This window comes from Marinobacterium rhizophilum DSM 18822 (genome assembly GCF_000378045.1).
In the GTDB taxonomy this organism is placed as follows: Bacteria; Pseudomonadota; Gammaproteobacteria; order Pseudomonadales; family Balneatricaceae; genus Marinobacterium_A; species Marinobacterium_A rhizophilum.
The window spans coordinates 201,442-247,127 of sequence record NZ_KB899094.1; the positions used below are offsets into that span (position 1 = coordinate 201,442).

Here is a 45,686-nt window from a genome sequence, read left to right on the forward strand (position 1 = left end):
CACGGCGTAGTTGACGTCGTGTCCAATCAGATCCATCAGTTCAAAGGGACCCATGCGAAAGCCGCCGGCATCACGCATTAGCGCATCCAGGGTGGCGCTGTCGGCAGCGCCTTCTTCCAGCAGGCGCAGGCCTTCGGCGTAGAAGGGGCGGGCCAGGCGGTTGACGATAAAGCCCGGCGTGGATTTGGCATGCACTGCCTTCTTGCCCCAGGCGCCGGCGGTTGCCAGCAGGCAGTCGGCGATGGCCGGGTCCGTATCGAGTCCGGAGATCACTTCCACCAATTTCATCACCGGTGCGGGGTTGAAGAAATGCAGCCCGGCCAGATTCTGTGGCCGCTGCAGCCCCGCCGCGATGGAGGTGATGGAAATCGACGAGGTGTTGCTGGCCAGAATGCAGTCGGTGCTGCAGATGGCCTCGACCTGCGCCAGGACCTGCTGCTTGATGGCGAGGTTCTCAAGGATGGCCTCGATCACCAGGGTGGCCGGTGCCAGTTCGCTCAGTTCGGTGGCGGCGCTCAGTCGTGCCAGCAGTGCCTCGCGGTCATTGGTGTCCAGCTTGCCGCGCTCAACCAGGCGTCCGAGGCCTTTGGCAATGCCGGCGATACCCGCCTCTGCGGCGCCCGGGGCCTTGTCATAGATTATCACCGGGTGGCCCGCGCTGGCGGCGACCTGGGCAATACCGGCGCCCATGGCGCCGGCGCCGATCACCGCCACGGTATGCCCTGTGTTCAATGCATGCATCGCTGGATCTCCTCTCAATGGATGCTTAATGGACGCTCAGTGACCGCTGAAGGTGGGGCGGCGTTTGGCCATGAAGGCGGCGACGCCTTCGCGGTAGTCGTCGGTACGCCCGGCCAGGCGCTGCAGGTCCCGCTCCAGGTCCAGTTGCGCATCCAGGCTGTTGGTGCTGCTGGCATTGAGGGCGCGCTTGATCATCGACAGGCCCTGGGTCGGCTGGGTGGCAAGATGGCGGGCGCAGGCCAGCGCCGTTTCATGCAGGTCGCCGTCATCCACGCAGGACCAGATCATGCCCCACTGGGCGGCCTGTTCGGCGCTGATCTTGTCGCCCAGCATGGCCAGGGCCGTTGCCCGGGCCTGGCCGACGAGGCGCGGCAGGGTCCAGGTGCCGCCGGAATCCGGCAGCAGGCCGATCTTGCAGAAGGCCTGGATAAAGCTGGCTGAGCGTGCTGCAAAGACGATGTCGCAGGCCAGGGCAATATTGGCGCCGGCGCCGGCGGCCACGCCGTTGACGGCACAGATGACCGGCGCCGGAAAGCTGCGCAGCGCACGGATCATCGGGTTGTAGTAGTGCTCGATGGAGAGACCGAGGTCGGGCCTTTCGCTGCCCGGTGCCACATTGCGGTCCGACAGGTCCTGGCCGGCGCAAAAGCCGCGACCATTACCGGTGATCATCAGGCAGCGCACCGCGGGATCCCTGCGGGCACTCTTCAGGGCGTCGCGCACTTCTTCATGCATGTCGCTGTTAAAGCTGTTGAGGCTGGCGGGGCGGTTCAGGGTCAGCAAGGCAACCCCGTGCTCGACGCTGTATTCAATATGCTGGTAAGCCATGAACGGTGATTCCTCGGCGATTATTGTTGGTTGCGGGCGCTGGATCAGCTGCGGCTATCGGGGCGGTTCAGGATCAGCAGTGCGGCACTCCACACACCTGCTCGACGCTGTATTCAATATGCTGGTAAGCCATGAACGGTGATTCCTCGGCGATTATTGTTGGTTGCAGGCGCTGGATCAGCTGCGGCTATCGGGGCGGTTCAGGGTCAGCAGTGCGGCACTCCACACAACCTGCTCGACGCTGTATTCAATATGCTGATAAGCCATTAGCGGTGCTCTCTCGGCGATTATTGTTGGATTCGGTTGCTGCATCAGTGTCCGTGATAGGTCGGTGTGCGCTTTTCGAGAAAGGCGCTGATGCCCTCGTCGCGATCATCCGTGGCCGCCAGCAGGCAGAATGCCTTGCGCTCATAGGCCAGGCCGCCGCTGAGATGCGTTTCCTGCGCCCGGGCCAGTACGTCCTTGGCCTGTTGCAAGGCAATGGGGGCTTTGGCGGCCAGGGTGTCGGCCAGTGCAAGGGCCCGCTCCAGGGTCAGTTCGGGTTCGGTGATTTCGCTGACAAGACCGGCCTGCAGGGCCCGTTCGGCACTGATGGGCTCGCCGGTCATGACCATCTGGGAGGCCAGGGCCTTGCCCAGGGCGCGGATCAGGCGCTGGGTGCCGCCGGCGCCTGGAATGATGCCCAGATTGATTTCCGGCTGGCCGAACAACGCGGTGCGCCCGGCCACGATAATGTCAGCCTGCATGACCAGTTCACATCCGCCGCCCAGGGCAAAGCCGTTCACGGCCGCGATCAGCGGCTTGGGGAAAGCGGCGATGCGGGCCCAGTGGGCGACGCGGGCATCCTGCAGCACACCCACGGCATTGAGCGCTGCCATTTCCTTTACGTCGGCACCGGCGGCAAAGGCGCGGTCGTTGCCGGTGATCACCACGGCCCGCACCCGGCTGTCAGTAGCGCTCTTGTCCAGCAGGGTCGCCAGTTCACCCAACAGCGCGGTGTTGAGTGCGTTCAGTGCCTCGGGCCGGTTCAGCCGGATGAGCAGAACGCCGTCGGCGGGCGTCTCGGCAAGCAGGAATTTCAGCATGGGCCTCTCTCGTCATCTGTCTGCCCGTAGGGCGATCTGGGTGGGCAGTTGTTACCTGAGGTGATCAGGATAACGCTCAAAGAGATACGAATAAATAGAAATATATAAAATTTTTGTGTCTTTTGTTCATTCCGGTGGCGCATATCAAGGACTGATTTGCTGTTCTTCATGGTCCTGTTCAGGGGGGATGAGACGCCGGTTCAGGGTAGCGAATAGCCATATAAGGTACTGTATTCACTTGTTTTAAGGACTTTTTTTACGGCGACTGCCCAAGTCCTGGTCCGGCTTCGAATGCGGGTTGCATCAAGGTGTGACTTTTTTATGTTACCAAATATAACTTTGACAAATAAAAAGCGTGTGATTAGGATTCGGGTATTGCAGATCGGGGCGGCGACGGGGTCGCTGTTCCGTACCGGGGTCGCGTTGTTGCGGCCACGTCCGGGGCGTGGTGCTGATTGCAGCGCCCGTTGAAGGCCATTCACAGGAGAAACGGTATATGTCCAAGGCTCAGGTTTTTTACGAGGCGCACCAAGGCACGCTGGAACAGGCCGTCGCGGCCAACCGGTCGCGGGAGTTCTGGTCACCCTATCCGGAAGCCGCCAGCGGGCGCATCTACGGTGAAACCGCCAATGTTGATGGCCGCGCGTGCTTTGATGGTTATCTGGGTACCCATTTTGAGCTGGCGGTGCCGGCCGTGGCGCAGCAGGTGGGTGAAGAAGAATCCCCCTATGGCCTGGCGCTGGATATCCGTTACGACCGTCCGGATACCGAGGCGCTGATCGCCCGCATGCAGGCCGCGATGCCGGCCTGGCGCGATGCCGGGCCCGAGGCGCGTGCCGGGGTCTGCCTGGAAATACTGGATCGTCTGAACAAGCGCAGCTTTGAAATGGCCTATGCGGTCATGCATACCACCGGTCAGGGTTTCATGATGGCGTTCCAGGCCGGCGGCCCCCATGCACAGGATCGCGGTCTGGAGGCGGTGGCCCGCGCCTTCAGTGAAATGCAGCAGGTGCCGCACCGCGCCAGCTGGGTGAAGCCCCAGGGCAAGCATCCGGCGCTGGCGATGGAAAAGACCTTTCGCGTGGTGCCAAAGGGCATCAGCCTGGTTGTGGCCTGCGCCACCTTCCCGACCTGGAACACCTATCCTGGCCTGTTCGCCAGCCTGGTGACCGGCAATCCGGTGATCGTCAAGCCGCATCCCGGTGCCATGCTGCCGGTAGCCATCAGCGTGCAGATTGCCCAGCAGGTGCTGACCGAAGCCGGATATGACCCTTGTCTGGTGTCCATGGTGCCGGACAGCAAGGCTCAGCCAATCACCAAGGAACTGGCGCAGCATTCTGCCGTGCGGCTGATCGATTTCACCGGCTCTTCCGCGTTCGGCAACTGGCTGGAGCAAAACTGCCCCCAGGCCGAGGTCTTTACCGAGAAGTCCGGCGTCAACACCATCATCATCGACAGCGTCCAGAGCATGAAGGCGGTGGCACGCAACCTGACCTTCACGCTGAGCCTCTATTCCGGCCAGATGTGCACCACCCCCCAGGCGATCTATATTCCGCGCGATGGCATCGAGACCGCTGACGGGCGCCTGAGCTTTGATGAGGTAGCCGAGGCCCTGGCCGGCGGCATCGCCAAATTCACAGACAATACCGAGGTGGCCGTCAACGTGCTGGGCGCCATCCAGAGCACCGATACGCAGGCTCGCATCGACGACTGCGCGAACCTTGGCGAAGTGGCCCTGGCCAGCCGGGCGCTCGAGCATCCGGAATTCCCGCATGCGCGTATCCGCACGCCCATGCTGCTGAAGGTTGATGCCTCCGATATCGACACTTACGGCGAAGAGCGCTTTGGGCCCATCACCTTCCTGATTGCCACCGATAGCACGGCGCATAGTCTGGAGCTTGCACGAAAGGTGATCAGCGAGAAGGGCGCCATCACCCTGGGCGTTTATTCAACTTCTGAGGCGGTGCTGGACCAGGTCGACGCACTGGCGCTGGACGTCAAGGTGGCGCTGTCGTGCAACCTGACCGGTGGTGTCTTCGTGAACCAGTCGGCCGCGTTCAGCGACTTTCATGCCACCGGCGGCAATCCTGCGGCCAACGCCAGCCTGACCGACGGCGCCTTCGTCAGTCGCCGTTTTGTGGTGGTGCAGAGCCGCCGCGATGTGCCGCCTCCGGCCGAGGCGTAAATGCTGTTGCGTCTTGCGGTGCCTCGCGGGTGCTGAAGGCGCGGCACCTGTACAACTCAACGCCCGGAGTACGTGGATATGCCCGTTTATCGAATCGACGGTGTGACACCGGTGATTGATCCCAGCGCCTATGTGCATCCCACGGCGGTGCTGATCGGCGATGTGATAATTGGCCCCGGTTGTTACGTGGGTCCCAATGCCAGCCTTCGCGGCGACTTCGGTCGCCTGGTGATGGAGGCGGGCGCCAATGTGCAGGACAACTGCGTGATGCACGGTTTTCCGGGCACCGATACCGTGGTTGAAGTGGACGGTCATGTGGGACACGGCGCCATCCTGCACGGCTGCCGGGTGGGGCGAAATGCACTGGTGGGCATGAACGCGGTGGTGATGGACGGTGCGCACATTGGCGCCGAATCCATCGTGGCCGCCAATGCCTTCGTCAAGGCCGGGTTTGACTGTCCGCCGCGCTCCATGCTGGTGGGCTCGCCGGCGCAGATCAGGCGAATGCTTAGCACTGAGGAAGTGCAGTGGAAGAGCGAGGGCACCGCTGAATACCATCGCTTGACGCGCCGTTGCCTGGCCAGCATGGAGCTGTGCGAGGCCCAGACCGAGGTGGAGCCCGACAGGCCCCGGTGTGATGCGGGTGCCGCCAAACCCAAATATCAGTCCTGAAAAGCATCAGTCCTGAACCGGACGGACGACCTACAGAGTGAATCAATAACATGAGCTATGAGCTGATCCAGGTTGAAATCCACGGCGCGGTGGGGCTGATCCGGCTGCACCGGCCGGAGGTCATGAACGCGCTGTCGGTGGCCCTGATCAATGAGGTCGGGCAGGCCATGCTGGCGCTGGAGCAGGACGAGACCATTGGCGCCATGGTGCTTAGCGGCGGAGAGAAGGTCTTTGCCGCCGGCGCCGATCTCAAGGAAATGCAGGCCAAGGATTTTGCCGAACTCTACCTGAGCGATTTCCCGCAGCTGCCGGGATCGGGCTGGGAAAGGCTGGAGCGTCGCCGCAAGCCGGTGATCGCGGCGGTATCCGGCTATGCCCTGGGCGGTGGCTGCGAGATGGCCATGGCCTGCGACTTCATTCTGGCCAGCGACACGGCGCGTTTCGGGCAGCCGGAAATCAGCGTCGGTACCCTGCCGGGCGCCGGCGGCACCCAGCGCCTGGCCCGGGCGGTGGGCAAGTCCAAGGCCATGGAAATGTGCCTGACCGGGCGCATGATGGATGCGCAGGAGGCCGAGCGGGTCGGGCTGGTCAGCCGCATCGTGCCGGTGGCAGAACTCGAGGCCGAGGCCATCAAGACCGCCGCGCGCATTGCCGCCATGTCCCGTCCCATTGCGATGATGGTGAAGGAATCGGTGGATCAGGCGTTTGAGTCAGGACTCACGGCCGGCCTGCAGTTCGAGCGCCGTGCCTTTGCGTCCACCTTCAGTTTCGAGGACCGAACCGAAGGCATGGCGGCCTTTGCCGAAAAACGCCGGCCGAGCTTTCGCAACCGCTGATCCTGCGCTTGCTGATCCGGCTTTTATAGACCCGTGAAACGGCGCCTTTAGGCGCTGTTTTTCGTTGCGTGTGTTACGGGCAGGGTGCCTCTGGCGAGTTTCACAAACTGATACAGGCTGTTACACAAAGCGCCAATCTGACGGTGGCTGTTTGGGTAGGATGAACGGTGTCCGGCCGCAGTGGCAGCGGGTTGGGGCGGTGGTTGGCGCAATGCGCAAGGGTTCAGTGTTTAGTCGAGTAGTTGTGGCTTGGTTGTTGCTGCAGCGTTGAACCGGCGGGCGTGTTCTGAGTGGCCGGCGCGAGAGAGCACTGCAACCGTTTCACGGGGGAAAATAATAATGACGACTCAGGCGATAAACAAAACCATGGGGCTGCTGGACAAGCTCATGGATCATGGGGCCCTGGGGCTTGAGGAGCTACATATACTCAGTCAGTTGCCAAAGCCCACGGTCAAGCGGCTGCTGGACGATCTGGTCGGGCTTGGCTGGCTGTATCGGCACCTGGGCGACCGGCGCTACTGCCTGCTGAAACCCATGGCCGGCAATGAGCCGGAACATCGGCGCAGGCTGCTGGCCCAGCGCTTCGCGCCCTTGTTGCGCGAACTCCATGGCAGTACCGGCTTGTGTTCAGACATAGCGCTCGATCTGGGTGACGGGCGCGAAGTCATCGAGAGCAACTACGGTCTCAGTGGCGCAAGGCTCGCAACGCGCCATCTGATCGGGTTGCGTCCCAACCCGCAGGTGTCGGCCATTGGCCGGGCTTATGCGGCGCGCAGGGTGCGGAAGGCAGGAGCGCAAGACCGGTTGCGCGCCGACCTTGAGTGCGAACTGCGCCGCGGAATACATCGGCGAGTGCCGGGCATCTGGGAGCATTCCTTTCCGGCGCCCTATGACATTAGAGGCGTTGCCGTGCCGATACTGCGCAACGACACGGCCATCGGTGCCCTGAATCTGTACTGGGACGCGGCCCGGCATGGCGAGATTGGCATGGGGGATCGATATCAGGCGCAGCTGGAGTCGGCGGCGGCCCTGATTGCCGGGACGGTCGCTGGTGTTGATCCGGGTGCCGGGGTCGCCGCCAGTTGAAACCGGATTGATGCTAATACGGAATAAATATGGCAGCCTTGCGCTGTGTGCCGGCAATCGATGCCGGTTGATAATGCCGGTCGTTAATGGGCAAGCGGGGTGAGTGATGGATCTGTTATCGGCAATGAGGGTCTTTGTGCGGGTGGTGGAGCTGCAGAGCTTTACCCAGGCGGCGGACGATCAGGGAGTATCCAGCTCGGCGGTGAGCAAGCAGGTCGCGATGCTGGAACAGCACTTCAAGGCCCGGCTGCTGCACCGTACGACCCGCAGCCTCAATGTTACCGATATCGGCGATGCCGTCTATCACCAGTGCAAGCGGGTGCTTGATGAGGTGGCCGGTGCCGAAAACCTGGTGGCGGAACTGCAGGGCGAACCCCGCGGCCTGCTGCGCATCTCCAGCAACATGACCTTTGGGCAGCTGTTGCTGTCCCGGGCGCTGCCGGCCTTCATGGCACGCTATCCCGAGATCCGGCTGGAGGTAACCCTGGATGACCGCATGCCCGACATGGTGCGCGAGGGCTACGATCTGATGATTCGCATCAAGGGATCGCAGCTGCCGGACTCGAGCCTGGTGGCGCGCAAGCTCTGTGATATTCCGATGTTCATCGTTGCCACACCGCAATACCTGGCCGAACAGGGTGTGCCGGATTCGGCGCAGGCGCTGGCGGCGCACAACTGCCTGATCTTTGTGCATGCGGAAAATGCCCATCAGTGGCAGATACGGTCATCCCGGGACGACGCCCAGACCGTAGATGTTAGTGGCGATCTGCGGGCCAACAACAGTCTGGTGGTGCGCGAAGCCCTGCTGGCGCACCGGGGTATTGCCAATCTTGCCTCCTTCGTTATCGCTCCCCATGTCGAACGGGGGGAGCTGGTGCCGGTGTTCCCGGAAGCCGAGCCCGAACGTCTGGCCGCCTATGCGTTTTACCCCAGTCGCGCGTCGGCAACGCTGAAGGTCAGCCGCTTTGTTGATTTCTTCGCCGACTGGCTCGATGAGCATTTGCCCCAGAGCCTGCCGCCGGTGCGGGTGAGCGCTGACGCCTGAGATCGTTTGTTTCCTGAATGGAAATAAAGTTGTTCTTCTTCGCCTGATTATCCCGCGGCACCCCTTCGATATGCTGGTCCCACTAAAGACGGATTCCCGCTGGCAGGCCAAGTTGCAGGCCAGCGGGGCTGGCCACAAGAAGAAGAGCGGCATCATGATTAAAACCTACGAATTCCCCAGTTACCCCTATGTTCGCAGTCGTGATCAGGACAGCGCCACGCCTGCCCGCCGTCCGGTGGTTATCGGCGGCGCCGGACCTGTTGGCATGGCCCTGGCCGTAGACCTGGCGCTGCACGACATTCCGGTCGTCGTGCTCGATGACAACAACACCGTCAGTGTCGGCTCGCGGGCCGTCTGCTACGCCAAGCGACTGCTGGAAATCATGGATCGCCTGGGTGTTGGCGAGCGCATGATGCAAAAGGGCGTGACCTGGAACGTCGGCAAGGTGTTCTTTGAGGACGATCAGGTCTACAGCTTCAACATGCTGCCCGAAGCCCATCACCGCCGACCGGGTTTTATCAACCTGCAGCAGTACTATATCGAAGAGTACCTGGTGGATCGCATCGGCAAACTCGACCCGATTGACCTGCGCTGGAAGAACAAGGTTACCGCCCTGGTTCAGCAGGACGACGGCGTACTGCTGACCATCGACACACCCGATGGTCCCTATCAGCTTGAGGCCGATTACCTGGTGGCCTGTGACGGCGCCAATTCCGATATCCGCGAAATGTGCGGCCTCAAGTCCAGCGGGCAGGTATTTCAGGACCGTTTCCTGATCGCCGATGTGCTGATGGATCCCAAGCGCTTTCCACCGGAGCGCTGGTTCTGGTTCAACCCGCCGTTCCACGGCGGTCAGTCCACGCTGCTGCATCGCCAGCCCGACAATGTCTGGCGTATCGACTTTGACCTGGGCTGGGATGCCGATCCGGAGGAAGAAAAGAAGCCGGAGAACATTATTCCGCGGGTCAGGGCCTTCCTCGGCGACGATGTCGAGTTCGAACTGGAATGGGCCAGTGTGTATACCTTCTGCTGCCGTCGCATGGACGATTTCCGCCACGGTCGGGTTCTTTTTGCCGGTGATGCGGCGCATCAGGTGTCGCCCTTTGGTGCCCGCGGTGCCAATTCCGGCGTGCAGGACACCGACAACCTGGCCTGGAAACTGGCACTGGTGCTCAACGGTCAGGCGCCCGAAACACTGCTGGATACCTATACCGCCGAGCGGCTGCCGGCGGCGGACGAGAACATTCTGAACTCGACCCGCTCAACCGACTTCATCACGCCCAAGAATGAGGCCAGCCGGGTACTGCGCGATGCGGTACTGAACCTGTCACGCCGTTACCCCTTTGCCCGCCACCTGGTGAATTCGGGCCGGCTGTCGCTGCCGTCGGTCTATGCCGACTCCAGTCTGAATAGCGCGGATCTGGAGCCCTTTACTGGCAAGATGGTGCCCGGCGCGCCCAGTACCGATGGGCCTGTACAGCGCCAGGGGCAGGACGACTACCTGCTCGGCGCACTGGGCAACGATTTCAATGCGCTCTGGTTTATCGACTCTGCCTGTGTGCCGGGCGCCGAAGAGCTGGCCGCGCTGGCCCGCTTGGCGGCCCAGGCAGTGCCGGTGACCAGCTACCTGATTTCGCCGGTTGCACTGGATCTGCAGCTGCCGGCGGGCGTCGAGCTGCTGGTGGACAGCCAGGGCGTTGTCACCGAGCGCTTTGATGCCCGGCCCGGTACCTTTTACCTGATGCGCCCCGATCAGCATGTCTGCGGGCGCGGACGCAGCTTTGATCCGCAGCGCATTCAGGCCATGCAACACAAGGCAATGGGATATTGAGAGGACGCTACTGATGGCTCTACTGATAGCAGACAGCAATTTCGCTGTTGTTGTAGCGGACGATAACAGCGCCTTACTGATGCGACTGCGCAGTAAACTGCAGACATTGAGAGGAGACGACTGATGGCACAGCTTATGACGGACAACAACTTCGCCGTACCGGATGACTACTACGCCTTGCTGACGCAAATGTACCGCGATCTGGATCCGGCGCAATGTCAGGACGTGAATGCGCGGCTGATACTGCTGCTGGGCAATCACATTGGTGACATCGAGGTTCTGACCGAGGCGACCCGGATCGCCCGTGAACACCTGGCGGCGGCAGAAGCCTGACGCCGGACATGTAATTCCAAGAATTAAAAACTGTAATTAACACGCTGATTTAAAAGCAGATACCTGGGCCGCGTGTTGTGCGGCCAAGTGTCGAATCCTAAGAGTTCAGGTCTCGCACCTGACGGATAACAGACTAGATACAGGAATGAGAACCATGGCTAAAAAGCCCTTTGCATCCTCTGCGGACCTTGGCGACAAGAAAGAAACCCTCGAAGTGCTGGCCGATGGCGTTTACGCCCTCACGGCTGAAGGCGACCCCAACGTTGGCGTGATCGAAGCCGAAGACTTCCTGATTGCCTTTGAAGCCCGTGCCACTCCCAAGGCGGCGCGGGACTGGCTTGAGCAGCTGCGGGCGCATACCGACAAGCCGGTGAAATACCTGGTGCTATCGCACTACCATGCGGTGCGGGTACTGGGGGCTTCGGCTTATGAAGCCCAGAGCATCATTGCCCACGAAAAGACCAAGTTCCTGATCGAAGAGCGGGGCATGCAGGACTGGGCCAGCGAGTACGGCCGCATGCCGCGCCTGTTCCGCGAACCTGAAGGTATCCCGGGCCTGACCCATCCGGACATCGTGTTCAGCGACCGGCTGGAGATTCCGCTCGGTGGCGATCGTGGCAGCCTGATTCTGGAATACTGCGGCCGCGGCCACACCGCCGGCGATATCGTTGCCTGGCTGCCCAAGCACAAGATTCTCTTTGCCGGCGACCTAGTGGAAGCGGCTGCCGCCCTGTACACCGGTGATGCGTTCCACTTCGACTGGTCCACAGAGACCCTGGACAAGGTCAAGGCTTATGGCGCCGAAACCCTGATCGGTGGCCGTGGTGCGGTGGCGCATGGTCGTGACGAGGTGGATGCCGCCATCGAACAGACCCGTGGCTTCCTCAATGGCATGAAGGAAAAGGTCGGCGAGGTCCACAAGCGTGGCGGTACGGTGAAGGAAGCCTTTGAGGCGACCCGCGATCACCTGGCGCCGAAGTTCGGCATGTGGCCGATTTTTGAACACTGCCTGCCGTTCGATGTTCAGCGCCTGTGGGACGAGTTCGACGGCATCGACTGGCCGCGCATCTGGACCGACGAGCGTGATCAGGAAGTCTGGGACAAGCTGCAGGACTAGGAGGCTGTCCGACAATACTCAACCTACTGCGAACCACCTGAGTTTGGCGGCTGTTTTGTGCTGTTTATTACTCGTCGCAGGCTCCTCGGTCTGCGACCCCGCTAAAGCGGTTCTTTCCACTTCGTTCCAAGTGTTAAATAGAACCACTATTCGCCTTAAAACACCGCAAAAACCCGCTCAAATCAGCCGGCTCTCGCTACGGCCAGCATTCTCGGACAGCCTCCAGTCACCTGTCATTCGTTACGGGTTAATACAAAAGCCAACGCGCCCCGGCGCCGTTGGCTTTTGTGCGTCTGTATCGCATCAGGCGCAGCGGCTACACTGGGTCGAATTCTACAGTCAGCAGGGAGTCATGCATGGCGGCGACGGAGAATCTGCAAAAGGCCGAACCGCACATCGTGGTGCTGACCGCCAGCGCTACCTGCAGCTGATGCTGGATGTGGCCAGTGCGGATCTGCCGCCCAAGGACAAGCTCACCGATTACTGCGTCAGCCGGCTGCAAACGCTGTCCGAGGCGCAGCCCTTTATGCAGGATGCGCACCCCATGGCGCAGCCCCATGCCCGCACCAGTACGCCGATACTGTGAACCCGGCCTGTGGGTGGCAACTGGATACGTGTCGGTGATGCCGCGATGGCGGTTGACCCGCTGTCCGGCAGTGGCATTTTTCAGTCGCTGTCCAGCGCCCTGCAGGCGCCGGAAGCGCTTTTGCAACACGCGGCCGAACACCAATCACCGTCGGTTCGACTGCAGCCCCTCTGTTTCGAATTAACTCACCCTTCAAACATTACCCGGTACATTAGGCGCGAACTTTGCGTTGGCCAGCGGGCGGGCTTGCAATTCACACCCGTACAGTTCGGCACATCCGCTTCATTGACAATGCGTTCGCCGCCAGGATCGCGGCCTGGAAGGGAATTTCGCCGAGCTGGAGTTCGACGTCCAGCTGCAGACGGCACCGGCATCTGAAGGCGAACAGCGCAGCAAGTGTCCGCGCATAAAGCAGAATGAGGGGGCCGGGTTCAGGCCGGTACACTGGTGCCGTCCTGAGGCTGTGATTGCACCGCCAAAAACGGCATTCAGGCCATCCTTGGCCCTTATGCGCACGACTACATGGATGTAGGAGGTAGAGCGACGCAGGATGCCGAAGCCGAAGCCGAAGCCGAAGCCGAAGCCGAAGCCGAAGCCGAGGCCGAGGCCGAGGCCTGCAGGGCCGTACCCCCATCTACGCCTTGATATTCATGGGTTGATGGGCTTCGCTGCGCTGCGCCGCATTCACGACGCTTGGTCTTGTGCTTTGCATCAATCGGCGCTGCTCTATAGAATGTTGTGACCCTCCGATGACACCGATCTTTCCTATTTTATGAGCAATTCCAGTCATTTAACTGAGCTTGTCCAGCAGTTTTGCACCCAGCGACCGATACGCGCAGGGTCACTGATCATCACCATCTTTGGTGATGCCATCGTGCCGCGCGGCGGTACCGTCTGGCTGGGCAGCCTGATCAAGGTACTGGAGTCCTTCGGGCTGAATCAGCGCCTGGTGCGTACCTCGGTGTTTCGTCTGAGCAAGGAGGAGTCGTGGCTGTCGGCGGAGCAGCTGGGCCGGCGCAGCTATTACAGCCTCACGGCCCAGGGGCGGCGGCGTTTTGACAAGGCGTTCAAGCGTATCTATCTGCCTGTGCTGCCGGAGTGGGACGGATCCTGGTGTCTGGCGGTGCTGTCCCAGGTGCCGGCGGAACAGCGCCAGCAGGTGCGCGACGAGCTGAACTGGATGGGCTTTGGTTCCTTCTCGCCGATCCTCATGGCCATGCCCCACTGTGACATGCAGGAAGTGCGCAACACCCTGCAGGAGCTGGGCGTACTGGATGACTGCATTCTGTTTCAAACCCGCGAGGGCGAGGCGTTTTCGTCCCAGGCGCTGCGCGAGCAGTCCCGCGAGTGCTGGAATCTGGATCAGGTGTCGGACAGTTACCGCCGCTTTCTGGAGCGTTTCCGCCCGGTGTGGCAGGAAATGAAGTCCCAGGACAGCCTCGATCCGGGCGAATGCTTTATTGCCCGTACCCTGCTGATTCACGAATACCGCAAGGTGCTGCTGCGCGATCCGCAGTTGCCGGCCGAACTGTTGCCACCGGACTGGAGCGGCGTGGCAGCGCGCCAGCTGTGCCGCAACCTCTACAGCTTAGTGTGCGTCGCCTCCGAGCAGTATATCGCCGAGAACTTCGAAACCGCCGATGGCCCGCTGCCTGAACCCATGCCGACCTTCTATAAGCGCTTTGGTGGTGTCAAGGCCTGAACTTATACCGTTTTACCACTGGCGCTGACATCCGTGCTCTGCCAGGCGTTGATGACCGTGCTTGGCATCGGCGTCAAGGTGGCAACCCGGCCGGTTATTGCGCTCGGTGTCGGTATCGGTGTCGACTACGGTATCTATATCTACGAACAGTTGCGCATTCATCTCGCCGAGGGCCAGTCGCTGCGCCTGGCCTATCGTGAAACCCTGAGGTCGACGGGCAGGGCGGTATCCTTCTCCGGCATTACCCTGGCGGTCGGTGTGGGGACCTGGGTGTTGTCGCCCATTCGCTTCCAGGCCGACATGGGCATCCTGCTGATCTTCATGTTCCTGTGGAACATGATCGGCGCGCTGGTACTGCTGCCGGCACTGGTGCACCTGTTCGGGGTTCGCGGCTCCGCTCAGGCATCTGTGATCCCCCAAACGGCAGAGCTGCCGTCCGCCGGAGAGGCTGGCCCAGCGCTGAAAACCTGCGCCTGAGCGCCATCTGAGCCTTCTTTTTAGCGCGAGGTCAAGCCGACTGGTTCCACCAGGTGGTACCAGATTGGCTGGTGCTGGCGGGCTTTCCCGAGAATGATGTTGTCATCTTCACGATCAAACGGGACCGAGGACATGGCAACAACAATCAATGCACAACGTCGCAACTTTCTTCGCACCGGCGCCGGACTCGGCGCCCGGTCGCTGGCCGCATCCGCGCTGCCGGCCTGGGCCGCGAAGGCCGGCGCCGACGGCACCGCAAGCCGCTGGGTGTCGTGGGTTCCATTATCCCCTGGAACTGACCGCTGATGATCACAGTTTTGGCATGTCATACCGGCGCTGCGTACCGGCAACACCGTGGTGATCAAGCCGTCGTCCATGACGCCGTTCAACACCCTGCGCATGGTCGAGCTGATGAACGAGTGCCTGCCGGCCGGCGTCATCAACGCTATCACCGGCGAAGGCGGTATCGGCAGCGGCATCGTCAAGCATGAAGGCAATCGCAAGATCGTCTTCACCGGCTCCACGGCCGCTAGGCAGAGCATCATGCGCAACGCCGCTGACACCCTGAAGCGCCTGACGCTGGAACTCGGCGGCAACGACGTCGGCATCGTGCTGCCGGATGCGGATATCGACAAGCTGGCACCGGCCATCTTCCAGACCGCCTTCCTCAACATGGGCCAGACCTGTGCTGCGCTCAAGCGCCTGTACGTGCATGAATCGCAGTACGATGCGCTGGTCGAAAAACTGGCCGAGATGGCGCGCGCGCAGAAGGTCGGGCCCGGCATGGAGGAGGGCGTTACCTTTGGTCCGGTGCAGAACCGCGATCAGTTCGATCTGGTATCCGAACTGGTCGAGGATGCCCGCCAGAACGGTGCCCGCATTGTGACCGGCGGCGAACGGATTGGCGACAAGGGCTATTTCTACGCCCCGACCATCGTTGCCGACATCGCCGACGGTACCCGCCTGGTGGATGAGGAACAGTTTGGCCCGGTATTGCCGGTGATCCGCTACAGCGATGTGGAAGATGCGCTGCGCCGCGCCAACGACAACCCCAGCGGTCTTGGCGGTTCGGTCTGGGGCAGCGATATTGATCAGGCACGGGCCATCGCCACCCGGCTTGAATGCGGTACCGCCTGGATCAACAACCACGCAGAAGTGCTGCCGCACTGCCCATTCGGCGGCAGCAAGATGTCGGGCTTTGGGGTCGAGTTCGGCCTGGATGGCCTGCTGGAGTATACCCAGAGCCAGTTGCTCAATATCAATCGCGGGTAATCCCAGGTCATCCCCGGTAACAGGAGTATCACTCAAGGCACAGATGCCTGTTCTACCGTACTTCAATGCATTCAAGCGTAGCAATGAGGGACCCGCCAACTGCACAGCAGCCTGGCGGGTCACTTTTTCGGGCCCCCTGGGGCCCTTTTTTATGGTTCTTCGCAGATAAACGGGAAACCTGTGCTTAATTTTTCTTTCGCACAAGCAACAAAAAATAAGTCGTCAGAAGGCGACTTCGTGTTTACCGGGCCAGCGGCTTAAACTGTCTCCTGCGCCACTTCCCCTCGACAGACGGGGCGCCGGTCGGCGACCTGCGGCGCGACGAACAAGGAGTGCTTCATGCCCCATGAATCGCAAAGCCTGCTGCAGGCGGTGGTGGTGTTCCTGCTGGCCGCGGTGCTGATGGTTCCACTGGCCAAAAAGCTGCAGCTGGGGGCCGTGCTCGGTTACCTTTTGGCCGGCGTGCTGATCGGGCCTTCGGTGCTCGGGCTTATCCGCCAGCCCGAGAGCGTCAGCCATATCTCGGAGCTCGGGGTGGTGCTGCTGCTGTTCATCATCGGGCTTGAACTGTCACCGCGCAGGCTCTGGGTCATGCGCAGGTCCGTGTTCGGCGCGGGGCTGGCGCAGGTGTTGCTGTGCGGCGTCGCCATTGGTTCCGTGGCCTGGCTCGGCTTCGCGCAGGCGCCGGCCGCGGCGCTGGTGCTCGGGCTCGGCCTGGCGCTGTCGTCCACTGCGTTTGGCCTGCAGCTGCTGGCCGAGCGCAAGGAATTGCAGCGGCCCCACGGGCGCCTGGCGTTCGCCATTCTGCTGTTCCAGGATATCGCCGCCATACCGCTGATTGCGCTGGTGCCGCTGCTCAGTGGCGCCGGTGACGTGCCGGCCGATCACGGCTGGATGCCGTTGCTTCGGGTCGTCGGCAGTATCGGCCTGGTGGTGATCGGCGGGCGCTACCTGCTGCGTCCAGTGTTTCGCATCGTCGTGAAGACCGGCCTGCAGGAGGTGTCGACGGCCACGGCACTGCTGGTGGTGATCGGTACCGCCTGGCTGATGGAGCTCGCCGGCATCTCGATGGCGCTTGGCGGCTTCCTCGCCGGCCTGTTGCTGGCCGACTCCGAATATCGTCACGAACTGGAAGCCCAGATCGAACCCTTCAAGGGGCTGCTGCTCGGGCTTTTCTTTATCAGCGTCGGCATGACGGCACAAATCGGCCTGCTGTGGAGCGCGCCGCTGGTCGTGCTCGGTCTGACCCTGCTGCTGATTCTGCTGAAGCTGCCGCTGATTTTCGGTGTGGGGCGGCTGGCGGGCGGGCTGTCTGCCGACAGTGCCCTGAAGCTTGGCGTGGTGCTGGCCACCGGCGGCGAATTCGCCTTCGTGGTTTTCCAGATGGCTCGGGATCAGGGGCTGATTGGCGTGGCCGAGCACAGCTATCTGGTGCTGGTCATTACGCTGTCGATGGTTGTGACACCGCTGATCGTGCTCGGTCTGTCGGCACTGCCCCGTGGCAAAGCCGTGCCGGTAGCCCGGGCGGTGCCCGAGGAATACAAGGCCATGGATCACGATACGCCGCGGGTGCTGATCGCCGGCATGGGGCGCATGGGGCAGATGGTCGCGCGACTGCTGCATGCGCAGCGGGTGCCCTTCGTGGCGCTGGATACCTCGGTCGAAACCATTGAGCTGACCCGCAGTTTTGGCCATATGCCGATCTTCTACGGCGACCCGTTGCGGCCGGAGATTCTGCGCGCCGCCCAGGCACCCGGTGTCGACTGCTTCGTGGTGGCGACCAACGATGCGCAGAATAACCGCCGGATCGTTGAGCGGCTGCGCCAGCTCTATCCTGGGATCAAGGTGATCGCCCGGGCCCGCGACCGCAGCGATGCGCGCTTTCTGCGCAGCCTTGGCGCCGTGCCGGTGCGCGAGGCGTTCTTTTCGAGCCTGGAGATGGGGCGCGAAACCCTGCTGACCCTTGGGTTCGAGTCGGCACAGGTGGATGTGCGGGTGCAGCGTTTTCGCCAGCACGACGAGGATCTGCTGGATGCGCAGTACGAGGTGCGGGGCGACGAGGCGGCGATCATGCAGACCGCCCGCGAGGCACGGACCGAACTGGAAACGCTGTTCGAGTCCGATCGGTTCGAGGATACGAAGACCGCCGACAGGTCCTGAGTCGGCCGTGCAGGGGACGTGGTCAAGTCATATCGGACACCCCGGTTAAGCGGCTTTGGCCAACAGGCCCTTTCGTTCAAGCTCACTCGGACTTTGGTAACCCAGATAAGAATGTAACCGGTGGCTTCTCTAAAGCATCGTGAGGTAGTGGGTGATATCCGCCCGAGCTTCCTCCCGGGTCTCATAAGGACGGTCTCCACAGCGGAGTGAGCCGCCGAACGCCCTCTTACCCGTTACGCTATTCTTTAGCAAAAGCGTATCGAGCGTGCTGACGAGGCGTCACCCATGATTTTCAGAAGTCTTCGGGGCCGGTTGTTCTTACTTTTCCTACTGGTGGTGGTACCGGTGCTGGTATTGATTGTTATCATCAATATCGAACAGCGGCAGCAGGCAGCGGAAAGGGTCAGGGAAGATGCGCTTCGCTTCATACAACTGACGACCAGCCAGTATGAGCATCTGATCAAGGGCACCCGGCAGTTGTTGATCGCCTTGGCACTGTTGCCTTCGGTTCGCAGCCAGGACGCAGAAGCCTGCAGCTCCCTGTTTGGCGATCTGTTCAAACGCTATCCCTATTACACGACCCTGGGGGTGGCGAACCTCCAGGGCTACAGCTTCTGCAGCCCGCTAAGGTCAACGCGACCGGTTAATCTGGCGGATCGCGCCTACATCATCAGTGCGATGCACAGCCGGAACTTCGCCATCGGAGACTATGCGGTCGGTCGGAGAACGGGCAAGGCATCGCTGCATTTCGGTTATCCGGTGTTCGATCAGGAGGGGGGGGTACAGGGGGTCGTTTTCGCGGCCCTGGACCTCAAGTGGCTGGGGGCACTCGCTGCAGGTTTGCGCCTGGCGCCTGGAACCACGTTTTCGATATTCGACCGTAACGGTGTACTGCTGGTGCGCTATCCGGTCTCGCCACAGTGGGCCGTTGGCACATCGGCCGCGAAAAGCCCGTTATTCGAGGCGGCCGTTGCCCTTGCAGGTGAGGGCATCATCGAGGCGTCGGATCTGAGCGGCGTATCGAGCCTGTTCGCATTCGCACCGATTAACGATAGTACGAACGCTGGGAGCGGAACGGCACTCTATCTGGCGGTCGGCGTGCCCATCGATTCCGCTTTTGCGCCCGTTAATTACACTTTTGTCCGTAACCTGATCATCGTCGGTGCCATTGCCCTCTTCGCTGTCATGGCAGCCTGGTGGTTCGGTAAGCGTGCGATTCTTCAGCCGGTAAGGGCTCTTCTTGACGCAACGGAACAACTGCAATCCGGGAACCTTGGAGCCCGCACCGGTATGCTGCCATCGCGTGGCGAACTCGCCCAGCTGGGGTGTGCATTCGATCAGATGGCCGAGCAGCTGGAGAGGCGAGAGTTGCAGTTGCGCCATTCTCTCGCTGAGGCGACGAAACTGAAAAATCTTCTCGATAGCGTTTTCTCTTCCATCGTCAGTGGTGTGATTACCACCGATACACAAGGCACTGTTACCCTCAATAATGCCGCTGCGCTTCGTATCCTGGGTTACCCTGATACCGATGATCTTGCCGGGAAGAATGTGGCGGATCTCCGGGCGCCTCTGGGCAGCTTGCTGTTACCCCACATCTACCGGGTTGGCCATACCGGCGAAGCGATGGTAGGGCTTGAAAGCAGTATCGACGTGCCGCCCAGAGGAGTCGCGCACCTTCGGTTCAACCTCTCGACCCTCAGGGGGCAGCAGGAGACGCAGGGCATCGCCATCGTCGTCGATGATGTCACGGAGAAGCGGCAGGTCGAGGCGCAGCGCCGCCTGCTCGAACACATGGTCTCACCCGTAATCCTCGCCCAGCTCGATCCGGAACGTCTCAAACTGGGCGGCAAGCGCACGGAAATTACCGCCCTGTTTGCCGATATTCATGGCTTTACCCAGATCAGCGAGCAACTCAATCCAGAGGACCTGGTCGGGCTGCTCAATCGCTATCTTGCCGCCATGGCGAATGCGGTGCTGGCCGAGGAGGGAACCATCGACAAGTTCCTGGGGGATGCGGTCATGGCCTGGTTCAATGCGCCTCTGCCCCAGCCGGACCATGTCATCCGAGCGGTACGGGCGGCACTGACGATTCGCGATACCATAGCCGCTATGCATGAGGAGATTTCTCCACTGTTCAGGCTTTCCTTTGGCGTGGGGCTACACGTTGGCGAAGCGGTACTGGGATTGGTCGGTACGCAGGAACGGATGGAGTACACGGCCATCGGCGATGATATCAATATTGCCAAGCGCATTCAGGAGCATACGGGAGCCGGGCAGATTCTCATCAGCGCCGCCATTTACGAAAGGGTCAAAGAGCAGATCTCGGTAAGTCCGATAACGACCATCCAGGTCAAGGGCAAGAAAAAACCGCTGGAAGTCTATGAGCTGCTTGGTTTGAAATGAGATTGTGAGGGCGTTCAGAAGGTGCAGGGCATTGCCCTGGCGGACCGAGACGGCCCTGGACGACGGTCCGATAACGGGGTTTGCTGGATTTGATAGGAGCAGCGACATGGCCATTGAGCTGAACCACACGATCGTCTGGTCCGACGACAAGGTCGCGGCGGCCGACTTTCTGACCACCATTCTTGGCCTGCCGAATGCCGTCGCCGGCGGGCACTTTCAAGTGGTCGAGCTGGCCAACGGCGTGAGCCTCGATTTCGCCGACGCCGACGGCAAGGTCTCGATACAGCACTATGCCTTCTCGCTGAGCGAGACCGAGTTCGATGCCGCCTTCGCCCGGATTCGCGCCAGGGGGCTCGAGTACTGGGCCGATCCGGCGCGAACCCGGCTGCACCAGATCTACCACCATCGGGGCGGCCGCGGACTCTATTTCCGCGACCCCAGTGGCCACCTGCTCGAGATCCTGACCTGGCGCAACGACAGGCGGCTAGGCTAGATCAAAGCGATCCGCGTTCATCACCTTGCACCAGGCATCGACGAAGTCGGCAACGAACTTTGGCTGGGCGTCTGCAGTGGCGTAGACTTCGGCCAGCGCCCGCAGCTGCGAGTTCGAACCAAACACCAGGTCAACCCGGCTGGCGGTCCACTTCAGCTCGCCGGTTTTGCGACCGTGCCCCTCAAATGCCTGCTCGGCGTCGGACGTCGCCTTCCAGGTGGTATCCATATCCAGCAGATTGACGAAAAAGTCGTTGCTGAGTGTGCCCGGGCGCTGGGTCAAGACCCCCTGCTGTGACTGGCCGGTGTTGGCATCCAGTACCCGCATGCCACCGATCAGCGCGGTCATTTCCGGTGCGGTCAGGGTCAGCAGCTGGGCCCGGTCGATCAGCATCTCCTCGGCCGACACGGCGTACTGCTGTTTCTGGTAGTTGCGAAAGCCGTCGGCCAGCGGTTCGAGCGGGGCAAAGGCCGCTACGTCGGTCTGCTCCTGGGTGGCGTCCGTGCGCCCGGCAAAGAACGGCACCTCGATGTCGACGCCGGCCTTCTTCGCCGCCTGTTCGATGGCGGCACCGCCGCCAAGTACGATCAGGTCGGCGAGCGACACGCGCTTGTTGCCGGACTGGGCTGTGTTGAAGTCGCTCTGGATACCTTCAAGCGTCTGCAGCACTTTCGCCAGCTGCGCCGGCTGGTTGACGTCCCAGTCTTTCTGCGGTGCCAGGCGGATACGGGCACCGTTGGCACCGCCGCGCTTGTCTGAGCCGCGGAAGGTGGAGGCTGATGCCCAGGCGGTGGAAACCAACTGGGCCACGGACAGGCCGGACGCCAAAATCTTGCCCTTGAGGGCGTCGATATCCTGAGCGTCGACCCGTTCATGATCGGCCGGCGGAACCGGATCCTGCCAGATCAGTTCTTCACTTGGAACTTCCGGGCCCAGGTAGCGCGAAATCGGGCCCATGTCGCGATGGGTGAGCTTGAACCAGGCGCGGGCAAAGGCGTCGGCAAACTCGTCCGGGTGTGCGTGGAAGTGCCGGGCAATTTTCTCGTAGGCCGGATCGAAGCGCAGCGACAGGTCCGTGGTCAGCATGGTGGGTACCCGGCGCTTTGACGGGTCGTGGGCATCCGGAATTTCGCCGGCGCCGGCACCGTTCTTGGGTTGCCACTGATGCGCACCGGCCGGGCTCTTGGTCAGTTCCCATTCGTAGCCAAACAGGTTGTCGAAGAAGTAGTTGCTCCACTGGGTCGGCGTCTGGCTCCAGATGACTTCCAGGCCGCTGGTGATGGCATCACCCGCCTTGCCCGAGCCAAAGCTGCTCTTCCAGCCCAGGCCCTGCTCCGCCAGGGGAGCCGCTTCCGGCTCGGGCCCCACCAGTGCCGCATCGCCGGCGCCGTGGGTCTTGCCGAAGGTGTGGCCGCCAGCAATGAGCGCGACCGTTTCCTCGTCACCCATCGCCATGCGGGCGAAGGTCTCGCGTATGTCCGTGGCGGCGGCAAGCGGATCAGGGTTGCCGTTCGGGCCCTCCGGATTGACGTAAATCAGGCCCATCTGCACGGCGGCGAGGGGAGTCTGCAGGTCGCGCTCGCCGCTGTAGCGCTCGTCCTCGAGCCAGACGGTCTCGCTACCCCAGTAAATATCTTCTTCGGGCTCCCAGATGTCCTCGCGACCGCCGCCAAAACCGAAGGTCTTGAAGCCCATGGATTCCAGCGCACAGTTCCCGGCCAGAATCATCAGGTCGGCCCAGGACAGCTTGTTGCCGTATTTCTGCTTGATCGGCCAGAGCAGGCGGCGAGCCTTGTCGAGGTTGCCGTTGTCGGGCCAGCTGTTCAGCGGCGCGAAGCGCTGCGAGCCAGACCCTGCGCCACCGCGACCGTCCCCAATGCGGTAGGTGCCGGCGCTGTGCCAGGCCATGCGGATGAACAGCGGACCGTAATGACCGAAATCCGCCGGCCACCAGTCCTGGGAATCTGTCATCAGTGCGTAGAGGTCCTGCTTGACCGCGGCCAGATCGAGTGTCTTGAAGGCTTCGGCGTAGTCGAAGTCAGGGTCCATGGGGTCGGACAGCGAAGAGTTCTGATGAAGGATCTTGAGGTTGAGCTGGTTGGGCCACCAGTGGTTGTTGGCTGTGCCGCTGTCGCCCAGTCGGGTTCGGGCGCCGTGCAAAAAGGGGCATTTGCCCGCCGTGTCTTCTTTTATATTCATGTTTGTCTCCCGTTCTCGGTTTAGCGGCCACGAACAGATCCAGGTTCGCCGCCGTGTGTCTTCGAGGTATAGGTATAGAATCAGACAGCTCTGCGTTCCAATAAATCTTCAATTTCAGCTTGATAGCTTTTATTTATCACTTAGTGTTGCAGTTGCTGCAGCCTTGGCGACGCTGATGGCTTCTTGCTCGCTGGCGATTCGCTCCACCTGCAGATGCATTGCGCAGCAATGGAATTTGAACGTGGTAGTACCTGCCTCGGCCTTGTTCCCGTTAACGGGCGAGGAACCTTTCTCGTCTCTATAGCTGGATAGCTGGCCTGGCGCACACCTTGAACACTGCGGATTCAGGGGTCTTCGAATCGGTACTCCATCTGCCAGCCTCGGCCCTGCCGGGCGTCATTGGTGACAAACCAGACCAGCACCTGGTTACTCCAGGTTCGCAGTACAGGGGGCAGATCGGGCCCGCTGAACATGGCCATAATCTTTTCATGGGTTCCTGCGCCATTGAAAAAATACAGCAGGTCAGTGCGTGGTTGTGTATCGAACTGAGTGAACCAGAGGCGCACGACCTTTCCCGGCGGGGCGGTAATCAGCCATTTGCAATCGGTATTGAACGCATAGTCGTTGGCTCCGCTGCCTTCTTCGATACTGCCTTCTGCATCCAGACGCACCGTTCCATCGCAGTATTGTCGGCTGACATCGATCGTGCGGGGGCGGTACTCCAACAGCGTGTCGAGGTCGTTGCCGGCCCTGGGCAGTTCAAGCGTCACGCGTACGGTGGTGCCGGCCAGGTACACCGATTCCGGCAGCTCGGACAACGGGTAACGTTTTACCGGCTGTGCTTGCGCACTGTCGCCAGTATAGAAATTCACGATGGCACCGCCAAAAGACCCGGTACGGTGATGGGATTTGAACTCGAACCCCTCGATGGCTCCCTTCGGCGCGATGTCCCAGGTCATCGTTTGTGTCTCTGGGCTGCTGTGCAGGCGCAAATACCCCTGGGAACGTTCGGGCTGATGTGCTTGCGGCCCGCTATTGCGCAACAGGTCGCAGCGCATGGCTGCCGCCACGTTGAGCGTTCCCGCGCCCAGTTTGGCGGCAAAACGCGAGTCGGTTGTGTCGAACAGGTCGGCAGACTGCTTGAGGCAGGCAACAAGCTCGCTGGCCGAGCGGGAAGGGTGACTGAGTTTGACCATTGCCGCCGCGACAGCGACCAGTGCCGCCGACTGGGAGCTGCCCTGTCTGACAGCATGCCGGTTGTCCCCGGTCGAACTGGCGCTCTGGATATCGACACCCGGCGCCGCCAGATCCACGAAGTCACCATAGCTTGAGAGTCCGCTCTTGCGGCCCTGATGGTCCAGTGCGGCGACTGCGAGCACACCGTCCTGGGCGGCCGGATACTGCGCAATATCCTGCGGGACATTTCCGGCGGACGCGACGATCAACACGCCCCGGCGCCGGGCCCGCTCGAGTATATCCTCCTCCGGAGCGGATATATGGCCAACGCCCCAGGCGCTGATGATGATATCCGCGCCGGCGTTGATCGCATATTCGATGCCTTTGTAGCCGTCTTTTACATAGGTGCGGGTCGCCTGGTCGGATACCGCTTTTACCGGCAGCAGCTGGATCAGGTCCCGTGCTTTACCGCCAAACGCCCGGCTGGCTGCACGTGTCACCACCCCGGCCAGGTGCGTGCCGTGATAGTACTCTTGCATGCGTTCGGCAGCAGGCTCGACATCGTTATCCTGATCGGAGACATCCCAGCCCTGCACATCATCCACAGCACCATTGCCGTCGTCATCGATACCGTTTGCAGGAATTTCACCGGGGTTGGTCCGTATGAAGCCCTGCAGATCCTGGTGCGACAGGCGAAAGCCATCATCGACGATGGCGATGACCACCGCAGGCTGGCCGGGAGGCACAGTGGCCTCAGTGGGCACGCGGGCCGCATCGAGGTACCAGTCGCCCGCCGCACTGTCTGTCGCCAGGGCCTCACTGGCCATGCAGCAAAGTGACAACAGGGTGGCCAGGCAGTGTCGTGCCACGGTCCGGCGAAACAACACGACCAGGCCCATCCCGACGGACAGGCGTGCACCGGTTCGATGTCGCACAGTGATTCCCTCGCTAGTGCGTCTCAACCCCCGCTTTCTGACCCAGGGTACGGGGTGTCAGGCCGGGGCCATTGCCTGGATGTACCGACACGCGTCCGCGCAGATCAGGCAGTGCAAAGGTTGTTTGACCGTCGCCACCAAAGGTGGTGCCGAGAATTGAGAAAAGCGCAGTATTTTGACTGATGGCGAGCAGTTGCCCATTACAGAGCGCCCAGCCCCGCGGGGCGAAATTGCCGGCAAACATGATGATTTCACCAATAAACGGATTTTCCGCATTCCGGGACGGGTAGAGGCCCTGCAGCGCAATGATGTAATTGACGCCCAGCCAGGGCTGCATGTTGTTTTCGGGCGCATCGCCCGCAGGTTGTTGTGCAATCCAGTTGTTGCCATCCCAGGTCAGCAGGTCTCCATTCGCTGTGCCATCCACCACACCGCTTTCGCCCATCGGTCCCTGTGGACCTTCAGGGCCTTGCTCTCCCTGAGGACCTTGCGGGCCCTGTGGGCCTTCAGGGCCCGGTACACCCTGTGGTCCTTGCGGTCCCTGTGGACCTTCAGGTCCCTGCTCACCCTGTGGCCCTGCGGGCCCCTCCGGGCCTGCTGGTCCCATCGGTCCTTCAGGACCCTCGGGGCCCGCCACGCCAAAGGTCAAATCATAAGCGTCGCGTATCTTGTCGTCGCCAACGGTCAGCCGATAGTCCCCGTCAGCGGGTAGCCCTTCGGCCGACAGATCGCAAAGAATGGTTTGTGGCATCGCCAGCACATCAGCAAAGCAGAGATCGCTGATATCCCCCAGGCCGCTGTCATTCCCAAGGCTGACCGTCAGCGGATCGGCCAGGTCGAAAAAGTCTCCGCTGATCAGCACACTCCCTGCGACAAAGTCGACATGGACAGCTGAAATGTTCAGCGGTGTCTTGTTGTCATTCTTGGCCTCGGCCATGGCCGTATGCAGCGCGCCGGCCACCATCAACGCCCCAACGCCAAGCAACGCTGCGTTTTTCCGTATCGAACTGCTCATCTGTCATTCCCCCATACGCCGCAAAGGCGCAAGTATCCGTCTCAGGGGGACGACCTGCTGTACCCCTCAACACCCCCGGTAATGGGCAGATTGGAAGCCGGCTTGTGGTATTCGCTAATGCCTTTGCCAGCCCGTAGTTCCAAAGACCCTGACTGCAACTATAGAAGAGGGATCAGTCGTTTGCGCCCGCGATTGCCTGGCCGCTGCCACACGGCCCCCTGCGCTTTTCAACACAGGGACCGGGAGGCTTTATAGCGGGTGGGGTTAGGTAATTCCGAGCGGGCTCAGGACAAACGGATTATTCGAGTGCGCCGGTGCAGGTCTGCGTGGTTCGCTAAACCGGGCTCCATCCCACGCTGTCAAACAGCGCCAGGCCACGCTGGCCCGACCAGACCAGTGCCGCCAGCAGGCACGGCGTGGCCAGCAGGGTGCGAAACGATAACTGTGGCAACGGCCAGTACCGCCCCAATAGCCAGAGGAGTGGCAAGGCAATTGTGTAGATCGATAGCTGGGCCAGTTCGACGCCAGCGTTGAATCCGAACCACAGCATCAGCAGGTCGCTGGGCGTCTGGCCGCTGGCCTGTTGCAGCATAAACGCAAAGCCCAGCCCGTGCAGCAGGCCGATGAAAAACACCCGGCCGGCCAGCAGGCGCTGCTCAAGGCCCAGCAGCAGGCAGGCGCCGCTGTACAGAATCGACAGGGCGATGCCGGTTTCGATCAGCGGAATAAACCAGGGGGCAGTGCTTAGCAGGCCCGCAGCACCTATTGCCAGCGTGATCGAGTGTCCGAGCGTGAAGGCCAGCGAATTGCGCAGGAATCCCCGAACGTTCCGGGCGACCAGAATCAGGATCAGCATGAAGAGCACATGATCAAGGCCTGCCATCGCATGATAGACGCCCGCACGAACGCTATCGCGCAGGCTCCTGGCAGGTTCGGCGGCGCCAAGGCGTTGCTGCAAGACACCTGCGGAGCTGAACCGGGTGCGTTGCGCGCCTTCGTGCAGGGTGACGATGTTAATTGAACGTGCTGCTATCACCGGCCACTCGGCTGGAGTGCTGCGAATTTCGCTCAGACTCTGCAGAGCTCTGCCGGGGTAAAAAATACGAAAATCAACCACCGCATCAGAGAGCGCCAAGGGGCCCTGGCTGATATCCAGCGGGGAGTTCAGCGCCGCGCTGATCTGGGGCAGGTGGGTGAAAGGACTGCGCTCGGCGATCGGCTGAATGCGAATGGCGCTGATGTGCGGTGGCTCTGTTTCACGGTCCTGTGCCGGCAGTGCATCAACCAGCAGCAGCGACTGGCGGATGCGTTCACGCAGTGCTGCAGGCGATGCCAACAGTGCCTGGGTGTCCAGCAATAGCGCATCGGGACTGTCCAGTGACTGATGGGCCTGAGTGTAGGGCACACCGCGTGCAGGGACCTTCGGACTCCAGTCTGTTGGCAGCAGAACGGAGGCCAGTGGCAGGCGGGCATGAATCAGGGTGCCGCCATCATGGGCTTCGATGTGCAGGATGCGGGCAAGAAAGTTCTGAAAATGCGCCTGGGCCGGTACGCAGGTCATCAGCAACAACAGCGCAAGCAAGGGTTTTGCGAGTACGGACCCGCCCCTGGGCGGGGGGTTCGCGATCAAGTCCGGGTGGGCGGGCATGGGGTCACCTCTGAAAACGCTGCCCCGAAGGGCAGCGGGGTTGTACAGGGCGGTATTAGCCGAACAGCATTATCCGCGTGGGTCCCAGAGCCGGTCGGTGGTGGTCTTTTCGTAACCCTTGCCGTTGGGCGCCGAGACAAGCTCCATCTGCATGCCCCAGGGCGACATGAAGTAAATCCAGGTCAGCCCCTCAAGCGGGCCATCGGTGAAGGGGTGTGGCTCGCCAAGAAAGCGCACGCCCTGTTCCTTCATGGAGGCGATGGCGATATCCAGATCATCAACATAAAAGGCAATGTGGTGACCGCCGATATCGCTGTTTTTGGGCTGCGTTTTGCGCTGATCCGGTGAGCTGTATTCGAAAATTTCAAAGTTGGTGCCGTTGCCACAGCGCACCAGGTGCGCCACCGGAATTTCGGCGCGCGGGTTTACGTCCAGGTTGTCCTGCATCCAGTTGTCCTCAAAGGGACCGAACGGGCCGATGGTGAAAAAGGCCTGACAACCCATTACATCCACCAGGAAGTCCACCGCCTGATCGGTATCCGGAACAGTAAAGCCGAAATGGTCAGTCCCGCGTACACCGGGGGTCGTGGCGCTGGCGAGGGTACAGAGGCTGCTGAGCAGCAGGATGAAGAGCGCTTTGCAATATCGTGAAGCCATGAAAGGTTTCCTTCTTATGTTTATGGTTAGGCCAGTAGGCTTGAGCAATTTGAATGCCAGTGGATGGCTGGCATTGGTAAATAACCGCCAAACACCTTGGTGGCTGGCCGTGCGCCCGGGAAGACGCTTGGGCCGAGCGCGGCGCTGCAACGGTTATGCGGTGGCGCAGATGCAGACTGTCGCGCGACAGTCTGTGGCAGCGGCGCAGGTTTTGGTCAGGGATGCGTGAGCGCGACCTGGCCGTCGGCAGTCAGGCCATAGCGCTGGAACAGCTGCGCCAGGCTGCCATCGGATTTCATGTCCGCCAGCACGTCGTTGAATTGCGCTACGGTACCCGCGTCAGCCCTGCGCAGGCCCAGGGCATAGTCGTAGTTCAGCTCGATACCCAGCAGTTGTTCGGCATCAATGTACTTAACCGCGGCGCCCTGTTGCTGCAGCCAGCCCGCTGAGAGCTGCGTCACGACGGCGGCATCAATGTGTCCATCGAGCAGCGCCTGCAGGCGATGGCCTTCATCGAGATAACGCGATGCGGTGGCAATGCCCTGTTTATTCAGCCGGTGTGCGGCGACACTGCCAGGGGCGACGCCGACGCGCAGTCCGTGCAGCGCTTGCAGCGCTTTGATATCTGGCTGACCAGCTCGAGTCACCAGCACCGACTCGAGCCGGAGGAAGGGGTCGCTGAGCCTGAGGTATTTCGACGGGTTCTTGTCGATTTTGGCGACACCGGCGTACAGGTCGCAGCCGGTCTTGGAGGCGCTGCGCTTGCTGACGATCCAGGACACATTCAGTGCAACGCCAAGCCGCTGGGCCAGCGCTTGCGCCAGTTCGATCTGAAAGCCCGTGCCGGGCCCTGACGCCGTGGCTGATTGTTTGGAGAACGGCAGCATGTCCGGATGGGCACAGAGCCCCAGCTGCTGGCGGCTTTGAATCTGCTCCAGAGTGCCTGCCTGTGCCTGCAGGCCCGTCAGTGTGATAAGCAGCAGTGTCGCCCAGGCGGCGGGTGAAAGGTGTGATCTGTTCATGGTCGGGTTCCCGGTTTGAAGTACTAGTTGCCCAGCGACAGAATGAAGGTCACCAGTTCCCAGCGTTGCTGATCGGAGAATGTTTTTTCCCAGGGCGGCATCACCAGGGCGCCACGGCGTTTTCCCTTGGTGATGGTCTTGAACAGGTAGTCGGGATCGAAGTTGCGGCCCTGCAGTTTTTTCGCCTTGCCGCCTGAGCCACGATTACCATGGCAATATACGCAGGACTGGTTGAAGCGCGTTTCCCCCTGGGCGACAGAGGCCTCGAGGTTGTTGAACACCCGGGCTTTGGCGTCGGCGCCGGAGGATCCGCTGGCCGCTTTGTTGTCAGCCGGCGGTGCGACAGCCAGGCTTGCAGCCGAATGCAGCGACAGCGTCAGGCACAAGGCCAGGGCGGTGAGAATTCTTGAATGCATGATGTTTCTCCCGGTTGTGGTGCTGCCCCGGGAGCCCGCGGGCTCCCGGGGTTTCAGGCGTTGAAACGGATCAGTCGGCCAGGGTGAAGGCCACCAGTGCTGCGCCGCCTGGCAGGCCGCTGACCTCGGGGAAGGCGCTGGCCATGAAGCCGGGGGCATGGGAGCCAAAACCGGTGGCGGCGAGAATGTACTGCTTGCCATTCACCGCATAGCTGACGATACCGCCACGCAACCCGGAACCTGCGTTGAAGTCCCAGACTTCCTGGCCCGTTTGCGCGTTATAGGCATGGATAATGCCGCGCGGATCGCCGTTGAATACCAGGTTGCCGCCGGTGGTCAGCACGCTGCCAAGTCCGGGCAGGGGGTAATCGACGCTCCATTTCAGCTCGCCGGTAATGGGGTCGCGTGCATCGAGGCGGGCGGATGCCTTTTTGCCGGGAGGCGGCACTGCCACCAGCTTGCTGACCCCGAGGTAAAGCCCGGCCATGCCGACGTTCTCGTGTTCCTGCTGGGCCGGTACCACCTGGTTGCAGACCTCCATGGCATTGGTGTACCAGAGTCCGGTATCGGGGTTGTAGGCGCCATGGTTCCAGCTGCGTGCGCCGAGCAGATAAGGGCAAACGGTCGTTTCCTCGCCTTCAGGCATGTCGATGCGGCCAATAAGGGCACCGGTTTTCTTGTCGATCCCCTCGGCGAAGTTAATGTTTTCTGCCAGTGGCCAGACGTTCTCCAGCGTGCCGGTATCTTTTTCCAGCACGAACACAAAGCCACTCTTGTTGAGGTGGACCAGCAGGTCCTTGCCGTCACGTTTCAGGCTGATGGCCTCGTAGGCGGAGTCGAAATCCCACACATCATGGGGTATCTCCTGGTAGGCCCATTTGAGGCTTCCGTCCTTGGGCGAAAGCGCCAGCAGGCTGGCACTGTGCTTGTTGTCGCCCTCGCGCTCGGCGCCGTAAAAGTCCGGTGCGGCATTGGCCGTGCCGATGAAGATGGTGTCACTTTGCTCATCATAGGTGCCGGGCAGCCAGGCGCCGCTGCCGCCCACCTCGCCGGAATCGCCCGGCCAGCTGGCGGGGTTGTCCTTGTCGAGAATATCGAAGGTCCAGGCTTTCTCGCCGGTAATGGCATTGACTGCATAGATCTTGCCCTGGGTGGGCTGGTCGCCGCCGGTGGTGCCACCAAACAGAATGTCGCCGGCCAGTTGCGGCGGCGATGAGAACAGGCAGCCGTAGCATTCCCTGGGCTCGGTGATCTGGGTGGACCATTTTTCCTTGCCGGTTTTCTGGTCCAGCGCGATGAAGCGGCCGTCCAGTGAGCCGATATAGACATTGCCGTGCCCCACGGTGACGCCGCGGCTGGCGGCCACGTAGAACACCTCGTAGACCACCTCGTCCAGATCCGGCTGGTAATGCCAGATCTGCTTGCCGCTGGCGGCTTCCACGGCGAACACATTGTTGTTGGGACCGATGTAATAGACGATGCCGTCAATCACGATGGGGGTTGCCTGCAGTCCCATCTGGATGTCGCCGGGCTGATGAATCCAGGCGACCTTGAGGTTCTTGATATTGTCGGGGCTGATCTGGTCCAGCGGACTGTAGCGCCAGGCATTGGAAGTGCGGTGGTATTGCGGCCAGTTGTCCGGGTTGTCGGCGGCGGGCACGCCGGCCTGGGCGCTCTGGGGGGCGCTGAGCAGAGCCGCTGAGCTGAGTGCCGAGATCAAAAGCAGTTTTTTCAGTGCACGCATGTAAAAGGCCTCGTTGTAATTTTTGTGAGGTATCAGGTTTTAAATGTCACGCGACAGGCGTGGAAAGCCGCGCCCGGGGCATTTCACCCTGGGCGTTGCTGTTCACGACGGGATTACAAGGGCGCGCGGCGTGCGCGCCAGGATGACCCTGGAGGTCGGGTTCTAAAGCAGCTGTTTTTTCATTTGATCGGCGATGTAATCGGCCTGGCGGATCGCCAGCGCGACGATGGTGAGGGTCGGGTTCTCGGTGCCACTGGAGGTGAACTGGCTGCCATCGGAGACGAACAGGTTGCTGATCTCGTGGCTCTGGCCCCAGCGGTTGACCACACCATCACGGGCGTGCTCGCTCATGCGGTTGGTGCCCATGTTGTGACTGGCCGGGTAGGGCGGCAGGTTGTTGACCTTGATGGCGCCGATGGAGTCGAACAGCTCTTTGGAGCGGTCATAGGCATGGTTGCGCATGCGGGTGTCGTTGATATGGTCGGTCTTGTACACCACCGGCACGGGCAGGCCGTACTGGTCCTTCTCGGTGGGGTGCAGGGTGATGTTGTTGGACTCCACCGCCATGTCCTCGCCGCAGATCCAGAAACCGGCCATGTTGTCGTAATTGGCCAGCGAATCGGCCAGTTCACGGCCCCAGCCACCCTTGCCAGGCTTCAGGAAGGCCGACATGAACGGCAGCCCCAGGTGAAGAATTTCCAGCTCGTAGCCGGCCATGTGTCCGCGGCTGGGGTCGTTGTCTTTCCATTCATGGACGATGCCGGGCACCACGGTGCTCTTGTACATGTGCACCGGTTTTTCGAACTCGGCGTAGACACCCCCGGTGGTGTGGGTCATGTAATTCTGACCGACCTGGCCGGAACCGTTGGCCAGGCCATCGGGGAACATCGACGAAGCGGAGTTGAGCAGCATGCGCGGCGACTCGATGGAGTTGCCGGCCACCGCCACGATGCGGGCCTTCTGCAGCTGCTGGTTGCCATCCTGGTCGGCATAGAGCACGCCGGTGATCTTGCCAGTCTTGTCGTGTTCGATACGCAGCACCATGGACTGCGGACGCACCTCGACATTGCCGGTCGCCTCGGCCTTGGGAATTTCGGTGTACATGGTCGACCACTTCGCGCCGATCTTGCAGCCCTGCATGCAGAAGCCATTGACCTGGCAGGGCGGGCGACCATCGCGCACTTCGGTATTGATGGCCAGGGTGGCCTGTTCGCATTTCGCGCCAATGCGTTTGGCGCCTTCAGCCACCACCTTGTAGTGGCTGCTCTGACCATGGAACGGCATGCCGGTGGCTTCGGTGCCGCAGACGCCCATTTTCTTCTCGGCCTTGACGTAATAGGGCTCCAGTTCTTGCAGCGTGATGGGCCAGTCCAGCACGTTGGCACCCGGAATCACGCCATTGAGGGTTTTCATCTTGAACTCGTGTTCCTGAAAGCGCATGGCTACGCCGGCCCAGTGCACCGTGGCACCGCCCACGCCCTTGACGATCCAGGCCGGCAGGTTGGGGAAGTCTTTTGCCAGGCGCGCCGGGCCTTCGACATAACGCTTGTCGAGCCAGGAAATCTTGCCGAACATCTTCCACTCGTCGTTTTCGATATCGTCCATCTTGAAGCGCCTGCCGGCTTCGAGCACCACCGACTTGATGCCTTTCTGGGCCAGTTCGTTGGCCAGGGTACCGCCGCCCGCGCCGGAACCGATGATGACAACCAGGCTGTCGTCGTTGAGATCAAATTTAGTAGTCATGTTCAGACCTCCTCGATCCAGTCGTTTTTGTCATAACCGCGGTTCACGTAGCCGCCTTTTTCCCAGGCCGAGCCGCCATAGCCGAAGCGGGGCCAAAGTTCCTGGTTGTTGTAGATACCCATCATCAGGTCGCCCTTGATCTTCTGGAAAAAGGCGGTGTCTTGCATCGCCTTGAGTAGCGTGACGCGATCGGCTTCACTGGCCACGTCCAGGTAGGCTTTGGAAAAAACCTTTTGCGCCTGTTCATCCAGCGTGGCAACGCCGTCTTTCAGCAGGGCCGCCAGTTCCTTGTCGGCTAGCGCGCTCTCGGCCAGCGGGCTCAAGACCTGGGCGTAGTATTTGTCTTCGAGCCTGTCGTGGGGGAAGACATCGCGGGCCATGCGCAGCAGGGTGGCGCTGGCGTGATCGCCCACGGCCTTGGCGGCCCAGGCGGCAGGGGAGAGCAGCGTACTGCCAAGGGCGCCGACACCGATGGCCGCAGCGGAACTGCGGGCCAGAAAGCGTCGGCGGCCGAGGTTGGGCTTGGTGCTGGAATCAGCAGATTTATTCTTATTCATGTAGCCTCCTTCGATCGGTGCCCCGGCGAAGTGTCAGGGTACCGGTACTGCGTGGGTTTGCGGTTGTGAATGAATCGCAGCAGCTCAGGCTTGCAGGCACGTGGCGAACCTGTGCAGGCTGTGCGCTATGAGTGGGTAGGGGCTGGCCGGCAACAGTTCGGCCAGGGACAGGTGCAAGGCCGGATCGATGCGCTCGGTCATGCCGCATTCGGCATAGAAGCGGTTGCCGGCCTGCCACAGCGGTGCAAGGTTCTCGTCACACAGGATGACGGCATGGACCAGCACGGCGAACTCGTCCGCCGCAGCCCCCGTGTGACTCGACATCTTGCGCCAGCGCTGGGCGGTGCCGGCGAGTTTGCGTCCGTCCACCACCAGGTTGTAGTCGCCGTCGCAAAAGGCACCCTGGACCGAGGCGCAGTACGCATCGATACCTGCATCCTGCAGACAGTCGATGAGCGGCTGGCACAGGCGCAGATAGCTGTCGCGAATGGCCCCTGGCGTGCGGCGCTGGCGAAAGGCCAGGGCGACATTGATCAGCCCGGGCGCCTGGGGTGTCAGGTCGCCGCCGGTGTCCCGTACCACGACGGGCCAGCCTTCGGCCTCAAGCGTTTCACTTGCCTGTGCAAAGGCCGGCCTGTGGCTAAGTCTGCGCGGTACGACGAGGGCCTGTTCGCAGCGCCAGAGCAGCGTGCCCGAAGGGCGTTCTCCCTGAACCACGCTCTCGAGCAAGGCGAGTTCCTGGCCCAGCCCCTCAAGCGGGCTGAGGATTACGTCGTCGGTCTGGTGGGTCGGCACTGCGCTCGCCATGGTGTTCACCCCTGTTCGATCTGTTCGCAAAGGTCGCTGAGGAAGGCCGCTGCGGGGCCGCCGTCCAGTGCGCGGTGATCAAAACTCAGCGACAGCCCCATGATGCGGCGCACACTGATTTGACCATCCGCCATGACCCAGGGTTTTAGACGGGTTTCGCCGATACCAAGAATGGCGATCTGGGGCAGGTTCACGATGGGCGTGAAGTGACGCACCCGTGACAGGCCCAGGTTGCTGACGGTAAAGGTGCCGCCGGTCATCTCCGGCACGCTGAGCTTGCCGCTGCGGGCGCGGTTTTGCAGTTCACGCCGGGCCGCGCTGCGCTCCGTCAGTGACAGGGCGCAGGCATTGAAAAGGGTGGGTGCGACCAGCAGATTGCCGGGCAGCGCCATGGCCAGACTCAGGTGTACCGAGGGGTTGAGCTGTATCTCCCTGCCTTCAACACGTCCATTGACATCGGGGTGCCGGGCCAGAGTTGCGACCACGGCCTGGGCGACCAGGTCTTCAACAGAGACCTTGATGTCCTGCTCGGCCAGGCGGGCCTTGGTTTCAAACAGTGCGGTGGCGTCACAGTCAGCATGGTGGCTTAACTGCGCCGCCTCATCGAGGCTTTTGCGCATGTTGTCGGCGATCATGCCGCGTACACCGCGTAGTGGTATGACATTGAGGCTGGGTGCCTCGGATGCTGTGATGGACATTATTATTCTCCGGCTCGGGTGACGGGGCAGTAGCCCTGCCACCCTCGCATCGTTGCACTGGCGGGCTTGGCCTGTATTAGCCGATATGGCCGATCAGTTCGCCCTTGGCGATAACGTCGTCGACATCCTTGATAATTTGCAGCGCGCCACTGGCGGGTGCTTCCAGTTCATACTGGATTTTCTGCACCATGAGCTCGGCGATCACATCGCCCTGTTGTACAGGACTTCCTTCGCTGGCGAGCCAGGCAGTGATCACCGCCTCGCTGTCTTCTTCCCACAGGGTCTCGGGTACACGGACTTCAGTACTCATGTTAGCGGGTCTCCATTTATTGATAGGCGGCAATGATTGTTTGGGTGCTGAGGCTACCGCTCGAAAGAGCGATGAGCGCTTTAGCCATTCGTCATTTTCTCAAACGCCGCGATGATCTTGTCGGCATTGGGCAAGGCCCATTGTTCCATGACGGGGGTAAACGGAATGGGAATGTCTGGATAGGCCACGCGCTGCGGAGCGGCCTTGAGCACGACACCCTGTTCCACGACGCTGCTGATGATTTCGGCGCTCATGCCGTAGCTCTGGTAGTCCTCGTCGACCACGATCAGGCGACCGGTCTTGCGCACTGATGCCAGCACGGTGTCGCGGTCCAGCGGCACCAGGGATCGCAGGTCCAGGACCTCGGCGCTGATGCCGCGCTCGGCCAGCGTGCGGGCGGCCTTGAGGCTGTGATGGACGCCGGAGGTGATGCCCACCAGGGTGACATCGCTGCCCTCGCGTACAATGGCGGCTTTACCGATGGGTACTTCATAGGCTTCTTCCGGCACATGGACGATGGCGTCCTTCTCGGTGCCCAGCCAGCCCATGCCCTGCAGCGCCTTGTGGAACATGAAGATCACCGGGTTGTTGTCGCGGATGGCGGCGGTCATCAGACCCTTGGCGTCGTAGGCGTTGGACGGTGCCACCACCTTCATGCCTGGCAGATGGGCGAAGGTGGCATGCAGGCACTGGGAGTGCTGGCCGGCATCGCTGTAGCCGCCACCGGTGGAGGTCATTAGCACCACCGGCACGGGGGTTTCACCGCCCGAGAAGTAGGTGTTCTTGGCCATCAGGTTATAAATGGCATCGAAGCAGACGCCGAAGAAGTCGACGAACATCAGTTCGACAATGGGACGCATGCCGTCGGAGGCCGCGCCCACGGCGGCACCCATGAAGGCGGTTTCGGAGATGGGCGTATCGCGCACCCGCAGGGAACCGAATTCGTCGTGCAGGCCGCGGGTGTTACCGAACACCCCGCCCAGCGGCCCGACATCCTCACCCATGACGAACACCTTGTCGTCGATCCGCATTTCCTGGGCGATGGCCTCGGCCATGGCGCGGGCAATGGTGAGCTTGCGTTCTTTAGTGGCAACAGTCATTTGCTGCTCCTTATTGTTTTGGGAATAGTCTGTGCTGCGAAACCTGTTGAAAGTCGCAACGTCGGCGCGGCCGGATTACACGAAGACCTTTTCCAGCGCTTCTTCCGGCGCCGGGAAGGCACTCTCCCGGGCGAAAGCGATGGCGGCATCCACGCGGGCGTGGCAGCGTGCTACCAGGGCGGCGTCGTCGCTGCTAGTCCAGCCGTGTTGTGCCTCGAGGTGCGCGCGCAGCTTGGGAATCGGATCCTTGGCAAAGAGGGCGTCTTTTTCCCCTTCGGGGCGGTAACCTTCTGCATCGCCCATGAAATGGCCCGCCAGGCGGTAGGTTTCGATTTCAATCAGGCTGGGGCCTTCGCCGCGGCGGGCACGCTCGATGGCCTGTCCCGCAACCTCAAACACGGCCAGCGGATCGTTGCCGGGAATGAAATGCCCCGGCATGCCGTAGGCGGCAGCACGCTGGTCATTGCGTTCGATGGCAGTGGAGCTGCTCTTGGATACGGAGATGCCCCAGGCGTTGTCCTCGATGACGAACACCACCGGCAGTTTCCAGACAGCGGCCAGGTTCAGGGTTTCATGGAAGGCGCCCTGGTTGGCGGCACCTTCGCCCAGAAAGGCCACAGCAACGCCGTCCTTGTTCTGCATCTGGCGGGACAGGGCAGCGCCGACAGCCGGGCCCATGCCCTGGGCGATGATGCCCGAGCAGGAGAAGTTCACCGCGGCATCGAAGATATGCATGTGACCGCCGCGCCCGCCCGAAAGGCCGGTTTTCTTGCCAAATATCTCGGCGGTCATGCGGTCGAGGTCAACGCCCTTGGCGATGGCGACATGGTGCGGGCGGTGGGTGGAGGTGACGACATCAGAGGGCGTCAGGTGGGCGCAGACACCGACCGCGCAGGGTTCCTGGCCATTGGAGAGGTGCATCTCGCCGGGAATCGGGCCCTTGGCCATGTTGAAGGCGGGTGTTTTGCCTTCCATGTAGATCGTTTCGATGGATTCCTCAAAGTAGCGGCTGATGAGCATGTGCTCGTACATCCAGAGTTGTTGTTCTTTGCTGGGCTTCATGGAAACCACTCCTTTTATTCTTGCTGTTCGAATGGCGGCTCAGGTGTTGGCTGATGCCTGTAGTAAGTAAAGCAACCGCCATGCCAGTTTTGTAAATTATTGATTTTATTAACTATTGTGGGTTTTCATCCATATTCTGCCATCCATGCTGGGACAGGCTGTCGCGACGGCTGCAGCAGGTCTGGCACAGACTGTCGCGCCCTGACACAGTGCTCTGGACCCTGGCTCAGGCGGACAACCTGAGCTGCTGCACACTCATGGCCAGACGCGTACGATTGCTGATATCGAGTTTGCGAAAGATATTGCTCATGTGGGTTTTCACCGTGTGCACGCTGAGATTCAGACTGTCCGCGATCTGCTTGTTGGCCAGGCCCTCACCAAGGGAGTTCAGCACCTTCAGCTCGGTGGTGGTAAGCCCTTTCAGCGAAGGCGGGCTCAACCCGGCCGGGCTTCGGGGGCGGGTCAGCTCGATCCAGTCGGAGCCCTGGTGCAGCTCAAGCAGCGCTGCGCCAAGGTCCGCGGCACTCATCCTTGCGGGCAGCAGGCCGCGCACGCCTGAGCGGCGGAATTTGGTGATGAGGCCAGGATCTGTAACGGTACTGCATAGCAGTACCGCAGCCCCATGCTGCTGCACCAGATCGATCAGCTTGCACAGGCAGGACAGCCCGGGCAGGCTGTCGTCGAGCAGGAGCACGTCAAAGTCTGCGGCGGGCGACCAGCGTGCGAACAGGTCACGATAGGTATCGCAGTGGGTGCTGCGATAGTCGATGCGCTGTGCGTCGAGGGCGAGTTCGACGCCACGGCGATAGAGGGGCGACTGGTGGGCGATCAGGATATTCAGGGAGCGGGTCACGGGCGTACCTCTTCTTCTTGTTGTGAAGGGATCGCGCTGCATGGAAAAAGCGCGTTGTCAGGGCTCAAAGCAATATCTGAACCATGTCTTGCGCACGCGGCGGGACGGGCTATTGCGGGGCTTTTGGGCGGGATACAGTGTGTCCGGTGCGACGGACTGTCTCAGCGTTGTGTAGCAAAGGGTGTAGCAAAGGGTGTAGCAAAGGGTGTAGCAACCCCTGTCGCAGTGATGGTGCAGAACGGTTGTACAAAGGGCGCAAGGGTCTGGCGTTTTTTTCAGTCTGGTGTTGTACCAGGGGTGTATGGACAGTCACCTTGGCCTGGGCCTATGATGGAAAAGATAATAAAAATGAATTGAGGGAATAACCCTAATCTCCCATGAAAAGTCCTAATCCTCAGCGTAAACAGCCGGCATCGTCCGGTCACTCATTAGCCTGGCGGGGTGTGGCGCCGGCGCAGGCGGCCCCCGAAATTCTCGGCTCCTGGCAGCGCTGCATTGAAGACTACCAGCTGGACCCTGAACGGAATCTGCGGGCGCCTCGCCTGAGCGATAGCGAGGTGCGCCAAGCCCGTGGTTTGCAGGACAGTCTGCTGCATTCGGCAGAACCCGTGTTTGAACGCCTGCGATATCTGGGCGGCAATTCCGGCTACTGTGTACTGGTCACCGATGCCAGCGGCATTGTGTTGCGTGAATATATCGACTCTAACCGTGGCCAGGAGCTGGCTGAAAAAGGGCTGAGTGTCGGTACCGTCTGGAGTGAAAATCTGGTCGGAACCAACGGTCTGGGGACGTGCCTGGCTACCGGCGAGGCACTCACCGTGTATGCCGGCGAACATTTTGGCCGCGAGCTGCAGCGCTTCAGCTGTTCCACCGCGCCGCTGATCGCACCCGATGGCAATATCATCGGTGCGCTGGATATCTCCACCTATGCCCAGGGCGACAAGATCGGTCAGGGACTCGCTTTAAACCTTGTGTGCGATACCGCCGACCAGATCGAAGCCGCCATGTTTCGCCATGCCTTTGCGCGTCATCAGTTGCTGGCCCTGGTCAGCTCACCGCTGGCGGACGCCGGCCAGTCCAATGCGCTGCTGGCGGTGAACGACTCGGGCTGGATACTGGGCGCCACCTCGGCGGCGCTGCTGCAGCTGGGCGTGGCGGAACGCTGTCTGATCGTGGGGCAGGGGCTAGCGGTACTCACCGGTGCCAGTCTTGACGATGTGCAGCGTGCCCCCTGGTCCCTGGAACAGGGGCCGGGTAGCGGTTGCTGGTTGATGCGGTTGGCCGGCGAGGCGGTGCGCCGCACGACGCCCGCACCTGCGCCGGCAACATCGGTCAGCGCGCCCAGGCCCAGCCTCGATTCGCCACTGTATCGCGCGGCGGGCTCCGATCCGTTGCTGCAACGCAATGCCGATATCTGTCATCGGGTCTTGAACCGCGATATCTGCATTCTGTTGCAGGGCGAAACCGGCACCGGCAAGGAAGTCTGGGCCCGGGCGATTCATGACAGCAGCAGCCGGCATGACAAGCCGTTCGTAACCCTTAACTGCGCCGCCATTCCTGAGTCCCTGATCGAAAGCGAGCTGTTTGGATACAGCGCCGGTACCTTTACCGGCGGCCTCAAGGGGGGCAAGGTGGGCAAGATCGAGGCCAGTCATGGCGGCACGCTGTTTCTTGATGAAATCGGCGACATGCCTCTGATGTTGCAGGCCCGGCTGTTGCGCGTACTGGCCGAACGGGAGATTACGCCGTTGGGTCAGGTCAAGCCGGTCGGGATCGATTTGCATGTGCTCTGTGCCACTCACCGTGACTTGACCGAGGCCGTTGCCCAGGGCGAATTTCGTGAGGATCTGTACTACCGGATCAGTGGTGTGCGCATTGGGCTGCTGGCCCTGCGTGACCGGCAGGATCGACTGGCGCTGATCGAAAAGGTATTTGCTGAACTGCGCGAATCCAACCAGATAGCGATCGACGAACCCGCGCTACAGGTGCTCGGCAGCTATCACTGGCCTGGCAACATCCGCCAGCTCAAGAATGCATTGCAGTTTGCGTTGTGCATGTGTGATGGGCGCGCCGTTCGCATTACTGACCTGCCGGATGAGGTTTTTCCGCCTGCCCCCGGTGAGCCGGTGAACACCAATGCGATTGCTGCGCCACGTGCTACGGTATTGCCCCCGGACCGACTGGTTTCCCTGGTCGGTGCCGAGGGCGGGCAGGTTGAGGAGGACGAAAAGGCCCAGATTCTTGCCGCCCTGCAGCAGCATCGCTGGGTGGTGCTGCGCGCCGCCGAGGCGCTGGGTGTGAGTCGTTCCACTTTGCATCGCAAACTGAAGAAGTATGGTCTGAGCGAGACCTGAAATCGCCGCTACTCGCTGGATACTGCGGGCGTGTAGCGGCGACTGAAACCGTTTAATTGTTGCCATCATCTATCTGTATTAAAAGGAGTTTATGGTGAATTCTCAGGGAAGAGTGATACCTGCAATTGGATTTTCGCTGCTGCTGTTGCTGACAGGCTGCGCCGGCCTTGATGGTCTGGATCGGCAGGCCGGCAGCCAGGTTGAGGGCCAGGCGGCTCTCAGTGGTATTGATGGCATAGCCTGTGTAGGCCAAATCATCGCGCCGCCGCCCGGTATGGAGGTGGTATCAGATGAGGCACTGCTGCAGGATGCCCTGGGTGCCAGCGGCGAGGGCGAGCTTTGCGCGGGCCAGGTTCTGGTGGCGCTGGAACCGGTCACCGTATACAGGGTCTGGGACAGTGCGCGGGAGTATACCCGCTACGGCAGCTGGTGGTCGTTTCAGTTACCGGAAGGGCCGCGTCCGCAGTACCGGCAGGATAACAGCATCTGCCCGTCCTGGAGCGAACTGGATCGCATGAGTGCCTGTACCGTCAAGGTGGGTGCAAAGTTGGTGGTTGGTCCAGGCCAGAGTGCCCAGTGCAAACAGATGATCTACGCCAAATCCGCGACTAATCAGGTCTATATTCCCAACGATGCCCGTAATGACGTGCTGCATGTACAGGACTGCACTGCGGGTGCCGTCTGGCCATAAGCCGCAAGGCAGCCGGCAGGTGTTAGTGGCCGGGGCGAACAGACATTTTGTCTGGCCCCGGCGCGATTCACGCTTGCTTGACTCAGGTGGTGCTGAAGACCTGCAGGCTCTTTTGCAGCCAGGCGCGGTAGGCGGACTGGATTGCGCTCAGGCTGGAAGCTTCCTCGGTAGCATCGGCTTCATACTGCTTAAGGATGTCGAGGCTCGTCTCCAGGCTTGCGGCCAGCAATGCCTGTGGCGAGTCTGCTTCGTTGCCCAGGCCACTGAGCTTATCCGTGGATGCCTGGGTGGTTTTCAGAAAAGCGTTATAACCCTCCTGCAGTTTGCCAAGCGCCGCGATCTGGATGTCGGCCAGTTCGCCCAGGGCACCGACAAGCACTTCGGGATCAGCCAGTTTGCTGCTGGCCTTTACCCAGTCGGTTTTTTGGGCGGTCTCGAGTAGCTGGCCGGTAACCTGTATCTGGTCTTTCAACGGCGTAATGGCGTTCATCAGGATAAGGCTGTTTTGGCGGCTCTGGGCATAGTACTGGTTCCAGTGCTGCAGCGCCTCGGTCAGGCTTGGGTCGATCAATGGTGTCGTTTCAGTCTTCACGGTGTGTCTCCTGACAGTATTGTTAGCGTTGTTCATCTGAAGCTCAGTGGGAAACGGGTTCAGCAAGACGCTCGATCATGCGGTACACGGCACTGATCTGCGGTGCTTTGCGCGAATAGAAATCAGGCTCTGCCGCTTCGGGGGACGAATAGCCCCAGAAATCCCAGCAACCCTCGGGATTCAGCGGTGATCCATTGGAAGGCTGTACCTGCGGATAGAGCATGATGAGGTCATTGGCTTCCGCCATGTAGTTATACCCGGTCTGGGCATAGTACTTGTCGCCGATGACCGCGGCGCCCTGCTTGCAGCCGTGAAACACCACATGCACCGGACATTCCATTCCCGCCAGACAGGTGGCCGGAATATAGGCGTAAGCCGTATCACTCATGCTGGTGGTTTTCGAGTTGATAAACTCTGTCTGATCAAACTCGATCACTTTACTGCTGAGCAGTGTGGCGGGCGGCTGCATATCGGGGTAAATCTGGTCGAGAATACGGGTGGACTGCTCAAAGTTGCAGTCGTTGATATAGGGCGCTTCGGTTAATGGGCAGTCGGTAAATTCGCTGCTTTTGGTAATCAGCGCATGGCCGGCATCAACGCTGGTATCGTACTGGATCGAGCTGTCCGGTACCCCGACCGCTTCAAAGAATGCCTTGGTCTGGTCAACCACCGCGGTCGTCACCGTCTTGTCGTTCTGGCCACTGAAAATATAAATATGGTCGTCTTTCAGGTTATCCAGTGGTGCTATCTCGCCAGCCTCTGCCAGTGCTTCAGACAGCTTTACCAGCAGCGGCGTATTGGGACCGACCGCGGGCGTGAGTGGACTCATGCAAGTGGTGGTGGCATTGATGACCAGGGGGCTCAGCGACCAGGACTTGGAACACAGGTAGGGACCGCCGGCTACAACGCCAGCGCCTACCATGATGTCTGAGTAGGCCACATAAAGCTGCGACGTCATGAAGGCACCGGAAGACAGCCCCGACACCGATGTGCGTTTTATATCCGCGCCAACGGCGGGCAGGCCGGTGGCAAGGGCTGCACTGCTGGCCATCAAGGCAGCACAGGTCAACAGGCTGGCAAGGGTTTTCTGCAACCGCGGGTGTTTACTCCAGCCGGCCGGGTCCGTCTGGCGGTGACGTGAAACTAGAGCTGATTTCATTATTCTATCCTGTCCGTGGGGCGTTGAGTTTTCGCGCGGCTGCGCCTGGGTCTCAGCTTTTATAACGCACATGCAAAAAAAATTGTAGTGCTTTATGTCCTTGTCCGCATGAAATTAAAACATGTGATGAATCGCGCTAAATATTCGGAAATTTCCGAAATTCGGCACCTTTACTCGGCTTTTACGTTGATTATCAGCGAGGCATGGGCTTGCTGGCAGACTCATGCAACAGAATTGGTATGCTGAATGTTGCGCTGCATTATGTTCGGTGAGCTATCTTGAATGATACGCAGCGCCGCCGTGACAGCGTGGCAAGCACAGGGTGTAACCGAGTGTTCGAGGCCACTGTTAACGTGGCGCCTGAACACATATTGATCCGGCAGATTAATAAACGAAGCGCCAATACCTGAAACAGGGGGGGGCTGAATCATTGGCAGCAGGCCAAAGCAAGCGTCACAAAAACCAGCATATTCTGCGTATCTGCGCCTGCTTTTGTGGCGTGACGGACAAGTAGGCAGGGGACCTGTTTGTTCGCTTAGTTAAGCAAGGAGGCTGTTTGTCCGCCAGGGGATGAGGTGTCTGTGGTGAACCCGACGAGTATCGGTGGGGCCACGCCAGACCCGAAAACGTAGTGGGGAGATAGCATCATGAAACCCTATCTGGTTTTGGCCGCGGGTGCGGTCAGAAGGGTGGTTAAGGGGATGGCTGTAACCGTCATGGCAATGCTGAGCGTGGCGCTGGCGGGATTGGCGCCGGTGCAGGGCGAAACTGCGGTTGCGGCCTTGTCTGCCAATGAAGAGATGGCGCTTTTTGCCGCCGCAGGTTTCAAGATCGCCGGCAACGGGCAGTATCGGCGTTGTAACGAAGATCCGGTATCCCTGTCTTATCATCCCGGTCAGATGGAGCTGATGGACCTGAACGGCGACGGTCGCAGTGAGGCCTGGATCACTGAGCACAGTCTGTTCTGCTATGGCGACAGGGGGCAGTATTTCGTACTGCTGACCCGAGTGCCGGGCGGCTGGCAGCCCGTCCTCGAAGCGGTGGGCATTGCGGTGATCAAGGATAGCGGATACCAGGGCTGGCCGGACATCGCCATTGGTGGCCAGGACCTGGATGTGTCACCGTTGTATCGCTGGAATGGTAAGGCCTACGTGCGCAGCAATCCCTGAAGACTACCGCGCGACGGCAGGCGGGGATGTTCAGGATTTGATGCGGTAACCGGTGCGAAAGATCCAGCCGATGATGGTCATGCACAGGGCCATAAAGCCGAGTGTCATGCTCAGACTCACGGCAACATTTACATCGGATACGCCATAAAATGCCCAGCGAAAGCCGCTGATCAGGTACACCACGGGATTGAACAGGGTCAGGCTCTGCCAGGGCTCCGGCAGCATGTTGATGGAATAGAACGCCCCGCCCAGGAAGGTGAGCGGGGTGATCACCATCAGCGGTATGACCTGCAGCTTTTGAAAGTCGTCGGCCCAGATGCCGATGGCGAAGCCGAACAGGCTGAATGTAATGGCGGTAAGGATCAGGAAGGCGACCATCCAGACCGGATGGACAATGCTGTAATCCACAAACAGCCGCGAGGTTGCCAGTATCAGCAGGCCGAGAATGATTGATTTGCTGGCGGCGGCTCCCACATACCCGGCAACGATTTCAAACGGTGATACCGGGGCGGACAGCACCTCGTAGATGGTGCCGGAAAACTTTGGAAAGAAGATGCCAAAGGAAGCGTTGGAAATGCTTTCGCTGAGCAGCGACAGCATCAGAAGGCCCGGGATGATAAAGGCGCCGTAGCTGACGCCGTCGATGTCGCCCATACGGGCACCGATGGCGGTGCCAAATACGATGAAGTAAAGCGAGGTGGACAGTACCGGCGAGGCAATGCTCTGCATCAGGGTGCGCCCGGTGCGTGCCATCTCAAATTTATAAATCGCCGCGATGCCGTAAATATTCATGTGTGTTTCCGTAAGTGACTGATGCCTTGGCGAGGTTGATTGGTAATCTCGGTGCGTGGCCGAATGTCAAACTTATAGATCGCCGCGATGCCGTAAATATTCATGTGTGTTTCCGTACGTGACTGATGCCTTGGC

The 45,686-nt window shown here is 60.9% G+C and carries 41 protein-coding genes and 1 pseudogene (1 of these 42 running past the window's edge); 19 read left to right on the forward strand and 23 right to left on the reverse strand.

Annotation, left to right across the window (positions count from 1 at the left end):
* The 3 genes from paaH to paaF all read right to left on the reverse strand — a co-directional run.
* Nucleotides 1-741, reverse strand: the 5' end (the start) of a protein-coding gene (gene paaH / locus F451_RS0108545; protein ID WP_020680946.1) for a 3-hydroxyacyl-CoA dehydrogenase PaaH. It extends 783 nt beyond the left edge of the window; the window shows 741 of its 1,524 coding nt (coding positions 1-741); the start codon lies at nt 739-741; its stop codon lies beyond the left edge, outside the window.
* Nucleotides 742-777: 36 nt separating this feature from the next.
* Nucleotides 778-1,569, reverse strand: a complete 792-nt coding sequence (paaG, locus tag F451_RS0108550) for a 2-(1,2-epoxy-1,2-dihydrophenyl)acetyl-CoA isomerase PaaG (protein WP_020680947.1) — start codon at nt 1,567-1,569, stop codon at nt 778-780.
* A 311-nt stretch (nt 1,570-1,880) separates the two neighbouring features.
* Nucleotides 1,881-2,654, reverse strand: a complete 774-nt coding sequence (gene paaF, locus F451_RS0108560) for a 2,3-dehydroadipyl-CoA hydratase PaaF (RefSeq protein ID WP_020680949.1) — start codon at nt 2,652-2,654, stop codon at nt 1,881-1,883.
* 496 nt (nt 2,655-3,150) lie between these two features.
* Between paaF and paaN the strand changes: the two genes are divergently transcribed.
* The 12 genes and pseudogenes from paaN to F451_RS0108620 form a co-directional block, all read left to right on the forward strand.
* Nucleotides 3,151-4,839, forward strand: coding sequence for a phenylacetic acid degradation protein PaaN (gene paaN, locus F451_RS0108565; protein ID WP_020680950.1), 1,689 nt, complete (start codon nt 3,151-3,153; stop codon nt 4,837-4,839).
* 78 nt (nt 4,840-4,917) lie between these two features.
* Complete coding sequence (gene paaY, locus F451_RS0108570) at nt 4,918-5,511, forward strand: phenylacetic acid degradation protein PaaY (protein ID WP_020680951.1); 594 nt, start codon at nt 4,918-4,920, stop codon at nt 5,509-5,511.
* A 50-nt stretch (nt 5,512-5,561) separates the two neighbouring features.
* A complete protein-coding gene (locus F451_RS0108575; protein ID WP_020680952.1) occupies nt 5,562-6,347 on the forward strand; it encodes an enoyl-CoA hydratase-related protein in 786 nt (261 codons plus the stop codon).
* A 339-nt stretch (nt 6,348-6,686) separates the two neighbouring features.
* Nucleotides 6,687-7,433 carry a helix-turn-helix domain-containing protein gene (locus tag F451_RS0108580; protein ID WP_026291609.1) on the forward strand — a complete coding sequence of 249 codons (747 nt, stop codon included), beginning with the start codon at nt 6,687-6,689 and terminating at the stop codon, nt 7,431-7,433.
* A gap of 106 nt (nt 7,434-7,539) precedes the next feature.
* The gene (locus F451_RS0108585; RefSeq protein ID WP_020680954.1) at nt 7,540-8,478 is read left to right on the forward strand and encodes a LysR family transcriptional regulator; all 939 of its coding nucleotides are present in this window, start codon (nt 7,540-7,542) and stop codon (nt 8,476-8,478) included.
* A 70-nt stretch (nt 8,479-8,548) separates the two neighbouring features.
* Nucleotides 8,549-10,309 carry an FAD-dependent oxidoreductase gene (locus F451_RS0108590; RefSeq protein ID WP_020680955.1) on the forward strand — a complete coding sequence of 587 codons (1,761 nt, stop codon included), beginning with the start codon at nt 8,549-8,551 and terminating at the stop codon, nt 10,307-10,309.
* Between the two features lie 123 nt (nt 10,310-10,432).
* Complete coding sequence (locus F451_RS0108595) at nt 10,433-10,642, forward strand: DUF2783 domain-containing protein (protein WP_020680956.1); 210 nt, start codon at nt 10,433-10,435, stop codon at nt 10,640-10,642.
* A 154-nt stretch (nt 10,643-10,796) separates the two neighbouring features.
* Nucleotides 10,797-11,759, forward strand: a complete 963-nt coding sequence (locus tag F451_RS0108600; protein WP_020680957.1) for an MBL fold metallo-hydrolase — start codon at nt 10,797-10,799, stop codon at nt 11,757-11,759.
* A gap of 352 nt (nt 11,760-12,111) precedes the next feature.
* The gene (locus tag F451_RS0108605) at nt 12,112-12,345 is read left to right on the forward strand and encodes a hypothetical protein (protein WP_020680958.1); all 234 of its coding nucleotides are present in this window, start codon (nt 12,112-12,114) and stop codon (nt 12,343-12,345) included.
* A gap of 522 nt (nt 12,346-12,867) precedes the next feature.
* A complete protein-coding gene (locus tag F451_RS28595; RefSeq protein ID WP_276202593.1) occupies nt 12,868-12,990 on the forward strand; it encodes a hypothetical protein in 123 nt (40 codons plus the stop codon).
* Between the two features lie 127 nt (nt 12,991-13,117).
* A complete protein-coding gene (paaX, locus tag F451_RS0108615) occupies nt 13,118-14,047 on the forward strand; it encodes a phenylacetic acid degradation operon negative regulatory protein PaaX (RefSeq protein WP_020680960.1) in 930 nt (309 codons plus the stop codon).
* Between the two features lie 9 nt (nt 14,048-14,056).
* Nucleotides 14,057-14,524: pseudogene (locus F451_RS0108620) on the forward strand (MMPL family transporter); the annotation flags it as partial.
* A gap of 20 nt (nt 14,525-14,544) precedes the next feature.
* Here the strand turns inward: F451_RS0108620 and F451_RS28375 are convergent.
* Complete coding sequence (locus tag F451_RS28375) at nt 14,545-14,901, reverse strand: hypothetical protein (protein ID WP_020680962.1); 357 nt, start codon at nt 14,899-14,901, stop codon at nt 14,545-14,547.
* On the opposite strand from F451_RS28375, the gene F451_RS25120 reads away from it, so the two are divergent.
* From F451_RS25120 to F451_RS0108640, 4 genes are all read left to right on the forward strand, one after another.
* Nucleotides 14,900-15,796: an aldehyde dehydrogenase family protein gene (locus F451_RS25120; protein WP_020680963.1), complete on the forward strand. Its 897-nt coding sequence runs from the start codon at nt 14,900-14,902 to the stop codon at nt 15,794-15,796. The two genes, F451_RS28375 and F451_RS25120, sit on opposite strands and share 2 nt — an antisense overlap.
* Nucleotides 15,797-16,135: 339 nt before the next feature.
* Nucleotides 16,136-17,956: a monovalent cation:proton antiporter-2 (CPA2) family protein gene (locus tag F451_RS0108630; RefSeq protein WP_020680964.1), complete on the forward strand. Its 1,821-nt coding sequence runs from the start codon at nt 16,136-16,138 to the stop codon at nt 17,954-17,956.
* A 312-nt stretch (nt 17,957-18,268) separates the two neighbouring features.
* Nucleotides 18,269-20,359 (forward strand): adenylate/guanylate cyclase domain-containing protein, encoded by a 2,091-nt coding sequence (locus tag F451_RS0108635; RefSeq protein WP_169434480.1) that lies wholly within the window; start codon nt 18,269-18,271, stop codon nt 20,357-20,359.
* 106 nt (nt 20,360-20,465) lie between these two features.
* Nucleotides 20,466-20,852, forward strand: a complete 387-nt coding sequence (locus F451_RS0108640; protein WP_020680966.1) for a VOC family protein — start codon at nt 20,466-20,468, stop codon at nt 20,850-20,852.
* On the opposite strand, the gene katG is transcribed toward F451_RS0108640, so the two are convergent.
* From katG to F451_RS0108725, 16 genes are all read right to left on the reverse strand, one after another.
* Nucleotides 20,844-23,051 (reverse strand): catalase/peroxidase HPI, encoded by a 2,208-nt coding sequence (gene katG, locus F451_RS0108645; protein WP_020680967.1) that lies wholly within the window; start codon nt 23,049-23,051, stop codon nt 20,844-20,846. The genes F451_RS0108640 and katG overlap by 9 nt on opposite strands.
* A gap of 344 nt (nt 23,052-23,395) precedes the next feature.
* Nucleotides 23,396-25,162: a S8 family serine peptidase gene (locus tag F451_RS0108650; protein WP_156826414.1), complete on the reverse strand. Its 1,767-nt coding sequence runs from the start codon at nt 25,160-25,162 to the stop codon at nt 23,396-23,398.
* A gap of 13 nt (nt 25,163-25,175) precedes the next feature.
* On the reverse strand, nt 25,176-26,177 hold the full coding sequence (locus F451_RS28700; protein ID WP_083928386.1) for a tail fiber protein: 1,002 nt from the start codon (nt 26,175-26,177) through the stop codon (nt 25,176-25,178).
* A 334-nt stretch (nt 26,178-26,511) separates the two neighbouring features.
* The gene (locus F451_RS26665) at nt 26,512-27,825 is read right to left on the reverse strand and encodes a HupE/UreJ family protein (RefSeq protein WP_083928387.1); all 1,314 of its coding nucleotides are present in this window, start codon (nt 27,823-27,825) and stop codon (nt 26,512-26,514) included.
* A 69-nt stretch (nt 27,826-27,894) separates the two neighbouring features.
* A complete protein-coding gene (locus F451_RS0108670) occupies nt 27,895-28,482 on the reverse strand; it encodes a VOC family protein (RefSeq protein ID WP_020680971.1) in 588 nt (195 codons plus the stop codon).
* A 215-nt stretch (nt 28,483-28,697) separates the two neighbouring features.
* Nucleotides 28,698-29,504 (reverse strand): substrate-binding periplasmic protein, encoded by an 807-nt coding sequence (locus F451_RS26670; protein ID WP_020680972.1) that lies wholly within the window; start codon nt 29,502-29,504, stop codon nt 28,698-28,700.
* 23 nt (nt 29,505-29,527) lie between these two features.
* Nucleotides 29,528-29,920 (reverse strand): c-type cytochrome, encoded by a 393-nt coding sequence (locus F451_RS0108680; protein ID WP_020680973.1) that lies wholly within the window; start codon nt 29,918-29,920, stop codon nt 29,528-29,530.
* Nucleotides 29,921-29,990: 70 nt separating this feature from the next.
* On the reverse strand, nt 29,991-31,664 hold the full coding sequence (locus F451_RS0108685; RefSeq protein ID WP_020680974.1) for a pyrroloquinoline quinone-dependent dehydrogenase: 1,674 nt from the start codon (nt 31,662-31,664) through the stop codon (nt 29,991-29,993).
* Between the two features lie 162 nt (nt 31,665-31,826).
* Nucleotides 31,827-33,407, reverse strand: coding sequence for a GMC family oxidoreductase (locus F451_RS0108690; protein ID WP_020680975.1), 1,581 nt, complete (start codon nt 33,405-33,407; stop codon nt 31,827-31,829).
* Nucleotides 33,408-33,409: 2 nt separating this feature from the next.
* Nucleotides 33,410-33,964 (reverse strand): twin-arginine translocation signal domain-containing protein, encoded by a 555-nt coding sequence (locus tag F451_RS0108695; protein WP_020680976.1) that lies wholly within the window; start codon nt 33,962-33,964, stop codon nt 33,410-33,412.
* An 84-nt stretch (nt 33,965-34,048) separates the two neighbouring features.
* Nucleotides 34,049-34,771, reverse strand: coding sequence for a lipoate--protein ligase family protein (locus tag F451_RS0108700; protein ID WP_020680977.1), 723 nt, complete (start codon nt 34,769-34,771; stop codon nt 34,049-34,051).
* A gap of 5 nt (nt 34,772-34,776) precedes the next feature.
* Nucleotides 34,777-35,469: a 2-oxo acid dehydrogenase subunit E2 gene (locus tag F451_RS0108705; protein WP_020680978.1), complete on the reverse strand. Its 693-nt coding sequence runs from the start codon at nt 35,467-35,469 to the stop codon at nt 34,777-34,779.
* A gap of 76 nt (nt 35,470-35,545) precedes the next feature.
* Nucleotides 35,546-35,779, reverse strand: coding sequence for a biotin/lipoyl-containing protein (locus F451_RS0108710; protein WP_020680979.1), 234 nt, complete (start codon nt 35,777-35,779; stop codon nt 35,546-35,548).
* Nucleotides 35,780-35,859: 80 nt separating this feature from the next.
* Nucleotides 35,860-36,879, reverse strand: a complete 1,020-nt coding sequence (locus F451_RS0108715) for an alpha-ketoacid dehydrogenase subunit beta (RefSeq protein WP_020680980.1) — start codon at nt 36,877-36,879, stop codon at nt 35,860-35,862.
* A gap of 75 nt (nt 36,880-36,954) precedes the next feature.
* Complete coding sequence (locus F451_RS0108720; protein ID WP_020680981.1) at nt 36,955-37,941, reverse strand: thiamine pyrophosphate-dependent dehydrogenase E1 component subunit alpha; 987 nt, start codon at nt 37,939-37,941, stop codon at nt 36,955-36,957.
* A gap of 226 nt (nt 37,942-38,167) precedes the next feature.
* A complete protein-coding gene (locus tag F451_RS0108725) occupies nt 38,168-38,794 on the reverse strand; it encodes a response regulator transcription factor (RefSeq protein WP_020680982.1) in 627 nt (208 codons plus the stop codon).
* A gap of 443 nt (nt 38,795-39,237) precedes the next feature.
* Between F451_RS0108725 and F451_RS0108730 the strand changes: the two genes are divergently transcribed.
* Nucleotides 39,238-41,148, forward strand: coding sequence for a sigma-54-dependent Fis family transcriptional regulator (locus F451_RS0108730; RefSeq protein WP_020680983.1), 1,911 nt, complete (start codon nt 39,238-39,240; stop codon nt 41,146-41,148).
* 112 nt (nt 41,149-41,260) lie between these two features.
* On the forward strand, nt 41,261-41,839 hold the full coding sequence (locus F451_RS0108735) for a hypothetical protein (protein WP_020680984.1): 579 nt from the start codon (nt 41,261-41,263) through the stop codon (nt 41,837-41,839).
* 82 nt (nt 41,840-41,921) lie between these two features.
* Here the strand turns inward: F451_RS0108735 and F451_RS25140 are convergent, their stop codons facing one another.
* Nucleotides 41,922-42,431 carry a hypothetical protein gene (locus F451_RS25140; RefSeq protein WP_156826416.1) on the reverse strand — a complete coding sequence of 170 codons (510 nt, stop codon included), beginning with the start codon at nt 42,429-42,431 and terminating at the stop codon, nt 41,922-41,924.
* Between the two features lie 43 nt (nt 42,432-42,474).
* On the reverse strand, nt 42,475-43,590 hold the full coding sequence (locus F451_RS0108745) for an extracellular catalytic domain type 2 short-chain-length polyhydroxyalkanoate depolymerase (protein WP_205623994.1): 1,116 nt from the start codon (nt 43,588-43,590) through the stop codon (nt 42,475-42,477).
* A 647-nt stretch (nt 43,591-44,237) separates the two neighbouring features.
* Here F451_RS0108745 and F451_RS0108750 point away from each other — a divergent pair.
* Entirely contained in the window at nt 44,238-44,759 is a 522-nt protein-coding gene (locus F451_RS0108750) for a hypothetical protein (RefSeq protein ID WP_156826417.1), read from the forward strand.
* Nucleotides 44,760-44,789: 30 nt separating this feature from the next.
* Here F451_RS0108750 and F451_RS0108755 read toward each other — a convergent pair whose 3' ends face one another.
* A complete protein-coding gene (locus tag F451_RS0108755) occupies nt 44,790-45,551 on the reverse strand; it encodes an ABC transporter permease (RefSeq protein WP_020680988.1) in 762 nt (253 codons plus the stop codon).
* Nucleotides 45,552-45,686: the final 135 nt, after the last annotated feature.

Excerpts from the sequence above, each read along its gene's own strand:
- F451_RS0108705 (WP_020680978.1), bottom strand. The coding sequence starts at position 35,469 with ATGTCCATCACAGCATCCGAGGCACCCAGCCTCAATGTCATACCACTA.
- F451_RS0108755 (WP_020680988.1), bottom strand. The coding sequence starts at position 45,551 with ATGAATATTTACGGCATCGCGGCGATTTATAAATTTGAGATGGCACGC.
- F451_RS0108590 (WP_020680955.1), top strand. The coding sequence starts at position 8,549 with ATGCTGGTCCCACTAAAGACGGATTCCCGCTGGCAGGCCAAGTTGCAG.
- F451_RS0108750 (WP_156826417.1), top strand. The coding sequence starts at position 44,238 with ATGAAACCCTATCTGGTTTTGGCCGCGGGTGCGGTCAGAAGGGTGGTT.
- paaN (WP_020680950.1), top strand. The coding sequence starts at position 3,151 with ATGTCCAAGGCTCAGGTTTTTTACGAGGCGCACCAAGGCACGCTGGAA.
- F451_RS0108575 (WP_020680952.1), top strand. The coding sequence starts at position 5,562 with ATGAGCTATGAGCTGATCCAGGTTGAAATCCACGGCGCGGTGGGGCTG.
- F451_RS0108585 (WP_020680954.1), top strand. The coding sequence starts at position 7,540 with ATGGATCTGTTATCGGCAATGAGGGTCTTTGTGCGGGTGGTGGAGCTG.
- F451_RS26670 (WP_020680972.1), bottom strand. The coding sequence starts at position 29,504 with ATGAACAGATCACACCTTTCACCCGCCGCCTGGGCGACACTGCTGCTT.
- F451_RS0108685 (WP_020680974.1), bottom strand. The coding sequence starts at position 31,664 with ATGCGTGCACTGAAAAAACTGCTTTTGATCTCGGCACTCAGCTCAGCG.
- F451_RS0108710 (WP_020680979.1), bottom strand. The coding sequence starts at position 35,779 with ATGAGTACTGAAGTCCGTGTACCCGAGACCCTGTGGGAAGAAGACAGC.
- F451_RS0108690 (WP_020680975.1), bottom strand. The coding sequence starts at position 33,407 with ATGACTACTAAATTTGATCTCAACGACGACAGCCTGGTTGTCATCATC.
- katG (WP_020680967.1), bottom strand. The coding sequence starts at position 23,051 with ATGAATATAAAAGAAGACACGGCGGGCAAATGCCCCTTTTTGCACGGC.
- F451_RS0108600 (WP_020680957.1), top strand. The coding sequence starts at position 10,797 with ATGGCTAAAAAGCCCTTTGCATCCTCTGCGGACCTTGGCGACAAGAAA.
- F451_RS25120 (WP_020680963.1), top strand. The coding sequence starts at position 14,900 with ATGACGCCGTTCAACACCCTGCGCATGGTCGAGCTGATGAACGAGTGC.
- F451_RS0108605 (WP_020680958.1), top strand. The coding sequence starts at position 12,112 with ATGCATGGCGGCGACGGAGAATCTGCAAAAGGCCGAACCGCACATCGT.
- F451_RS0108670 (WP_020680971.1), bottom strand. The coding sequence starts at position 28,482 with ATGGCTTCACGATATTGCAAAGCGCTCTTCATCCTGCTGCTCAGCAGC.
- F451_RS0108720 (WP_020680981.1), bottom strand. The coding sequence starts at position 37,941 with ATGAAGCCCAGCAAAGAACAACAACTCTGGATGTACGAGCACATGCTC.
- F451_RS0108700 (WP_020680977.1), bottom strand. The coding sequence starts at position 34,771 with ATGGCGAGCGCAGTGCCGACCCACCAGACCGACGACGTAATCCTCAGC.
- F451_RS0108580 (WP_026291609.1), top strand. The coding sequence starts at position 6,687 with ATGACGACTCAGGCGATAAACAAAACCATGGGGCTGCTGGACAAGCTC.
- F451_RS28375 (WP_020680962.1), bottom strand. The coding sequence starts at position 14,901 with ATGGACGACGGCTTGATCACCACGGTGTTGCCGGTACGCAGCGCCGGT.
- F451_RS0108715 (WP_020680980.1), bottom strand. The coding sequence starts at position 36,879 with ATGACTGTTGCCACTAAAGAACGCAAGCTCACCATTGCCCGCGCCATG.
- F451_RS28700 (WP_083928386.1), bottom strand. The coding sequence starts at position 26,177 with ATGAGCAGTTCGATACGGAAAAACGCAGCGTTGCTTGGCGTTGGGGCG.
- F451_RS28595 (WP_276202593.1), top strand. The coding sequence starts at position 12,868 with ATGGATGTAGGAGGTAGAGCGACGCAGGATGCCGAAGCCGAAGCCGAA.
- F451_RS0108595 (WP_020680956.1), top strand. The coding sequence starts at position 10,433 with ATGGCACAGCTTATGACGGACAACAACTTCGCCGTACCGGATGACTAC.
- F451_RS26665 (WP_083928387.1), bottom strand. The coding sequence starts at position 27,825 with ATGCCCGCCCACCCGGACTTGATCGCGAACCCCCCGCCCAGGGGCGGG.
- paaF (WP_020680949.1), bottom strand. The coding sequence starts at position 2,654 with ATGCTGAAATTCCTGCTTGCCGAGACGCCCGCCGACGGCGTTCTGCTC.
- F451_RS0108695 (WP_020680976.1), bottom strand. The coding sequence starts at position 33,964 with ATGAATAAGAATAAATCTGCTGATTCCAGCACCAAGCCCAACCTCGGC.
- F451_RS0108630 (WP_020680964.1), top strand. The coding sequence starts at position 16,136 with ATGCCCCATGAATCGCAAAGCCTGCTGCAGGCGGTGGTGGTGTTCCTG.
- F451_RS0108680 (WP_020680973.1), bottom strand. The coding sequence starts at position 29,920 with ATGCATTCAAGAATTCTCACCGCCCTGGCCTTGTGCCTGACGCTGTCG.
- paaX (WP_020680960.1), top strand. The coding sequence starts at position 13,118 with ATGAGCAATTCCAGTCATTTAACTGAGCTTGTCCAGCAGTTTTGCACC.
- F451_RS0108745 (WP_205623994.1), bottom strand. The coding sequence starts at position 43,590 with ATGAAATCAGCTCTAGTTTCACGTCACCGCCAGACGGACCCGGCCGGC.
- F451_RS0108640 (WP_020680966.1), top strand. The coding sequence starts at position 20,466 with ATGGCCATTGAGCTGAACCACACGATCGTCTGGTCCGACGACAAGGTC.
- paaG (WP_020680947.1), bottom strand. The coding sequence starts at position 1,569 with ATGGCTTACCAGCATATTGAATACAGCGTCGAGCACGGGGTTGCCTTG.
- paaY (WP_020680951.1), top strand. The coding sequence starts at position 4,918 with ATGCCCGTTTATCGAATCGACGGTGTGACACCGGTGATTGATCCCAGC.